General features: G+C 60.0%; 52 protein-coding genes and 1 tRNA gene (2 of these 53 only partly in view). 39 read left to right on the top strand and 14 right to left on the bottom strand.

Features of this window, described 5'->3' with window-relative positions; all coding sequences use genetic code 11:
- The 10 genes from flhA to ISP18_RS16055 form a co-directional block, all read left to right on the top strand.
- Positions 1-2,083, top strand: partial view of a flagellar biosynthesis protein FlhA gene (flhA, locus tag ISP18_RS16100; RefSeq protein WP_380014206.1) — the 3' portion only. It extends 8 nt beyond the left edge of the window; the window shows 2,083 of its 2,091 coding nt (coding positions 9-2,091); its start codon lies off the left edge, out of view; its stop codon occupies positions 2,081-2,083.
- A gap of 242 nt (positions 2,084-2,325) precedes the next feature.
- Positions 2,326-3,660 (top strand): flagellar biosynthesis protein FlhF, encoded by a 1,335-nt coding sequence (gene flhF, locus ISP18_RS16095; RefSeq protein WP_380014203.1) that lies wholly within the window; start codon positions 2,326-2,328, stop codon positions 3,658-3,660.
- A 17-nt stretch (positions 3,661-3,677) separates the two neighbouring features.
- Entirely contained in the window at positions 3,678-4,601 is a 924-nt protein-coding gene (locus ISP18_RS16090; RefSeq protein WP_380014200.1) for a MinD/ParA family ATP-binding protein, read from the top strand.
- Between the two features lies 1 nt (position 4,602).
- Positions 4,603-5,337 (top strand): RNA polymerase sigma factor FliA, encoded by a 735-nt coding sequence (locus ISP18_RS16085; RefSeq protein ID WP_380014197.1) that lies wholly within the window; start codon positions 4,603-4,605, stop codon positions 5,335-5,337.
- Between the two features lie 87 nt (positions 5,338-5,424).
- Positions 5,425-5,832 (top strand): chemotaxis response regulator CheY, encoded by a 408-nt coding sequence (gene cheY / locus ISP18_RS16080; RefSeq protein WP_380014194.1) that lies wholly within the window; start codon positions 5,425-5,427, stop codon positions 5,830-5,832.
- The gene (locus tag ISP18_RS16075; protein WP_380014191.1) at positions 5,829-6,473 is read left to right on the top strand and encodes a protein phosphatase CheZ; all 645 of its coding nucleotides are present in this window, start codon (positions 5,829-5,831) and stop codon (positions 6,471-6,473) included. Before cheY ends, ISP18_RS16075 begins: the two co-directional genes overlap by 4 nt.
- Positions 6,474-6,496: 23 nt before the next feature.
- The gene (locus tag ISP18_RS16070; protein ID WP_380014188.1) at positions 6,497-8,443 is read left to right on the top strand and encodes a chemotaxis protein CheA; all 1,947 of its coding nucleotides are present in this window, start codon (positions 6,497-6,499) and stop codon (positions 8,441-8,443) included.
- A 199-nt stretch (positions 8,444-8,642) separates the two neighbouring features.
- Entirely contained in the window at positions 8,643-9,383 is a 741-nt protein-coding gene (locus ISP18_RS16065) for a flagellar motor protein (RefSeq protein ID WP_380014185.1), read from the top strand.
- Positions 9,380-10,459 carry a flagellar motor protein MotD gene (gene motD / locus ISP18_RS16060; RefSeq protein ID WP_380014182.1) on the top strand — a complete coding sequence of 360 codons (1,080 nt, stop codon included), beginning with the start codon at positions 9,380-9,382 and terminating at the stop codon, positions 10,457-10,459. Before ISP18_RS16065 ends, motD begins: the two co-directional genes overlap by 4 nt.
- An 8-nt stretch (positions 10,460-10,467) precedes the next feature.
- A complete protein-coding gene (locus ISP18_RS16055; protein WP_380014179.1) occupies positions 10,468-10,944 on the top strand; it encodes a chemotaxis protein CheW in 477 nt (158 codons plus the stop codon).
- A 55-nt stretch (positions 10,945-10,999) separates the two neighbouring features.
- Here ISP18_RS16055 and ISP18_RS16050 read toward each other — a convergent pair whose 3' ends face one another.
- Entirely contained in the window at positions 11,000-11,272 is a 273-nt protein-coding gene (locus ISP18_RS16050) for a flagellar biosynthesis protein (RefSeq protein ID WP_380014176.1), read from the bottom strand.
- Positions 11,269-12,405 (bottom strand): flagellar hook-length control protein FliK, encoded by a 1,137-nt coding sequence (fliK, locus tag ISP18_RS16045; RefSeq protein WP_380014173.1) that lies wholly within the window; start codon positions 12,403-12,405, stop codon positions 11,269-11,271. The genes ISP18_RS16050 and fliK overlap by 4 nt, the downstream gene beginning before the upstream one ends.
- Before the next feature lie 258 nt (positions 12,406-12,663).
- Here fliK and ISP18_RS16040 point away from each other — a divergent pair, with 258 nt between their 5' ends.
- The 13 genes from ISP18_RS16040 (at position 12,664) to ISP18_RS15980 (ending at position 25,104) form a co-directional block, all read left to right on the top strand.
- The gene (locus ISP18_RS16040) at positions 12,664-12,987 is read left to right on the top strand and encodes an STAS domain-containing protein (RefSeq protein WP_380014170.1); all 324 of its coding nucleotides are present in this window, start codon (positions 12,664-12,666) and stop codon (positions 12,985-12,987) included.
- Positions 12,988-13,001: 14 nt separating this feature from the next.
- Positions 13,002-13,364, top strand: a complete 363-nt coding sequence (locus tag ISP18_RS16035; protein WP_192675358.1) for a response regulator — start codon at positions 13,002-13,004, stop codon at positions 13,362-13,364.
- 201 nt (positions 13,365-13,565) lie between these two features.
- A complete protein-coding gene (locus ISP18_RS16030; RefSeq protein WP_380014167.1) occupies positions 13,566-15,548 on the top strand; it encodes a chemotaxis protein CheA in 1,983 nt (660 codons plus the stop codon).
- A 132-nt stretch (positions 15,549-15,680) separates the two neighbouring features.
- Positions 15,681-17,342 carry a methyl-accepting chemotaxis protein gene (locus ISP18_RS16025; protein ID WP_380014164.1) on the top strand — a complete coding sequence of 554 codons (1,662 nt, stop codon included), beginning with the start codon at positions 15,681-15,683 and terminating at the stop codon, positions 17,340-17,342.
- A 254-nt stretch (positions 17,343-17,596) separates the two neighbouring features.
- Positions 17,597-18,082, top strand: a complete 486-nt coding sequence (locus tag ISP18_RS16020) for a chemotaxis protein CheW (RefSeq protein ID WP_380014161.1) — start codon at positions 17,597-17,599, stop codon at positions 18,080-18,082.
- Between the two features lie 12 nt (positions 18,083-18,094).
- Positions 18,095-19,816 carry a methyl-accepting chemotaxis protein gene (locus ISP18_RS16015; protein WP_380014158.1) on the top strand — a complete coding sequence of 574 codons (1,722 nt, stop codon included), beginning with the start codon at positions 18,095-18,097 and terminating at the stop codon, positions 19,814-19,816.
- 174 nt (positions 19,817-19,990) lie between these two features.
- A complete protein-coding gene (locus ISP18_RS16010) occupies positions 19,991-20,866 on the top strand; it encodes a CheR family methyltransferase (RefSeq protein ID WP_380014155.1) in 876 nt (291 codons plus the stop codon).
- Positions 20,863-21,519, top strand: coding sequence for a chemoreceptor glutamine deamidase CheD (gene cheD / locus ISP18_RS16005; protein ID WP_380014152.1), 657 nt, complete (start codon positions 20,863-20,865; stop codon positions 21,517-21,519). The genes ISP18_RS16010 and cheD overlap by 4 nt, the downstream gene beginning before the upstream one ends.
- Positions 21,520-21,595: 76 nt before the next feature.
- On the top strand, positions 21,596-22,693 hold the full coding sequence (locus tag ISP18_RS16000; protein WP_380014149.1) for a protein-glutamate methylesterase/protein-glutamine glutaminase: 1,098 nt from the start codon (positions 21,596-21,598) through the stop codon (positions 22,691-22,693).
- A 16-nt stretch (positions 22,694-22,709) separates the two neighbouring features.
- Complete coding sequence (locus ISP18_RS15995; RefSeq protein ID WP_380014146.1) at positions 22,710-23,891, top strand: methyl-accepting chemotaxis protein; 1,182 nt, start codon at positions 22,710-22,712, stop codon at positions 23,889-23,891.
- Between the two features lie 12 nt (positions 23,892-23,903).
- On the top strand, positions 23,904-24,209 hold the full coding sequence (locus ISP18_RS15990; RefSeq protein WP_380014143.1) for an STAS domain-containing protein: 306 nt from the start codon (positions 23,904-23,906) through the stop codon (positions 24,207-24,209).
- A gap of 188 nt (positions 24,210-24,397) precedes the next feature.
- Positions 24,398-24,700, top strand: a complete 303-nt coding sequence (locus ISP18_RS15985) for a type II toxin-antitoxin system MqsR family toxin (protein ID WP_380014140.1) — start codon at positions 24,398-24,400, stop codon at positions 24,698-24,700.
- A 2-nt stretch (positions 24,701-24,702) separates the two neighbouring features.
- A complete protein-coding gene (locus tag ISP18_RS15980; RefSeq protein WP_380014137.1) occupies positions 24,703-25,104 on the top strand; it encodes a type II toxin-antitoxin system MqsA family antitoxin in 402 nt (133 codons plus the stop codon).
- 82 nt (positions 25,105-25,186) lie between these two features.
- Here ISP18_RS15980 and ISP18_RS15975 read toward each other — a convergent pair whose 3' ends face one another.
- Positions 25,187-25,549 carry a hypothetical protein gene (locus ISP18_RS15975; RefSeq protein WP_380014134.1) on the bottom strand — a complete coding sequence of 121 codons (363 nt, stop codon included), beginning with the start codon at positions 25,547-25,549 and terminating at the stop codon, positions 25,187-25,189.
- A gap of 221 nt (positions 25,550-25,770) precedes the next feature.
- Positions 25,771-26,406, bottom strand: coding sequence for an outer membrane protein (locus tag ISP18_RS15970; protein WP_380014131.1), 636 nt, complete (start codon positions 26,404-26,406; stop codon positions 25,771-25,773).
- Between the two features lie 316 nt (positions 26,407-26,722).
- On the opposite strand from ISP18_RS15970, the gene ISP18_RS15965 reads away from it, so the two are divergent.
- Together ISP18_RS15965 and ISP18_RS15960 are read left to right on the top strand one after the other, a co-directional pair.
- Positions 26,723-28,624 carry a M61 family metallopeptidase gene (locus tag ISP18_RS15965; RefSeq protein WP_380014128.1) on the top strand — a complete coding sequence of 634 codons (1,902 nt, stop codon included), beginning with the start codon at positions 26,723-26,725 and terminating at the stop codon, positions 28,622-28,624.
- Between the two features lie 193 nt (positions 28,625-28,817).
- Positions 28,818-28,894 (top strand) — tRNA-Arg (locus tag ISP18_RS15960).
- A gap of 491 nt (positions 28,895-29,385) precedes the next feature.
- Here ISP18_RS15960 and ISP18_RS15955 read toward each other — a convergent pair.
- The 5 genes from ISP18_RS15955 to ISP18_RS15935 form a co-directional block, all read right to left on the bottom strand.
- Entirely contained in the window at positions 29,386-30,084 is a 699-nt protein-coding gene (locus tag ISP18_RS15955) for a hypothetical protein (protein ID WP_380014125.1), read from the bottom strand.
- Between the two features lie 379 nt (positions 30,085-30,463).
- Complete coding sequence (locus ISP18_RS15950) at positions 30,464-31,069, bottom strand: DUF4142 domain-containing protein (RefSeq protein WP_380014122.1); 606 nt, start codon at positions 31,067-31,069, stop codon at positions 30,464-30,466.
- 137 nt (positions 31,070-31,206) lie between these two features.
- Complete coding sequence (locus tag ISP18_RS15945; RefSeq protein ID WP_380014119.1) at positions 31,207-32,274, bottom strand: hypothetical protein; 1,068 nt, start codon at positions 32,272-32,274, stop codon at positions 31,207-31,209.
- Positions 32,271-32,825, bottom strand: a complete 555-nt coding sequence (locus tag ISP18_RS15940) for a cupredoxin domain-containing protein (RefSeq protein ID WP_380014116.1) — start codon at positions 32,823-32,825, stop codon at positions 32,271-32,273. Before ISP18_RS15940 ends, ISP18_RS15945 begins: the two co-directional genes overlap by 4 nt.
- A 301-nt stretch (positions 32,826-33,126) precedes the next feature.
- Positions 33,127-34,038 (bottom strand): LysR family transcriptional regulator, encoded by a 912-nt coding sequence (locus tag ISP18_RS15935; protein WP_380014113.1) that lies wholly within the window; start codon positions 34,036-34,038, stop codon positions 33,127-33,129.
- A gap of 174 nt (positions 34,039-34,212) precedes the next feature.
- Between ISP18_RS15935 and ISP18_RS15930 the strand changes: the two genes are divergently transcribed.
- The 3 genes from ISP18_RS15930 to ISP18_RS15920 all read left to right on the top strand — a co-directional run bounded on the left by ISP18_RS15930 (position 34,213) and on the right by ISP18_RS15920 (position 36,132).
- Entirely contained in the window at positions 34,213-34,917 is a 705-nt protein-coding gene (locus ISP18_RS15930; protein WP_380014110.1) for a pirin family protein, read from the top strand.
- Positions 34,918-34,977: 60 nt separating this feature from the next.
- Complete coding sequence (locus ISP18_RS15925) at positions 34,978-35,400, top strand: DoxX family protein (RefSeq protein ID WP_380014107.1); 423 nt, start codon at positions 34,978-34,980, stop codon at positions 35,398-35,400.
- 174 nt (positions 35,401-35,574) lie between these two features.
- A complete protein-coding gene (locus ISP18_RS15920; protein ID WP_380014104.1) occupies positions 35,575-36,132 on the top strand; it encodes a sugar O-acetyltransferase in 558 nt (185 codons plus the stop codon).
- Between the two features lie 110 nt (positions 36,133-36,242).
- Here the strand turns inward: ISP18_RS15920 and ISP18_RS15915 are convergent, their stop codons facing one another.
- Positions 36,243-37,142: a LysR family transcriptional regulator gene (locus ISP18_RS15915; RefSeq protein WP_380014101.1), complete on the bottom strand. Its 900-nt coding sequence runs from the start codon at positions 37,140-37,142 to the stop codon at positions 36,243-36,245.
- Between the two features lie 154 nt (positions 37,143-37,296).
- Between ISP18_RS15915 and ISP18_RS15910 the strand changes: the two genes are divergently transcribed.
- Both ISP18_RS15910 and ISP18_RS15905 read left to right on the top strand, forming a co-directional pair.
- Positions 37,297-38,163 (top strand): NmrA family NAD(P)-binding protein, encoded by an 867-nt coding sequence (locus ISP18_RS15910; RefSeq protein ID WP_380014098.1) that lies wholly within the window; start codon positions 37,297-37,299, stop codon positions 38,161-38,163.
- A gap of 197 nt (positions 38,164-38,360) precedes the next feature.
- Entirely contained in the window at positions 38,361-39,002 is a 642-nt protein-coding gene (locus tag ISP18_RS15905; RefSeq protein ID WP_380014095.1) for a DUF6348 family protein, read from the top strand.
- Between the two features lie 116 nt (positions 39,003-39,118).
- On the opposite strand, the gene ISP18_RS15900 is transcribed toward ISP18_RS15905, so the two are convergent.
- Positions 39,119-39,505 (bottom strand): VOC family protein, encoded by a 387-nt coding sequence (locus ISP18_RS15900; protein ID WP_380014092.1) that lies wholly within the window; start codon positions 39,503-39,505, stop codon positions 39,119-39,121.
- 259 nt (positions 39,506-39,764) lie between these two features.
- Between ISP18_RS15900 and ISP18_RS15895 the strand changes: the two genes are divergently transcribed.
- From ISP18_RS15895 to ISP18_RS15880, 4 genes are all read left to right on the top strand, one after another.
- Positions 39,765-40,226 carry a cupin domain-containing protein gene (locus tag ISP18_RS15895; RefSeq protein WP_380014089.1) on the top strand — a complete coding sequence of 154 codons (462 nt, stop codon included), beginning with the start codon at positions 39,765-39,767 and terminating at the stop codon, positions 40,224-40,226.
- Between the two features lie 590 nt (positions 40,227-40,816).
- Positions 40,817-42,859, top strand: a complete 2,043-nt coding sequence (locus tag ISP18_RS15890; RefSeq protein WP_380014086.1) for a hypothetical protein — start codon at positions 40,817-40,819, stop codon at positions 42,857-42,859.
- A 519-nt stretch (positions 42,860-43,378) separates the two neighbouring features.
- Positions 43,379-44,041 carry a response regulator transcription factor gene (locus tag ISP18_RS15885; protein WP_380014083.1) on the top strand — a complete coding sequence of 221 codons (663 nt, stop codon included), beginning with the start codon at positions 43,379-43,381 and terminating at the stop codon, positions 44,039-44,041.
- A 2-nt stretch (positions 44,042-44,043) separates the two neighbouring features.
- Entirely contained in the window at positions 44,044-45,888 is a 1,845-nt protein-coding gene (locus ISP18_RS15880) for a sensor histidine kinase (RefSeq protein ID WP_380014080.1), read from the top strand.
- Here the strand turns inward: ISP18_RS15880 and ISP18_RS15875 are convergent.
- Both ISP18_RS15875 and ISP18_RS15870 read right to left on the bottom strand, forming a co-directional pair.
- Complete coding sequence (locus ISP18_RS15875; RefSeq protein WP_380014077.1) at positions 45,885-49,553, bottom strand: Ig-like domain-containing protein; 3,669 nt, start codon at positions 49,551-49,553, stop codon at positions 45,885-45,887. The two genes, ISP18_RS15880 and ISP18_RS15875, sit on opposite strands and share 4 nt — an antisense overlap.
- A gap of 287 nt (positions 49,554-49,840) precedes the next feature.
- A complete protein-coding gene (locus ISP18_RS15870; protein ID WP_380014074.1) occupies positions 49,841-51,445 on the bottom strand; it encodes an MFS transporter in 1,605 nt (534 codons plus the stop codon).
- 404 nt (positions 51,446-51,849) lie between these two features.
- Between ISP18_RS15870 and ISP18_RS15865 the strand changes: the two genes are divergently transcribed.
- The 3 genes from ISP18_RS15865 (at position 51,850) to ISP18_RS15855 (ending at position 55,596) form a co-directional block, all read left to right on the top strand.
- Positions 51,850-53,643 (top strand): DUF1565 domain-containing protein, encoded by a 1,794-nt coding sequence (locus tag ISP18_RS15865; RefSeq protein ID WP_380014071.1) that lies wholly within the window; start codon positions 51,850-51,852, stop codon positions 53,641-53,643.
- A gap of 144 nt (positions 53,644-53,787) precedes the next feature.
- A complete protein-coding gene (locus ISP18_RS15860; protein ID WP_380014068.1) occupies positions 53,788-54,534 on the top strand; it encodes an SDR family NAD(P)-dependent oxidoreductase in 747 nt (248 codons plus the stop codon).
- 78 nt (positions 54,535-54,612) lie between these two features.
- Positions 54,613-55,596: a sigma-70 family RNA polymerase sigma factor gene (locus ISP18_RS15855; protein ID WP_380014065.1), complete on the top strand. Its 984-nt coding sequence runs from the start codon at positions 54,613-54,615 to the stop codon at positions 55,594-55,596.
- On the opposite strand, the gene ISP18_RS15850 is transcribed toward ISP18_RS15855, so the two are convergent.
- On the bottom strand, positions 55,565-56,455 hold the full coding sequence (locus tag ISP18_RS15850) for an isocitrate lyase/PEP mutase family protein (protein WP_380014062.1): 891 nt from the start codon (positions 56,453-56,455) through the stop codon (positions 55,565-55,567). The genes ISP18_RS15855 and ISP18_RS15850 overlap by 32 nt on opposite strands.
- Before the next feature lie 172 nt (positions 56,456-56,627).
- Here ISP18_RS15850 and ISP18_RS15845 point away from each other — a divergent pair, with 172 nt between their 5' ends.
- Together ISP18_RS15845 and ISP18_RS15840 are read left to right on the top strand one after the other, a co-directional pair.
- Positions 56,628-57,455 carry a helix-turn-helix transcriptional regulator gene (locus ISP18_RS15845; protein WP_380014059.1) on the top strand — a complete coding sequence of 276 codons (828 nt, stop codon included), beginning with the start codon at positions 56,628-56,630 and terminating at the stop codon, positions 57,453-57,455.
- 86 nt (positions 57,456-57,541) lie between these two features.
- Positions 57,542-57,671, top strand: the 5' portion of a protein-coding gene (locus ISP18_RS15840) for a hypothetical protein (RefSeq protein ID WP_380014056.1). 14 nt of this gene lie beyond the right edge of the window; 130 of the gene's 144 nt are visible here — the first part of the coding sequence; it begins with the start codon at positions 57,542-57,544; the stop codon falls past the right edge of the window.

Raw genomic sequence — 57,671 nt, 5'->3', positions numbered from 1 at the left:
CGCAAGCGTTCTAGATACCTTCAAGCAGGTCAGCCGCCGCGGCGCGGGTGCGCCGATCGTGATGCTCGCCATGCTGGCGATGCTGATGTTGCCGCTGCCGCCGTTCGTGCTGGACATGCTCTTCAGTTTCAACATCGCGCTGTCGCTGGTGATTCTGCTGGCGGTGGTGTACGTGCTTCGGCCGCTGGAATTCGCGGCGTTTCCCACCGTCGTGCTGCTGGCCACGTTGTTGCGCCTGGCGCTCAACATCGCCTCCAGTCGCGTGATCCTGCTGCATGGTCATGATGGTGCCGGCGCGGCAGGCAAGGTGATCGAAGCCTTCGGCGAGTTCGTGATCGGCGGCAATTTCGCGGTCGGCCTAGTGGTCTTCGCGATCCTCACCATCATCAATTTCGTGGTCGTCACCAAGGGCGCCACACGCGTGTCGGAAGTGACGGCGCGCTTCACCTTGGATTCGATGCCCGGCAAGCAGATGGCGATCGATGCGGATCTCAACGCCGGCCTGCTCACACAGGAACAGGCGCGCGAGCGCCGCCAGGAAGTGCGCGAGGAAGCGGATTTCTACGGTTCGATGGATGGTGCTTCCAAGTTCGTGCGCGGTGACGCGACCGCGGGCATCCTGATCCTGTTCATCAACATTGTCGGCGGTTTTTTCGTCGGCATGTTGCAGCACGGTCTCGGCGCGGGCGAAGCGGCGCGCACGTATACCTTGCTCACCATCGGCGATGGCTTGGTCGCGCAGGTGCCGGCGCTGATGCTGTCGATCGCCACCGCGGTGATCGTCACACGCGTGTCCAAGTCGCAGGACATGGGCAAGCAGGTGCTGGGGCAAGTGTTCGCGCAGCCGCGCGCGCTGGCTGTGGCCGGCGTAGTGCTGGTGGTGATGGGTTTGATCCCCGGCATGCCAAACATCGCCTTCCTCCTGCTTGGCGCGGTGTGCGGCGGTGCGGCGTGGCTGATGGTCAAGCGCGAAAAGGAAACCAAGGAACGACTGGCCAAGGCATCCGCCGAAGCGCTGCCTGCACCGGCGACGACGGAGCGTCTCGAACTGGGTTGGGAAGACGTGGCCAGCGTCGATCCAGTCGGCCTGGAAGTGGGCTATCGCCTGATCCCGCTAGTGGATAAGAACCAGGGCGGCGAGCTGATGTCGCGCATCAAATCGGTGCGCCGCAAGCTGTCACAGGAACTCGGGTTTCTGGTCGCGGCCGTGCATATCCGCGACAACCTGGACCTCGGCCCGAACACGTATCGCATTTCGCTGATGGGCGTGCCGATGGGTGAGGCGGAGGTCTATACCGAGCGCCATCTCGCCATCAATCCCGGGCGCGTGCACGGCACGCTGCAAGGCGTGGCCACGCGCGATCCCGCGTTTGGTCTGGAAGCGGTGTGGATCGAGAACAGTCAGCGCGACCACGCGCAGGCGCTGGGCTACACCGTGGTCGATCCGGCCACGGTGATCGCCACGCACCTGTCGCACATCCTGCAGAACCACGCGCACGAGCTGTTCAGTCACCAGGATGCCCAGCAACTGCTGGACCGCCTGGCGCAGGCCGCGCCCAAGCTGGTGGAAGATCTGGTGCCCAAGCGCCTGTCGCTGGGCGTGGTGGTGAAAGTGCTGCAGAACCTGCTGGCCGAGCGGGTGCCGATCCGCAATATGCGAACCATTGTCGAGTCTTTGGCGGAGCACGCCGGCCAGAGTCAGGATCCTGGCGCCCTCACCGCCTATGTGCGGGTGGCGCTGGGCCGCCAGATCGTGCAGGAAATCGCCGGTTTGGGCACGGAAATCCCCGTGTTAACGCTCGCTCCGGAATTGGAACAGATCTTGCTCGGATCCCTGTCGAGCAGCGGTGCAGCCGGCGCGGCCGTGGAACCGGGGCTCGCCGACCGCCTGCAGCAGAGCGTCGCCGAAGCGGCGCGGCGGCAGGAGGCCAGCGGTGAACCGGCGGTAATGCTGGTGCAACCGCAACTGCGTCCATGGCTTTCGCGCTTCACGCGCCACGTGGCCCAGAACCTGCATGTGCTGGCATACAACGAAGTACCGGATAACCGTCGTGTGCGATTGGTGCAGGCGATTGGGCGGTGAGTGATGGGAGAGGGTGAGATGGTGAGGCAGGCGATGACATCGAATTTGAGAACACTGCTCCCTTTCGAGCGCGCGTGTTCTTGCCCGGCCGTCATTCCCGCGAAAGCGGAGGTGCTCTTCAACAGCGAAAGCTGGTCAATCCATCTTCACTTTATGCACCAGAGCAACATGGGTTCCCGCTTTCGCGGGAATGACGTCAAGGCACAGTTGCGCATCGCGGTGACGCCTGCGAGGAGCGCGGCATGAAGATCAAACGTTTCCTCGCCTCCGATATGCGTCAGGCCATGCGCGACGTGCGCGCTGAGCAGGGCGCCGATGCGGTGATCCTCTCCACGCGCCGTCTCGAAGAAGGCATCGAAATCATCGCGGCGGTCGATTACGACGAAGCGCTGATGCGCGAAGCCGCACGTGTCAACGCGCCAGCACCGGCGCCAGCAGCAACGAAGCCGCCGGTGAATGAAGCTGTGAAGGAAACTCCCAAAGAGCGCATCAAAGAAGTCGCCAAGCAAGCCGTGAAAGAGCCTGCGAAGGAAACGCGCGCCGCAACACCGCCGCCGCCACCTCCTCCGCCCATTCCGATGCCGATGCCGGCCGGCGAGATCGCCGTGCTGCAACCGATGATGGAGCAGCATGCGTTGGAAACCGCGCGCATGCGCACCGAACTCGGCGGCTTGCGCCAACTGCTCGAACAACAGCTTTCCAGCCTCGCGTGGAACGACATGGAGCGCCGCAGCCCGATGCGCGCCCGCGTGCTGCGCGACATGTCGCGCCTCGGCATCGACACCGACGTGGCGCGCCGTCTCATCGACGAGCTGCCGGAAGACATCAACGCCGACCAAGCGCGCTACCTGCCGCTCGGTCTGCTCAGCCGCAGCCTGAAGGTCAGCGGCCGCGGTCTGGCCGACGTATGTGGCGTCACCGCGCTGGTCGGTCCCACCGGCGTAGGCAAGACCACCACCATCGCCAAGCTTGCTGCCTGCGCAGTGATGCATCACGGTCCGGTCAAAGTCGCGCTGGTCAGCACCGATCACTACCGCATCGGCGCCGCGGCGCAACTCGAGCATTACGGTCGTCTGCTGGGCGTGCGCGTGTATCCCGCCTATGACGCGGTCGGCCTCGCGCAGACGCTGCATCTGCTGCGCGATCACCACACTGTGCTGGTCGATACCGCTGGCGTGTCAGGCGCCGATCCGCGCCTGCAGCAGCAGATGGAAGTACTGCGCGAAGCCAGCGCGCACGGCGCCACGCAACTGCGTGCCTGCCTGGTGCTCGCCGCGAACGCGCAGGCACCCGCGCTGGACGAATCGGTGCGCGCGTATCTGCCGGTCAAGCCCAGCGCCTGCATCGCCACGAAGCTGGACGAAGCGCCGAGCCTCGGTGGCCTGCTTTCCGTATTGATCCGTCACGGCGTTCCACTCGATTGCACCACTGACGGCCAGCGCGTACCCGAAGACATCAGCGCTGCCGACGCGCGCGTGCTGGTGTGTCGCGCCGCGCAGCAGCAGCGCCGGCTGGGTCCGGCAGGCGATGACCTGGACATGGCCGAGCGCTTCGGTATGGCGGTGGCGGGTCTATGACGAACGAGGCATTACAAGTGAATCAGGCCGCAGGTTTGCACAGTCTGTTTTCCGGCACGCGCCCGCAGCGCGAGGAAATCGATTCGTTCCATCAGGCGGCGAGTTTGCGGCCGGTGTTACCGAGGGCGCGCATCACGCGCACCATCGCGGTGGCGGGCGGCAAGGGCGGCGTCGGCAAAACCACGGTGGCGGTGAATCTGGCGATGGCGATGGCCATGGCCGGGCGTGACGTGATGCTGCTGGATGCCGACATGGGCGTGGCCAACGTGGACGTACAGCTCGGCCTTAATCCGATGCGCCACGTGGGACATCTGCTGGAAGGGCTGTGCACGCTGCAGGATCTGGTCATGCCCGCGCAGCATGGCCTGAAGGTGATTCCGGGCGGCTCGGGCATACGCCGGTTGGCCAAGATGGGTAACGGTGAGCACGCCGCGGTGATCCGCGCCTTCGACGATCTGATCCAGCCGCCGGAATTCCTGGTGGTGGATACCGCCGCGGGTGTGGCCGACAACGTGGCGATGTTCGCCGCCGCGTCGGACGACGTGTTGATCGTGGTATGCGACGAACTGGCCTCGCTCACCGATGCGTATGCCCTGATCAAAATTCTCGCCCACGAGTTCGGCGTGCGGCGCTTCCATATCGTCGCCAACATGGTTCGCCAGGCGAGCGACGCGAAAAAACTCTACGAAAAACTGGCGCGTGTAAGCGGACGCTTCCTCGACGTAGCGCTCGACTACATGGGCATGGTGCCGCACGACGAATGGTTGCGGCAGGCGATCCGGCGCCAAGGCGCGGTGGTCGACCTGTGGCCATCCAGCCGTGCGGCGATGGGATTCAAGCAATTGGCAGGTGCGGTCGATACATGGGGGAAACCCGCGTATCCGGATCTCGGCCGAATTGCCTTTTTCAGTGGCCAGAGCATGCCGGCTGCGGGGTGGTGACATGAATGTAGCTTCGGAATATCTGCAGCTGCAACGCGAGGATGCGGATCAACTGGTGCGCAAGCATGCGCCGCTCGTGCGGCGTATCGCTTACCACCTGATGGGCCGACTGCCTCCGAGCGTTGACGTGGGAGACCTGATGCAGGCGGGCATGATCGGCTTGCTTGAGGCGGCGCGAAATTTCACGACCGATCGCGCGGCCAGCTTCGAAACGTATGCGGGTATCCGCATACGCGGCGCGATGCTGGACGAATTGCGGCGCACCGACTGGACCCCCCGTTCGGTGCATCGCAAGGTGCGCGAAGTCGCTGAAGTGGTGCGGCAGATCGAAAACGAAACCGGCGCCGATGCGGACACCGCCGAAGTGATGAAGCGTCTCGGCATGAGCGCCGAGGAGTATCACCAGGTGTTGTCCGACGCGACTAGCGCGCGGCTGCTGAGCCTTACCGCGCCGGACGACGGCGAGGGCGGCGAGGCTGGCGCGCTGGACGTGATCGACAACGACAGTTTGGGGCCGCAGGACAGCATCGAGCAGGATGGCTTGCGCGAGGCGCTGGCCGAGGCGATCGGCACGCTGCCCAAGCGCGAACAACTGGTGATGTCCCTGTACTACGAGCAGGAACTGAACCTGAAAGAGATCGGCCTGGTGCTCGGCGTAACCGAATCGCGCGTGTGTCAGATCCATGGACAGGCGCTGGTGAGGCTGCGGGCGCGGATGGGTAACTGGCGCGGTTAGCAACAAAACATATCCCCTCTCCCCGGAGGGGAAAGGAAGCAGCGGCGGGCGCCTCTTCCACACCATTGCTTTGCTGGAGAAAAGCGTTTGGACAAGAACATGAAAATCCTGGTGGTGGACGACTTCTCCACCATGCGACGAATCGTTCGCAACCTGCTGGTCGAGCTCGGTTTCAGCAACCCGCTCATCCAGGAAGCCGACGACGGCAACAACGCCCTGACGATGCTCAAGGCCAATACCTTCGACATGGTCGTGACGGACTGGAACATGCCGAACATGACCGGCATCGAGCTGCTGCAGGCGATCCGCGCCGAGCCGAAGCTGAAAGGCTTGCCGGTGCTGATGGTCACCGCCGAAAACAATCGCGAGCAGATCATCGCCGCGGCGCAGGCCGGTGTGAACGGCTACATCGTCAAGCCGTTTACCGCCGCCACGCTCAAGGAAAAGCTGGACAAGATCTTCGAGCGCCTTGCCGCCAGTGGAGCTTCCGCATGAATGCCGCCATGACCACCGCCGTAAACGAGGGCCTTCCGCCGGAAGTGCTCAATCTTCTCACCAGCAAGGATGGCGCCGCATTCGAACAAGCGCTGGACGCGATGGTGCGCCAGCGCGAGCAACATTTGTTCCGTGCCCTTGGCGTGCTTGCGCGCGATCTGCACGGCGCTGTATCGCGCCTCGGCAGCGACCTGGCCAACGAGGGCGTGCCCGACAGCATGGTCGATGCGCGCAACCATCTGGCCGAGGTGCTGGAGATGAGTTCCAAGGCCGCGCATCGCAGCCTTGATTTCGTCGACCGTATTCGTCCGGAAGCCGAGGCGCTATCCAACAACGCCAGTGCTGTGCTGGATTTCAACAGCAGCGAAACCGATCCGGCTGCTGTGCTGGCGCGCCAAGCGCAGGTGTTCGCCAGCGCCTGCAGCGAGGGCCTCAACGACATGGTGCTGGTGCAGTCCTGGCAAGACCTGGCCGGCCAGCGCGTGAAGAAAGTGGTGAGCTTCATCGAGAGCGTGGAATCGTCGCTGCTTGAGCTGGTGCGCCTGACCGGCGCGCTCGCCGGCCGCGAGGCGCCGGTAGAGGTAGCCAAGGTGCAAAGCCAGGACGAGGTGGACCGGTTGTTGAGTGAGTTTGGGTTCTGAGCCGCTAGCGTGGACACGTATTGATGGATTCGAGCCTCGACAGCGAGCTGCGTGACGACTTCCTGGTCGAGGCCGGGGAGTTGGTGCAACGGCTGGGCGAACAGCTGGTCGAGCTGGAAGCCTCACCGCACGATCGCGAGCTGCTCAACGCGGTGTTCCGCGTCTTTCACACGGTGAAGGGCGGCGCGGGCTTTCTCGGCATCGAGCCGATGGTGCAGTTGTGCCATGTCGCCGAGGAACTGCTCAACGACGCGCGCAACGTCAAGCTGGTGTTGAATGCCGCACACATGGATGCGCTGCTCGAGGCGCTGGATCTGCTCAACACCATGATGGCCGCTGTGGCTAACGGCGAGACGATGTCGCCACCGCCGGCGGCGCTGTTGGAACGTCTGCAACCTGCCGTCGAACGTGCCGTGGTTGCCGAAGCGCCTGCCAAACCGGCGCGCTCCGCCGATCCCATCGAGGCCGAATTCGAGGCGCTGCTCGACACGTTGTATGGACAAGGCGGTGCGCCAGGTGCGTCCAAGCACGCGTCCAAGGAAATCAACGACGACGAATTCGAGAACCTGCTCGACGCGCTGCACGGCAAAGGCAGCGCACCTGGCGCCGACAAGCTCGAGGTGGTCGAAAAGAAAGACATCAACGACGACGAATTCGAAGCGCTGCTGGACAGTCTGCATGGCAAGGGCGCTGCGCCTGGGCAAGTCGCAGCGGCTCCGGTTGCCACGCTTTCTGCTGCGCCGACTCCTGCGCCTGCTGTCGAAGCGCGCCCGGCTGCTGCTGCGAAACCCGCCGCTGAAAACACGGTACGCGTGGATACCACGCGACTGGATGCGCTGGTCAGCCGCGCGGGCGAACTGGTGTTGCTGCGCAATCGCTTGCTGAGCCTTGCTTCCCGTAGCGACAACGAAACGCTGGCGACAATGGCCGGCGATCTCGACCGCGTCTCCGACGATCTGCAGACCGCCGTGCTCGGCATGCGCATGCAGCCGGTGGGCCGCCTATTCCAGCGCTTTCCGCGCATCGTGCGCGATCTTGCGCGCCAGCTCGGCAAAGAGATCGAACTGGTTACCGAAGGCGAAGACACTGATCTCGATCGCAGCTTGGTCGAAGCGCTGGCCGATCCGCTGATTCACCTTTTGCGCAACGCCGTCGATCACGGCCTGGAAGATCCGGCTGGCCGCGAGCGCGCCGGCAAGCCGCGCAAAGGCAAAGTAAAACTTTCCGCCAGCCAGCGCGGCGAGCGCATCGTGATCTCGGTGAGCGACGACGGCCGCGGCATGGATCCGGAAGTACTCAGGCGCAAGGCGGTGGAGAAAGGCGTCATCGATGCCACGCAAGCCGCGCGCCTGTCCGAAGTCGAATGCTATGAACTGATCTTTCGTCCCGGCTTCAGCACCGCCGCCACCATCTCGGACATCTCAGGCCGCGGTGTCGGCATGGATGTGGTGAAGACGCGCGTCGCGGAACTCGGCGGCACGCTGCAGGTGCATTCGCGCCTGGGGTCAGGCAGCACGCTGGAACTCACCGTGCCGCTAACGCTCGCCATTCTGCGTGTGCTGATGGTGCGCGTGGGCGATCGGTTGTTCGCGCTGCCGCTTGGCAACGTCAGCGAAGTGTTCGAACTGAACCCACAGCACGACCACATGCTCGACGGCCGCCGTGTTGCTGCGCATCGCGGACGTGCCTTGGTGCTCGGCGACCTGGGTGAGTGGGCCGGTGTGCAAGGGCCCGGTGGCCGCCACGTAGCGGTGTTGCACGTCGGCCATGTGCACCTCGGTTGCATGGTGCATGAGGTGATCGGTCGCGAAGACGTGATGGTGAAGCCGCTCGGGCCGCTGTTCGAAGGCGTGCCGGGCGTGGCTGGCGCCACGGTTACCGGCGATGGGCGGCTCGCGTTGGTATTGGATTTGGCTGCGCTGTCGCAGGAAGGCGGTGGGTTGCTTCCATCATTGAAGGTGTCGGCGTGATGGGTGCTTTCAACAACAACGCATATCCAGTGTCGCGAAACACAGCTCCCTCCCCTGCTTGCAGGGGAGGGTTGGGGTGGGGTGAGGTCCTTGCCTGGAACTCTCCCGCAAGTATTCACCCCCTCCTAACCTCCCCCTGCAAGCAGGGGGAGGAACCACTAAGGATGCTTTCCGCAAGTCATCCACGAGGCAACGTGATATGGACATCATAAGCATCGTCGGCACCATTCTCGCCTTCGTCGTGCTGATCGTCGGTGCGATCCTCAAGGGCACCGATGTTTCTGCGCTGTGGAATCCGGCGGCCTTCGTGATCGTGTTCATCGGCACTCTCTCTGCCTTGCTGCTGCACACGCAGGGCAACGTGCTTAAGCGCGCGGTCGGCATGCTGAAGATGGTGTACAAGCCGCCGCAACTGCATCCCTCCGACCTGATCAGCCGCGTGATCGGCTGGAGCGAAATCTCGCGTCGCCAAGGTCTACTTGGTCTGGAACCGCACATCGATGCGGAAGACGATCCGCTAGTGAAGAAAGGTCTGCAACTGCTGGTCGACGGCAGCGAGCCCGAAGCGATCCGCAGCGTGCTGGAGCTGGAAGTGGAAACGCGCGAGCAGGCCGACCTGCATGCCGCCAAAGTATTCGAGCATGGGGGCGTGTACTCGCCGACCATGGGCATCATCGGTGCGGTACTCGGTCTGATGGCGGTGATGCGTGATCTCACCGATCCGGCCAAGCTCGGCCACGGTATCGCGGCCGCGTTCGTCGCCACCATTTACGGTATCAGCCTGGCCAACCTCTTGCTGCTGCCGATTGGCGCACGCCTGAAGGGGCTGATCCATAAGCAGACGCAGGTGCGCGAAATTTTGATCGAAGGGCTGATTTCGATCGCGGAAGGCGACAACCCGCGGCAGATCGAAAACAAACTGCAGGGCTATCTCGTATGAGGCGCCGGCACAGGCACGAGGAACACGCCAACCACGAAGCCTGGGTGATCCCATACGCGGACCTGCTCACGCTGCTGCTCGCCCTGTTTGTGGTGCTGTATGCGATGTCCAGCGTCAACACCACCAAGTACCGCGCCCTGGCGCAGGCGATCTCGGCGGCGTTCAACGGCTCGCGCGCGGTGATCCAGCCGCTCACGCCCAACCCGCCGCAGTCGAGCGTGCCGGTTCCTACCACCAAACCGGCGCCGATTCCGCGCACGCCGCTCGCGCAGATCTTGCTGCCGGTGCTTACGCAGCACATCGCTACGCCAAACACTTCGCAAGGCACGCCGTCCGACCAGAACAAAACCAAGCTCAGCGAGGAACAGCGGAACCTCGAACGCATTCGCAGCGCGGTGGAGCATGCGTTGCAGCCGCTGATCGACAAGAACCTCGTGGTGGTACGGCGCACGCCGAATTGGCTGGAAATCGAAATCCGCACCGATATTCTGTTCCCGAGCGGCGTTGCCACCCTGTCGCCATCGGCGACGCAGGTGCTGACCAGCCTCGGCGACATCCTCGCGCCGTTCGCCAATCCGCTGCGCGTGGAAGGGTACACCGATGACGTGCCGATCAATACGGCCGTCTATCCGTCCAACTGGGAACTGTCCGCCGCACGTGCGGCCAGCGTGGCGCGTCTCTTCGCCGAGCATGGCGTGGATCCGGATCGACTGGGCATCGTCGGCTGGGGCCAGTACCGTCCTGCGGCCGACAACGAAAGCGAAGGCGGCCGCAACAAGAACCGCCGCGTGCTGGTGGTAGTGCTGAGTGACAAGGCGACACCGCGCCGCTTCTACACCAACAGCGACCAGATCAACCAGACCGCCGATGCGGAAAGTGACAGCACGGACGGACCGGATGCGACAACCGCGCCGACGATTGCCGCGCAGCCGTCCGAGCCGGTGCAAACAGCGCCGCTGTTGGTAACACCACCCGCCACGCTGCCATCGCCGCAGATCATCACACCGGTCGCATCGCTGGTCACCACGCCCGCGGCATCGGTGCCCCGCGCGATCACGCCGGACAACAAGGGATAACGTCACGCATGAGCCTTGTTCCCAATCTCGAAGCGATCGCGCGCGAGCCCTGGCTGTCCTTTCAACTGGACGGACAGCATTACGCCGTGCTGCTCAGCCGCGTGAGCGAAGTCATCCGCGACGGCACGCCGACGCCTGTGCCCGGCGCCGCGAGCGATCTGCTCGGCATTTGCCATCTGCGCGGCAACATCGTGCCGGTAATGGATGGCCGCCGCCGGCTTGGCTTGAATGTCCATGCGGCGAGCGATCCCGCCGCAGCACGCATCGTGGTGTGTACACACGAAGTACATCGCGTGGGCCTGCGCGTTGACGCGGTCGGCGATTTGTTGCAACCCAAACTCGACGCGATCGAGCTGCCGCCCGCGCGTTCCGGGCGCGCGGATGATCCCGTGCAAGCAGTGATGGGATGGCACGGTGGCTTCGTAGCGTTGTTGGACGTAGCGAAATTGTGTCGCCTAGATCACGCCGCTAAAGAAGCCGCTTAGGCTACGCAGCTCAGCTGTCATTCCGGCCTTCGCCGCATGACGAGTCAACGCAAGATCACGGCTTGCGCGAAACCTCGTAGATACTCGCCAACACAGCGGCCGCCGCGGCATACAACAGCGGCGGGACATCCGCACTCATCCGCAGCGATACCAACAACGCCGCAATCTGCGGATCATGATGCAACGGCAAGCCAAGCGCATGCGCATGCCGGAACAGATTCTCCACATCGTGCGCAGCAACACCGGGCGAGGCGTGGTTCGCATCGCTGCCGCCGGGCAGTCGCAGGACCACTTTGCGTTGGGGGGAGGGCAGCGCATGCGTGCTCATACCGTCGCCTTCAGAAATACAGCACTCATGCTGTTGCCGGCTTGCGGCAGGCCGAATTGACAGCTCAGTTGATCGAGAAACAATCCGGTGGCATCCAGCCGTTGGCGCAAATCGGCGAACTGATCTTCCAGGCGATCCACCGTTTCCCGATGTTGCGCCCACAGCCGTACCGACAGGCGCAGGCCGCGCAACTGCAGCTCGCCGACGATCGGCCCGAGTGAGGGCAGGTCGAGCGAAAAACCCATCGTCCAGCCTTGCTCGGCTTCCGGTTCGTGCTTCAGCGATAGCTGCAGCACGTCGGCGCCTTCGGCATCTTGCACTGGAATCTCCACAATCCAGTGATTCGGATTGGCCTGCAACTGCGTCACTTCCAGCCGCGCCAGCGACGCCTGTACATCGGTGTATAGGCGCGGCAGCAGCTCCGTGGCGTCGGTGGTGCTGGCCAGTTCCAACGGCAGCGGCAGTCGGCCCTGTGGTACCACGCCGCGATAAAGCAGCGGCGGATCCACCTCGTTGTCATTACTTTCGCCGAGGGTCGGCTGGCCTTGTAGGATCGCTACCAGGCGCAGCAACGCACCCTTCGTATCGTCATGCGCCGTGGTGGCATCGCTGGCCGGTGCTTGCGCCAGCTGCGCTTCGAGAAACAGGCCACTGCGATTCACCGCCTGGCGCAATCCCTCAGGCGTAGCGAGTTCGCGCGGCGTGCTCATGCTGTGTTCGAACAGCGCGAGTGCCGAGCGCAGGTACGGCGGCAACTGCTTGGCGATGGACCACTGCGAAAGCGCACCCACCGTGGCAAGCAGTGGCGCATAACCGTTCTGCTGCGGCAGCCGTTCGCGTAGGGCTTGGTGGACGGTGCTGTCCAGATGCGAATCGGTGCTGAGGATTTCCAGCTGCGGTTGCGCGCCCACGCTGAGTACGCGCACCTGGAACTGCGGTGGAAGCTTGGTGTTGGTGCCAGGCGCTTCGGCTTCGACGGTAAGCGCGCCGACCTGCAGCACCAGCAGCCCTTGCTCATTGACGCCAAGCGGACGCGCAGACAACACGTTGCCGATGCGCCAGCCTTCGGAGCTGGCACCTGCAGCAGCACCGAGCCAGGTCAGTGCGGCAACGCTGGTTGGCTGGATGATCACGCTTGGCTCCTAGGCCAGCGACGCACTGGTAAGTACGTCTTCGCGGGCCTTTGGGTGAGATATCGGCCCGTGGTAGTGGGACTTTAGCGAATTGCCGCATTTTTTTCGTTTTCGCTGGGACTTTCGGATGGCTTCGCAGAGGCGTCGGGTTCGCAGGTGCTCATCGCGAAGCTGCGCCGCTTTCGCGTGCGCAAAACCTAAAGCTACCCCCGCCCCCGCCGATAAAGCTCACAACAGACCCACCACCGAGGCATCGCCATGGGCAGCAAATCCAAACCCGACGCGGGCGCGGCAAAACGCGAAGCGCGAGTAGGCATGCCCGCCGACTGCCGCATCGCCGACGTCGGTGAGCTGCATCAGCAGCTTCGCGGTGCGTTGGACGCCTCGCAGATCGTGCTGGACGGCACCGCCGTGGAGCGCATCGACACGGCTGCGCTGCAGCTGCTGGTGGTGTTCCAGCGTGAAGCGAAGAAGCACGAGCGGCAGGTGAACTGGTTGGGCGTGAGCGCGCCGCTGCACGATGCGGCGAGCCAACTGGGTCTTGCAGAAGCATTGACATTGCCGGCCAAGAAGCCGGCCTGAACTCGAGGTGGAAGATGGCAAAGATTCTTGCAGTGGACGATTCGGCATCGATGCGCGGCATGGTGGCTTTCACCCTGCGCAGCGCGGGTTACGAGGTAAGTGAGGCGGAAAACGGACAGATGGCGCTGGATACGGCGTCGTCGTCGAAGTTCGATCTGGTGCTGGCCGACGTCAACATGCCGGTGATGGACGGTATCAGCATGGTGCGCGAGTTGCGCACGCGCGCCGAATACAAGGGCGTGCCGATCCTGATGCTGACCACCGAATCCAACACGGACAAGAAGATGGAAGGCAAGGCGGCGGGCGCGACGGGCTGGCTGGTGAAGCCGTTCGATCCGGAGCAGTTGCTGGCGACCGTCAAGCGCGTGCTTGGTTGAGTCCTGCGACATCAGTCCCCTCTCCCCTCTGGGGAGAGGGTTAGGGTGAGGGGAAACCTCGCGGAAAACGGTATGAGTGCTGCATAAGCAAACGGCAAATCGCCGCCGTATTTAGCATCGTGGCAAGCGTGGCCCCTCACCCCAACCCTCTCCCCGGTGGGGAGAGGGAGCAAAAGCATCAAAGCTAATCCAGGATTTCCCATGACCATCAGCATCGCCCAATTCCACAAAGTCTTCTTCGAGGAAAGCCTCGAAGGGCTCGATGCCATGGAAGCGGCGTTGCTGACGCTCGACGAGGGTGGCGATGCGGAGCTGGTGCACAGCATTTTCCGCGCGGCGCATTCGATCAAGGGCGGTTCGGCCACGTTCGGTTTTCCGGACATGGCCGCGCTTACGCATGAGGCCGAATCGCTGCTCGACCAGGTGCGTGAAGGCCGCCGCGCGATCGATAAGCCGATCATCGAACTGATGTTGCGCACGGTGGACTGCCTGCGCGGCATGTTCGATCGCGCGCAGAGCGGCCAGCCGCTGGCCGATGCGGACAGTGAAAGCCTGAAGCAGCAACTCGCCGCGGCGGCAGGCCACAGCGCACCTGTCGCTGCGAACAAGGCTGCGGCGAAACCGGCTGCATCCAACGGCTGGATCATTCAATTCCGTCCCCACGCCGGCATGCTGGCCGGCGGCAACGACCCGTTGCGTCTGCTGCGTGAACTGGCTGCGCTCGGTCAGCTGGTCGTCGAGGCACAGTTGGATCGTGTGCCCACGCTGGACGCGCTCGATCCTTCCGAATGCCACCTGGGTTGGCGCATCGAGCTGACCGGCGCGGTCAGCCGCGAAGCCATCGCGGCGGTGTTCGAATGGGTCGAAGACGAATGCGATCTCAGCATCGAGCCGCTCGTTGCCGCCGCGCCGCCGCTCGCGCCATCGGTCGAGGCCGTTGCTGTACCGGCCGCTGGTGCGGGCGTGGCGGCAGGGACTACGCGCAGCGCGGCCGCGAGCAGCAACGATGCCGGCTCCGTGCGCGTGTCGATCGACAAGATCGACGGCCTGATCGACCTGGTCGGCGAGCTGGTGATCACGCAGGCGATGCTCGATCAGTTCCGCGAAGAGTTCGACCCTTCACGCTTGGCGATGTTGCAGCATGGCCTGGCGCAACTGGCCCGTCACACGCGCACCTTGCAGGAAAGCGTGATGGGCATCCGCATGCTGCCGATCGGCTCGGTGTTCAACCGCTTCCCGCGCCTGGTGCGCGATCTCAGCCAGAAGCTGGGCAAGCAGGTGAAGCTGGACCTGGTCGGCGAACACACCGAGCTCGACAAGACGGTGCTGGAAAAAATCGGCGATCCGCTCGTGCATCTGGTGCGCAACGCGATCGACCATGGCCTGGAAACGCCGGACAAGCGCCGTGCTTCCGGCAAGAACGACGTGGGCACGCTGCGCTTGGAAGCTTTCCATCGCGGCGGCTCGATCGTGGTGGAAATTTCCGATGACGGCGCGGGCCTCAATCGCGAAGCGATCGTCGCCAAAGCGCTGCAGAAAGGCTTGATCAAGAGTGATGAGAGTCTGAGCGACGAAGCGGTGGGCGAGCTGATTTTCCAGCCGGGCTTTTCCACCGCGGCCGTCACCACCGATTTGTCCGGCCGCGGCGTGGGCATGGACGTGGTTCGCCGCAATGTGGTGGATCTGGGCGGCAACGTATCCATCCAGAGCCGCGCGGGGCAGGGCACCACATTCACCATCACCTTGCCGCTGACGCTCGCGATCATCGACGGCTTGCGCGCGGCGGTGGGCGGCGAGTGCTACATCGTGCCGCTGGTATCGATCGTGGAATCGGTGCAGTTGCGTGCCGACGCGATACGCAGCGTGACCGGCGGCGGCGAGCTATTCCGCTTCCGCGGCGAATACCTGCCGATCGTGCGTCTGCATCAGCAGTTCGGCTGCGCCAATGCGCGGCAGAACATCGAAGAAGGCTTGGTGATCGTGGTCGAGGCGGACGGCACGCAGATCGGTTTGTTCATCGACGAACTGGTCGGTCAGCAGCAGGCGGTGGTGAAGTCGCTGGAGGCCAATTACCGGCGTGTCGATGGCATTTCCGGCGCGACCATTCTGGCCGATGGCTCGGTGGCGCTGATCGTCGACGTGGCTGGCCTGATCCGTCTGCAATCGCGACGCAAGGCTGCATAACGCAAAACGTGGCGGAACCTGGGAGGGAGGTTCCGCGTCTCGAACCTCGCGCTTAAGAAGTAGCGCGTGGCCGTACATGGAGTGCGGTGGGGCACTGCGCCCTGTCTTCCCATGTCATCGAAGGTTGTCGTCATGAAGTCCCCACTGAAAATGCTCGAACGCCTCAGCCTTTCGGCCCGGGTATGGCTAGTCATCGCCATCGTCGTGATCGGGCTGATCGTGCTCACCGTGATGTCGGCTATCGACAGCCGCGGCTTGCAGATGCAGGCGCGCGAACGCGCACTCGGCGATGAAGTGGCGACGGCCACATCGCTGCTGCAGAGCTATCACGATCGCGCCGCAAAGGGCGAATTCAATGAGCAGGAAGCGCAGCGGCGCGCGCTGGCGGCGCTGTCCACGCTGCGCTGGAATAATGGCACCGGCTACGTCTACGTGTTCGATTCGAGCCTGACGATGCGCATGCATCCGATCATGCCCAAGCGTGTGGGCAAGAGCATCCGCGACGATAGCGATTCGACCGGAAAATACATGTATCGCGACATGCTTGCCGCCGACCAGCGCGACGGGAACGGCCTCACCGAATACATGTGGCCCATGCCGGGCAGCAAGGGCGACAAGCTGAAGATGACCTACACGGCGTTCTACAAGCCGTGGGATCTGCACGTGGCCGCGGGCGCGTATTTCGTCGACATCGACGCGCAATTCCGCCAGATGCTGTTGGGCAGCCTGCTACGCGCTGGCTTGGTGGGTTTGTTGGTGATCCTGGTGGTGTGGGAATCGATGCGCAGCATCCGCCAGAGCATCGGCGGCGAGCCGAGAGCGGCGTTGACGCTGGCCGAGCGCATCGCCGATGGCGATCTGCGTTATGACGAAGCGCAGGCGCCAGCCCCCGGCAGCCTGCTCGACGCACTGGGCCGCATGCGCGGCAAGCTCACCGACGTGGTGGGCGACGTGCAGCAGAGCGCGCAGACGGTTACCTCTGCCGCGCAACAGATCGCGCGCGGAAACGATGATTTGAGCTATCGCACGCAGGAACAGGCTTCCAGCCTGGAGGAAACCGCCGCGTCGATGGAGGAAATGACCTCCACCGTGAAGCAGAGCGCGGACAACGCCCAGCACGCCAGCCAGCTTGCTGTCGCCATGCGCACGCAGGCCGAGCGCGGTGGGGATGTCGCCGCACGCGCCAGCACGGCGATGCAGGACATCCGGCAGGCCAGTACGCAGATTTCCGACATCGTCGGCCTGATCGACGAAATTGCCTTCCAGACCAACCTGCTGGCCTTGAACGCCGCGGTGGAAGCGGCCCATGCCGGTGAACATGGCCGCGGCTTCGCAGTGGTCGCCGACGAGGTGCGCAACCTGGCCCAGCGCAGTGCCCGCGCCGCGAAAGAGATCAAGACGCTGATCGGCGACAGCGTGGAAAAAGTGCAGGCGGGCTCGCAACTGGTGGACGAATCCGGCAAGGCGCTGGCCGGCATCATCGCCAGCGTGAAGAAGGTCGTCGACATCGTGGACGAGATCGCTGCGGCCAGCCAGGAGCAATCCGGTGGCATCGAGCAGGTGAACCGCGCCGTGATGCAGATGGACGAGGCGACCCAGCAAAACGCCGCGCTGGTCGAGGAAGCTGCCGCGGCGGCCCGCGCCATGCAGGAACAGGCGGATCGGCTGCATGCGCAGATGGGGTTTTTCCGGGTGCGGGGGGTGGTGCAGGGTGCGTGCGCGCCCGCAAGAAACACCGGGCCAGCACGCAAGCCGACCCTGGCTGCAAGTGTGCTGGCAGCGGTCGGCGAATAAGTCGGTTGCCTCAATCTTGCCGCAGACGGCTCCCTCCCCTGCTTGCAGGGGAGGGCCGGGGTGGGGTGAGTACTTGCCCCAAACCTCCCCGCAAGGGTTCACCCCCTCCCAACCTCCCCCTGCAAGCAGGGGGAGGAGAAAAGCACGCAGATCCGGGCTTTTCTGCAGCTTTCCTAGCTCAAGTTTTCTCTCCAACCGCCGATTCCTCTTTCGAACCGGAGCACCACGTGGGCGCTCCCACGACGAGGCGAAACATGTCAGACCAAGTGCAGTACCTCACCGTGAACCTCTCGCACGAGGAATACGGCATCGACATTCTGGCCGTGCGTGAAATCCGCGGCTGGACACCCGTGACGCGCATTCCGCAGTCGCCGCATTACGTGCTTGGCGTGTTGAACCTGCGTGGCGCGATCGTGCCGGTGATCGATCTGCGCCTGCGCTTTGGCCTTGCCCGCGAGGAATACAACGCCACCACCGTCACCGTGATCATCACCGTGGCCGGACGCCAGTTCGGCGTGGTGGTGGATGCCGTGTCCGACGTGCTCGACGTGGCGGACGACGCGATTCGCCCGGTGCCGGACATGGGCACCACGGTGGATACCGAATATCTGAAAGGACTGACCTCGATCGGCGACCGCATGGTGTTGCTGCTCGACGCAGACAAACTGCTGCAACCGCAGGATGCGCAGATGCTCGAAACCGCGCTGAACGCGGTCGGCGATGTAAAGGCTGTGGCCTAAGGACCAACACCTATGAAATTCCGTTTCCCGACATTCAAGTCCAAATCGCTCTCCGTGCGCGCCCGGCTGATCATGCTGGTCGGCCTGCTCGGCGTCATGCTGCTGGCCGGCGCGGCCATCGGGCTGTATTCGATGTCGCAGCAGAACGCCGGCACGCAGCGCATCTACGAAGCCGAGCTGATGCCCAGCCAATACCTTGACATCGTGCGCAGCGATTCGCTCAAGTCGTTCCTCACCATGAGCGAAGCGGCCGCGCTGGTCGGCAAGCCCGACCAGGTGAAGCAGAAGATGGCGGAATTCGACCGCTATCAGCTTGAAATGAACGAGTACAAGGATCGCTTCAGCAAGCTGCAGATGAGCCCTGCGGTGGCCGCGGCCAACAAAGAGTGGCACTCCAGCGACAAGGATTATGAGCAAGCCAAGCAAGACGTGCTCGATGCGATCAAGCAGGCCGATACCGGCGCGTCCGACCTGGTGGAAATGGAGCTGCGCCCGCTGCTGATGCAGCGTCAGGATGCACTCGCCAAGCTGGTGAAGGTGCAGAGCGACGAAGCGGGCCAGATCTTTGCGGACCAGGTCAAGAGCTACCAGCGCATTCGTTTGATCACGCTGATCGCGCTGATCGCCGGCCTGCTGTTCGCACTGCTGCGCTCCACGCTGCTGATCCGCTCGATCTCGCACGCGCTGAATCATGCGATGAAAGTGGCCAATGAAATCGCCGCCGGTAAGTTGGGCCATGCGATCGAAGTGAAAGGCACGGATGAACTGGCGCAATTGCTCGGCGCATTGCGCACGATGGATCAGCGCCTGGTGGATATCGTTGCCGAAGTGCGTAACGGCTCCGACGCGGTGAGCACCGCTGCGCAGCAGATTGCACGCGGTAACGACGATCTCAGTCAGCGCACGCAGGAACAGGCTTCCAGCCTGGAAGAAACCGCTTCGTCGATGGAGGAGATGACCTCCACCGTGAAGCAGAACGCGGAGAACGCCAGTCACGCCAACCAGCTTGCCCGCGGTGCGCGCGAGCAGGCCGAGCGCGGCGGCGAAGTGGCGGCACAGGCGGTCACTGCCATGCGCGAGATCAACTCCTCCAGCCGCAAGATTTCCGACATCGTCAGCCTGATCGACGAGATCGCCTTCCAGACCAATCTGCTCGCGTTGAACGCAGCGGTGGAAGCGGCGCGCGCCGGCGAACAGGGTCGCGGCTTCGCGGTGGTCGCCACCGAGGTGCGCAACCTTGCGCAGCGCAGCGCGGGCGCGGCGAAGGAAATCAAGCTGCTGATCAACGACAGCGCCGACAAGGTGCGCGCGGGTTCCGAGCTGGTCGATCAATCCGGCAAGGCGCTGGCCGACATCGTGGACAGTGTGAAGAAGGTCACCGACATCGTGGCCGAGATCGCCGCGGCCAGCCAAGAACAATCGGCCGGCATCGACCAGGTGAACAACGCCGTGTCGCAGATGGACGAGATGACGCAGCAGAACGCTGCGCTGGTGGAAGAAGCCTCCGCCGCCGCGCGCGCCATGCACGAACAGGCCGGCGAACTGTCGCGGCAGGTGGGCTTCTTCCGTCTCGGCGAAGAAGCCGTGGTGCCATCCGCCAAGCCGAAGGCAGCGGAAATCCTGGCCGAAACGGAAGCCGTGTTCGCGGCAGTGCGGCAGTCGGCGCCAGCGGCTGCAAACCATCGCCGCCCTGCGCCCGCAACGGCCGATAGCGACGTGTGGAAAGAGTTCTGAGGATACGTATCTACACCTCGTCATGAGACTCAAATCCACTTGATCGTCATTCCAGCCTTCGCCGGGATGACGATTAGGCAAGAACGAGTTCGGCGACGAGAAAGATCTGAAGCAGAAGCACCGCAAACACGATCGCATATCAACGGTGCTTATAACGATACGAGGTAAGAACCCATGCCAACGGCCGCGCTTTCCGACTTCAACGCTATGCCAAGCGTGGGCGGCCCGTTGCTCGGTGATGCCGAGTTCCAGTTCCTGCGTGATTTCGTGTACAAGCATTGCGGCATCGCGCTCGGCGAGCAGAAACGCCAACTCGTGCAGGGCCGACTGCTGCGTCGTTTGCGCGCGTTGGAATTGAAGGATTTCAGCAGCTATTGCGAGCTGCTGCGCAAGGATCCCCACGGTGAACTGGGTGAGCTTGCCAGCGTGATAAGCACCAACGTCACCTCGTTCTTTCGCGAGATGCATCACTACGATCTCCTGATCGATGAGTTGCTGCCGCGCTGGCTGGAACAAAAGAAGAACGGCGGACGCCTGCGCATCTGGTCTGCCGGTTGCTCCACTGGCGAAGAGCCTTACGCGCTTGCGATGGTGCTAGCCGAAGCGCTGGAGCGCGCGGGTAGTAAGGTTGATGCACGCATCTTGGCGACCGATCTCTCGCCGCAGGCCTTGGAACAGGCGCACGCCGGCACGTATCCGCTGGACCGCATGGGCGGCGTAAGCGATGAGCGTCGCCGTCGCTGGTTCCTGCGCGGCGAAGGCCGCTACGAAGGCTATGCCTGCGTGCATTCGCGCTTGCGCGAGCTGGTCACTATCCAGCCGCTCAACCTGCTGCACGAATGGCCCATGCGCGGACCGTTCGATGCCATCTTTTGTCGCAACGTGGTGATCTATTTCGACAAGCCGACCAAGCAGCGGCTGTTCGAGCGCTATGCCGGTTTGGTTGAGCCAGGAGGTTATCTGTTCCTTGGCCATTCCGAATCGATGCACGGCTTGAGCGATGCGTTCGAACTGGTCGGCCGCACGGTTTACCGGAGGCGCGTCGCATGACCGCCCCCGTCCGAGGCGTCGCCGTTGCGCCCATTATCCACGCACCCGTTCTGCCCGGCTTCGAGCACATGCGCCGGTTCTGGGATCCCACGCACAGCTGCATGACGGTGAAAGTGCTGCCAGGCGAGTTCTACGTCAGTGCGCAGGAAGAGATGATCTCCACCGTGCTCGGTTCATGCGTTTCCGCCTGCGTTCGCGACAACGAACGGTGCATCGGCGGCATGAATCACTTCATGCTGCCGGAGCCGATGAGCGGTGAGCGCAACGATTGGTCGTCGGCAGTGGGCCGCGCCGCGCGCTACGGCAGCGATGCGATGGAGCAGCTCATCAACGCGGTGCTGAAGGCCGGCGGCAAGCGCGAATCGCTGACCGTGAAGATCTTCGGCGGTGGCCGCGTGCTGGCGCAGATGACCGATGTGGGCCAGCGCAACATCGCCTTCGTGAAGCGCTATCTGGAAACCGAAGGCCTGCCGATCGTGGCGGCCGACGTGGGCGATATCTACCCGCGCCAACTGCAGTTTTTTCCGGCCAGCGGAAGGGTTCGCGTAAGGCAGCTGCGCAGCCAGCGCGACGCCGAGCTGGCTGCCAACGAGCAGCGCTACCTCAAGCGTTTGGCGAACGATCCGATAAAGGGAGAGGTGGAACTGTTTTGAAGTTTCCGCCATTGCTCCATCCCCTGCATGCAGGGGATGGAGAAAGACATAACGAGCACAAAGCGAGAAAGCGGTAATGGAAAAAGTCCGTGTCCTGGTCATCGACGATTCCGCCCTGGTGCGGAAGCTGCTGTCGGCTATGCTCGATTCCGATCCGGGCATCGAGGTCGTGGGCGTGGCCGCCGATCCGCTGATCGCGCGCGACAAAATCAAGCAGCTCGAACCTGACGTGCTCACGCTGGACGTGGAAATGCCGCGCATGGATGGGCTGACCTTTCTCGAAAACCTGATGCGCCTGCGCCCGATGCCGGTGGTGATGGTGTCTTCGCTGACCGAGCGCGGTGCGGAAGTGACCTTGCGCGCGTTGGAAATCGGCGCGGTGGATTTCTTCACCAAGCCATCGAGCGACCTGGCCAACTGCTTCGCCGAAAGCGCGCAGGAAATCTGCGCCAAAGTGAAGTTGGCCGCACGCACGCGCCCGCGTCCTTATACGCAGGTGCAGAAGCTGGACGTGCCGCCGCGTCATTCCGCAGACGTGGTGCTGCCGCGTTCGCAATCACCCGGCACGCGTGGCAGCATGCGCATCATCGCGGTGGGCGCTTCCACCGGCGGCACCGAAGCCATTCGCGTGCTGCTGGAAGCGATGCCGCCGGATGCGCCACCGATCGTGATCACGCAGCATATTCCCGCGGCTTTCAGCGGCCCGTTTGCCGCGCGCATGAACAATTGCTCGGCCATGCGTGTGTGCGAAGCGCGCGATGGCCAGCCGATCCAGCCTGGCCACGCTTACATCGCACCAGGTGGCGAGCATCTGCTGGTGATGTGGGATGGCGCCAAGCACGTGTGCCGTCTGCACGACGGTCCGCACGTGAATCGCCACAAGCCCAGCGTGGACGTGTTGTTCCGTTCCACCGCCGCCAGCATTGGCGCCGCCGCCATCGGCGTGTTGCTTACTGGCATGGGCGACGACGGTGCGCGCGGACTTTTGGAAATGCGCGAGTCCGGCGCACCCACTCTGGTGCAGGACGAAGCCAGCTCCGTGGTATGGGGCATGCCGGGTGCCGCGTGGAAACTGGGCGCGGCCGACGAAAAGCTACCGCTCGAAGACATTGCCGCGCGCCTGCTGGCGCTGGCGCATCAACCCATTGCCGGCGCACGACGCGCCGCATCCTGACGTATCGGAATCGCTTATGTCCGCTATCCTGCCCACTTCCGCTCCACGCCCCTTCATCGGCATCGGTGCGAGCCTTGTTGCACTGCTGCTCTGCCTCATCTGGGACCCGATGTGGCTGGCGCCGGTGCTGATCACCGCGCTGTGTGCCGTGTGGATCTTCGAATGTCGCCGCCTTTCCGCCGCCGTGGTGGTGGAAGTGGTGCCCGAGCCCGATAACGCTCCGGTACGCGAAGCACTGGAAGACGTGCGCGGCGCGTTAGTTGACGAACTGGGCCACGCTGCGCGCGAACTGCATCAGGCGCTGGATCTGCTGCGCGATGCGGTTTCCGAATTGGGTGGTGGTTTCGACGGCTTGTCGCAGAAAACGGGCCTGCAGCAATCGTTGCTGAAGCAAATCATCGATGTGCAGAAAGGCGGCGTATCCGTGCAGGATTTCGCCTCGCGCACCGGCGATCTGCTGGAACACTTCGTGGGCCTGATCGTGCAGCTTTCGCGCGAGAGCCTGCGCATCGTCTATCGCATCGACGGCATGTCGAAAGAAATGGATGCGGTGTTCGCGCTGCTGAAGAACGTCAACACCATCGCCGAGGAAACCAATCTGCTGGCGCTCAATGCGGCGATCGAAGCCGCACGTGCGGGCGAAGCGGGTCGCGGCTTTGCGGTGGTAGCCGGTGAAATCCGCAACCTCGCCAGCCATTCCAACCAGTTCAACGAGCAGATCGGCAGCCACGTGGAACGCGCGCGCATCGCGATGGACCAGGTGCGCGGCCTGATCGGCGAACTCGCTTCGCAGGATCTGAACGTCGCGCTGTCGGCCAAGGGCGGCATCGACGCGATGATGGCGCACGTCACCGAAAGCGACGCGCGCACCACGGCCGTGGCCGACCAAGTGGTGGAAATCAACCGCGGCCTCGGCAACGACGTTTCCACCACCATCCGTTCTCTGCAGTTCGAAGACATCTTGAGCCAGTTGCTCAACCAGACGCGAACACGCCTGGTGGAACTACAGGGCGTCGCCGCCGAAACTACGCGCGATATCGAAACGCTGGCTTGCGAATCCTTCGATGCGCAGGTGTTGCGCCAGCATTCCGAGCGCGTGCGTGAGCGCCTGGCCATGCAGCGCGAGAAAGCCCGCATCCGTTCGCGTGGGCCCGCTTTGCAGAACAACATGGATGCCGGCGAGATCGAACTCTTTTAAGGAGCACCCGTCATGAACCTCAACGTCCAGCATGACACCGAACAGGATTGCCTCACGCTGCAATTCGGCGACCATTTTGATTTCAGCGTGCACCGCAGCTTCCACGACGCCTGCCTGGGTGAGCGCAAACCCTCGCGCAGTTACGTGATCGATCTTGGCGACGTGGAAAGCATGGACAGCTCCGCGCTGGGCATGCTGCTGCTGCTGCGCGAGCACGCCGGTGGCGATCGCGCGGAGATCCGCATCGTCAACGCCAGCAGTGCGCTGCGCGGGACTCTGCGAGTGGCGGGGTTCGACAAGTTGTTTACGCTGCACTGAGCGCGTGTTTCTTCTACCTCTCCCTTCCGAGGGCGAGGAGCCCATCTCGCTTAAAAGTCGTGTTCTTCGCGTAGGTTGGTGGTGAGGCAACGCCGAACCCCAGCAGCACTATGCACATCCCTGGTCAGGGCAGCTTTGGGATGGAAATAACCTACTTGCCAAATTAACCAAGTAGGTTAAAATGTCTCATGGAGAAAGGCACCCCGCACTGCAAGTTGGCAGTCGTGAAAGCCTTGGTCGAAGCAGGGAAGGTCAAAGCCACGGCCAGCGCTTATGCCGGCGCAGCTGAGCTTGGTATTGATGACCTGGATGGCATGTGCGCTGTAATCATGGCGCTCACGCCGACGCACTTCTACAAGAGCATGACGACGCACGCCGATCATCGGATCTGGCAGGACGTGTATCACGCCAGGATGACAACCGGCCATGAGGTATATCAGAAGCTGACCATCATTGACGACGTGCTGATCGTTTCTTTCAAGGAGCTGTGACGATGAAATGTCCTAGCTGCGGCGCGGCGGAACTGATTTACGACACGCGCAACGTCCCGTACACATACAAGGGCGAAACCACCAGGATTCCAGCTGTGACAGGCGATTTCTGTCCTGCCTGCGGTGAAGTTGTGATGGATCGCGAGCACGGTGATCGTTATGGCGAATGGATTGGACGATTCCAGCGACAGATAAACGCAACCTTTGTCGAGCCTGGTTACATCGCCAAGGTTCGCAAGAAGCTTGATCTGGACCAGCGTGAGGCTAGTGAGATTTTTGGTGGCGGCGTCAATGCCTTCTCCCGTTATGAGAACGGCAAAACCAAACCGCCGCTGGCGTTGATCAAACTGTTCAAGTTGCTGGATCGTCATCCCGAGCTACTTGACGAGGTCAAAGCTGCCTGACCGTGCGGCGCGCAAAAAAACCGACGGCATGGGCTAGTGCCGTCGGCAGGTTCACACGCATTTTTATGATTCGATAAAACGCTTACCAGGCTTTCACATCGACCACGCTGAGCGAGTAGCTCTGCATGTCCGACTGGTAATGCAGCAAGCGGCCCATGTCGAAATCCACCGACTGGCCGGGGCTGATGTTGGTGGTTCCGCCGGGCCAGCCCATCTTGGAGGCTAGTACGTTGCCGGAGCCATCCTTCGCGTCCAGGCGCACCTGGGCGGCGGCCGGCGCTGCGCAGTTGTTGATGAGCTTGCCTTTGACGCTCAAACGGGTGGCGATACCCGTACCGACGGCGGCGACTTTGACGTCCTGAATGGCGAAATCGGTAGCTGCGCAGGCGGCATGGGCGGCGATGGGGGCGACCAGCAGCAAGGTCGCGGCGAGTACGGTTCTCATGTCTCAGTCCTCAGGGGCCAATACGAAACGAAACAGCGGCTTGTAAGGGCTATCGGCCTGGACGCGACGAACTTTAGGGCGCGAGCCTCGGTAGAAGGGGCTGGGAAGTGCTCGCTCTTGGCAAGCAGTGAGAGCAGTGACTTGGTTAGCGCGCGGCAAAAAACAAAACCCCCGGTCGCCCGGGGGTTTTGATGAGCTTGCAGTGACGCGTAGCGTCTTTATTAGAAGCGGTATTCCACCGAAGCCGAGTAAGCCGCCACGTTCACGCGGTTGCGACCCACGCCAACGTAGTTCTCGCTGGTGCTGTTGCCGGCATTCAGACGGTAGTTGTCGTAGTTCAGGCCGACACTGAAGCTCTTGGTCAGGTCGTAGCCAACGCCGAGGCCCGCGTACAGACCGTTGTTGTAGGTCTTGTAGTTGCCGCCGAGGTTGCCGGACAGATCGAACTTGGTCTGCGAGCGCAGGTAACCAGCGTGCGCGGTGACGAACCAGTTCTCATAGACGTTGTACTTGGCGTTCACGCCGATGGTGACGGCACGCGGCTTGGTCGACAGCGAGGCAAAACCATTGCCGATGTCCGCCTTCGGGCGGCCGAGGTAGGCATAACCGATTTCCGGACCGACGATACCGTTCCAGCGCCAGCCGAAGCGCACGTTCTGGAACGTGCCCTTGTCATGGGTGAGCAGATCAGTGCGGTACTTGGTCTGGCCGAGCTGACCGGCCACGAAGAAGTTGTCTTGCCAGTTGGGATTGACGTTGGCGCCGTAAGTGGCGGTGTCATCCGCATGGGCGGCCTGGCTCAGCACGGGAGACAGGGCGAGAGCGGCCACAGCGGCCGAGAGGGCTAGCTTATTCATGGAGGACTCCATCTCTTTGTTATGAACCGTCGCAGCGATGGGGAAGTCGCTACGCGGACCGCGCGGGGTTACGCGGCGTAACAAGATTGTAACAACCGTCCTGAACCAAACTTTTCCGGGGGGTGCGCGCGGCGCTTGCGATTCAGCTTGAGCTGTGACCGGCCATCGTCTCCCGCGCGCCCGATTTCCAGGCCGCATAAGGCCTGCGCGTGACCTCTGGCAGGGGAGCGGGGTACGCGCACATGGCTAGGATCGTGGCCTTACGCCGCCTTCACGTTCATGTTGGCGGCGGCCTCGTCGCACCCAGGAGACTCCCTTGAAACGCACCCCGCTTGCCGCCGCCATCCTTGCCACCGTGCTGGGATGCACTGCTCTCGCCGTTCATGCCGACACGCCCGCACCGCAAAACGTTCCTTACAGTGCAGGCGCGCTGAAGATCGACGTGGACGCCACTGACATCGCCCACCGCGTGTTCCGGGTGCATGAAGTGATTCCCGTGGCAGCGGGCCCGCTCACCCTGCTGTATCCGGAGTGGATTCCGGGCAACCATTCGCCCACCGGTCCTATCGACAAGTTCGCCGGCCTGACGGTGAAGGCCAATGGCAAGGTGCTGCCGTGGACGCGCGATCAGTACAACGTGTATGCGTTCCAAGTCGACGTGCCACAAGGCGCCAGCGAAGTGGAAGTGGACTTCCAGTTCCTCTCACCGCAGGACACCCGCCAGGGCCGCGTGGTGATGACGCCGGAAATGCTCAACCTGCAGTGGAACACCGTCAGCCTGTATCCGGCCGGCTATTACGCGCGCCAAATCCAGACCGAACCCAGCGTGAAGTTGCCGTCCGGTTGGCAATTCGGCTCCGCGCTGGAAGTGGCCTCGCATGACGGCGATACCGTGCACTTCAAATCGATCAACTACGACGACCTGGTCGATTCGCCGATCTACGCCGGCAAGTACTACAAGCAGGTCGACCTCGATCCGGGCGCAAGCACGCCGGTGCATTTGAACATCGTGGCGGACGATCCGAAGTATCTGGAAATCTCGCCCGATCAATTGAAGATCCATCGTCAGCTCGTGCAGCAGATGTACAAGCTGTACGGCGCGCACCACTACAACCACTACGACTTCCTGCTCTCGCTCAGCGACAAGATGAGCGGCAACGGCCTGGAACATCATCGTTCCAGCGAGAACGGCACGCCGCCCGCCTACTTCACCGAGTGGGACAAGAGCTGGGTGATGCGTGACCTGCTCTCACACGAATTCAACCACTCGTGGGATGGCAAGTACCGTCGCGGTGCCGATCTGGCCACGCCGAACTTCAATGTGCCGATGGGCGATTCGCTGCTGTGGGTGTATGAAGGCCAGACGCAGTTCTGGGGCCAGGTCGTCGCTGCCCGTTCCGGCTTGTGGAAAGACAGCCAGTTCAAGGACGTGCTCGCCGCCGTTGCCGCCACCTACGAAAGGGGCCGCCCAGGCTTGGCCAGCTGGCGCAACGTGCAGGACACCACCAACGATCCCACCATCGCCCTGCGCCGGCCGCTGCCGTACCGCAACTACCAGGCTAGCGAGGATTACTACTCCGCCGGCGAGATGATCTGGCTGGAGGTGGACAGCAAGCTGCGCGAACTCACTGGCAACAAGAAGAGCATCGACGACTTCGGCAAGGCCTTCTTCGGCGTAAACCCCGGCGCGTACGACGTCGATCCTTATACCTTCGAAGACGTCGTCAAGACACTCAACGACATCACGCCGTACGATTGGAAGAGTTACCTGCGCACGCGTCTGGATGGCCACGGTCCGCTGATCGGCGGCGTCGAATCGCACGGCTGGAAGCTGGTCTACAACGACAAGCCCTCCGACGCGGTCAAAGCGATGGAAACCTTCCGCCACACGGCCGATCTGATGTACTCGCTGGGCTTGTCCATCGGCAAGGAAGGCGCCATCAACGACGTGCTGTGGGATAGCCCCGCCTTCAACGCCGGCATCTCGCCCGGCATGACCATCGTCGCCGTCAACGGCCGCAGCTACGATCCCGATGCAATCAAGGATGCGGTCACCGCTTCGGCGAAGGACAGCAACCAGCCGGTCGAGCTGCTGGTGAAGAACTTCGACGAATACAAGACCGTGCGCATCGATTACCACGGCGGCCTGAAGTATCCGCACCTAGAGCGCGATACCAGCAAGCCGGATACCTTGAGTCAGTTGATCAAGGCGCGTTGATTGTTGTGAGCACGCCCTCTTCCTGTTGGGAGAGGGCGCATCCACTCTCCCTCTCCCCTTCGGGGAGAGGGTTGGGGTGAGGGGCCACCCTTGCGGGATGCCTCAACCATGGGCATCCCCACCCACCTCCGCTATACTCACTCTCCGCTTGGCGCCCATCCCTACGGATCACCCGCGCCAGCGTGCCATCCACGCGCCCGTAGCTCAGCCGGATAGAGTAGTGGCTTCCGAAGCCATTGGTCGGGGGTTCGAATCCCTCCGGGCGCGCCATTTTCCTTGCGATGTTTTCGCTGTTGTGCGTTCAACCATAAATTGGCGCTTAAGCAGCTTGATGGCTGGCTTGTGGCGACGATCTGGCGCGCTATTAAGCTGCGTGCATCGCTGCTGGCGAAGCATGGTTACACACGCCACATGGACTTCCCCTTCTCCGTGCCACAGAACTACCTTGTAAAAGCATTCGACAAAGCCAGGGTTCATGGAAAACCACTTCTGCAAATATCAAGCTTCTACTTAGTTCAACAAGCCATGCAGCGGGGGATGCACGAGCATGGCATTTCATACGTGATGAACTCTCGATCCAACTTTTACACGTACTAACTGACTGATTTTGGTCAGATTGCCAAAATTGCTAGGTATCGAAATACCTTTTGGTGAAAGCTTTTGCTGCTTATATGCCTGACGATACTTCTTATTGAGGCCTAAACTGAGGTAATCCACCAGCGTAGCCCGGAGCAATTGGTACATAAACGTCACGCGCTAACTCATCGAGTCTGTGAGCTTTTTCGTTCAGCGATTGTGAGCGCGGTCTTGAACTTATCGTAGTCGGATGTTCCGCGGGTAAGGCCTATAAGAAGGCGTTCCGCCGTTGCTCTATCACCCGTCAGCTTGTGATGTTGGTCGATACCCACCGCGACTTCAGCGAGGGTTTTTACGGACTTATCCGCAATAGCATCATCCATTCGAGGTTCGTGCGCGAACTCGATAAGTTTTCTAAAGATGGTCCAAATGCGCTGTGCAGTGGCGTTCGACATCGGTCTATTAATCGACACTGCCTGCAATATGACGAGCGAAATAAGTACATCGGTAGGCGTTGGAGCTTGTGGATATAGTCTCACCTTAGAAACCCAAAAGGCCGCGAGCGCTATCGCGCTATCAATCGAGTTCGCCAAATTTTCAGCCAGTTCTCGGATTAATGGCGCGACGTGGCTTTGGAGCTCCATATAGGACTTGCCGTGATGCCATATGCCGCTGAACACTGCATTGCAGAGCTCGTCTCGTTGGAGTGTATCCACGCCGGCCGCGACGGTCTTCGCCTGACTTAATTCATCTGGAACGACGGCCAATTGATATCGTGGTTGGACTAACAGTTGCACACGCCAAGAACACAGGCGGGCGACGTATTTCGCGACCGCCTTTGCGCTTAATAGATCTTTTTCATCGGCAGCATTCAGTATATCCAATGTGCTGAGCGTGCTTGCCCTATCAGCTTTGTGATCCGAAGAATTGGATTGAGGATTATATTGACGTGGGAAATGGTCTCATGGTCGCAGTTGCTGCGATCGCAGCACGATAAGTGACGATGTCTACTTCTGACCCGGAGCGAACATTCGGGTAACTATCTATTACCAATAGACGGATCTTGGGATGCTCTGATTAATTCATCGCAGACCTCAGCGGTCCTGTGTGTCCGCATAGCTTCGGTCCATCGGGCCAGTCCGCTTTCGCCGATGGCCCTGTGCTCTGCAAGCACACAGAGCCGCTGAGGTCTGCGATGGATTAAATCAGAGCATCCCTTGGCGCCCGGTTATGACCGTGGCCATCAACAATTCCATTCTTCTATTAGAAAGTTTTATTCCTATAAGTAGCATCCGTACCATGCAATGCGCCGATATGACGTTCGACGATGCGCACCGTTTCCGCCGCGAAAGCTTTCAAGTCATCGTTCTGTCCGGTTTTCGCCTCCTGCGCGAAAGCGGCACCGTCCAGCGCGTGAATGCTGTCCATCTCTTGCAGATAGGCTTCGTCGAATGCCGCGCCCGACAATCCACTCAGGCGATCGACACGCTTTTGGAAATCGGCATTTAACTGAGGTGGCAAATCGACGCCGTTAGCCGATGCGATTGACCTCAATTTCTGGCCCACCAACTGGTGATCATGCACCTCGGTGTTCGCCTGGTCCTTTACGTCCTGCGCTTGGGCCTTCTGTGCCGCGACTTTGCTCGCCACGACTTCAAACATGCCGCCCTGAGAGACTTTTTCGACAAACGCAAGATCGGAGCCAGAAAGATTGGTCGCCCCGAACGCCATCGTGCTACAGGCCAGGCAACCTGCGATCAGCATTCCGACCATCGCATGACGGACATACGGATTGCTGGCTGTACGTATCAGTGTATATACATCCGCACTCTTTCTTGCCTTCAACTCGGTAGAAGTTAGGATTTTCAAGGGACTCTCCGTCATAGCGCTGGGGGGCGAAGTGTTCATCGATTAGCTTCTTTGCAGCCATCTCGCCGATGGCGAAAAGGAAGCTGATGGATGGCCTGGTGAATAACGTCAAATCTTTGCCTTGTAACCGTGCAGCTTTATCTTGAGTGCAAGAGGCGATTGATCCCCTCGCGCAAATAACGAACGATCGGACTGCCGCCGACACGTACTGTCATGTGGCCGTCGCCGCTACCGGCCCGGTCAACCACCTCGATAACCTGTTGCAGCGGGAGCCAGGTGCTTCTCCATTGAACCAGCACGCAAAGAAGTCCGATCACGCCTAGCACCATTACGCCAAGCAGCAGTGGCATACCTTCCGCAGGTAGATTGCGGCCCTCGCCATCACTCTGATCGAGCGCCACCAAGGCCACTTGGCCATCCGATACACGGAGCGGGGTTACCCATGTGGTAATGGCCTGCGATCCGTCCTTTAGTGGTAAGACCTGTCCGCTTGCGCTGGATACAGCAAGAATTTGAGCGCTCTGTTTGGACAGCAAATCCGTAACTCGTACATCGAGGCCACTGGCGGATAGAGACACCGAGTTGGACTTAGATGCGGTCACCAATGCGATATCGCTGCGTGCTACGCGGCCTATAGTGGAAGTGAATGCATCGCTTACACGCGTCGCCGCGACCAATACACCTACCAGCGTATTACCGCGAAGAAGCGGGCTGGCCACTACCCAGAGCAACTGCCCATTATTCAGCCATGTGCCTTGTACTTGTTTGAGTTCGCGGATGGATGTCGTCACCAGCGCGTCGTGCTGGATGCTTGCCCGGTCTTTCTCCAACAAGCCGGAGCTACTCACGGGCTTGCCTAGCGGGTCGAGCACGATGGCTACGTCATATCCGTTTCGGCGTTGCTTCAGCAAATCGCTGATGGAAAGACTATCTACCGTGCCGCCCATTTGCGGATTGGGGATCAACGACTGTGCAACATAGTCCACGAAAGCGGGATCGCCGGCCAGCAACTGTGCACGCAGCTGAAGGTTTTCCAGTTGTTGCGCCTGCAGATCGGTGCCGACGATGCCAGCGACCTTAATGCGATCAAGCATCCGCTCGTTGGCGGCACGATGCACGCACCAGAGCACGCCCACGGACGCAGCAGCGGTAAGTGCGACGACCAGCACGAGCCCGCTGATTAGGAATCGGGTCGCCGGCTTCATCGCTTATTACCTACGTTGAGCTCGGTGGCCACGCGCGGCTTCATGGCGATCAACTGCTGCTCGACGGCATCCGCGGGCACGGTCACCGGCTGTTCTGAAAGTGCCGCCCGAGGATTCCAGAAATATAAAGTCCCAGGGCCCGGCGGCAGACCGTGCAGCGAAAAACTTCCATTCGCTGAGACCTGGGCCATGTAAGGCGTGGGCACCACCAACAGATCCAACTCCATCGAACGATGCACGTTGCAGCTGATCAGTACCGGCCCAGCGTGGGTGAAGGCGTGCGCGATGGATTGTCCCGAAGCCTGGAATTGAAAATCGAACGTTGAATCGGGCGTTGCGGAATAGAGATTGTGTAGCACCTGGTCGAGATTGGTGAATTTCACCGTGCTGCCAAGGGGAATGGCCATGGCGGCTGGCCTGAAATCCATATTGACCGTGTAGATCGTATAGGTGCCTGGATGGACGCGTACCTTGCCTTGCTTTGGTACGAAGTAGACCAAGGTATCGGTGACTTCTCCTGGCGTCAGGCTCTGACCCGACCCAGCAACCAAGGCGACTTTTCCAGAAATTCCCGTGTGATTCGTGGCGGCGTTTACGTGGCCAGGCAATCCCCAAAACATTACTAATGCCACGGCCAACCCAAGACGATGGACAAGCATGCAACCCCCTTATTGAAGCTATGCCAATTAGTCGAGGCATAACACTAGGAGGCGAAGGATTGATAGGTCAAATTCATTTACGATATCGAATCGATTGATGAAGCCAATCGCGCGATAGCGTTCACGAAACACAACTGCCGCAACGGTCGGCAACATCACTTCAGAACCTGTGCGAGCGACGATCTTCCTGGAATTAGCGATTCATCTCTTCAAATCCAACAACAAGCGCGTCCAGCAAGTGGCGAACGGCTGGAACCATGCCTCGTCGAGAAGGGAAGATCGCGTGCACAAGTCCCGGCGTCGTGGCCATATCCGGAAGAAGGTGTTGTAACCGGCCGGCCTTGATATCGCCATCGACAAGCTCGCGTGGCAGTAATGCAACGCCTGTGCCTTGTATCGCCGCAACGCGCAAACTGTCCAAATCATCCGTCGCCAGTCGCGGTTGATGGGTCCATGACGTCACCACACCCTTGGTATCCACCAAGTTCCATACAAATCTTTCGCTGTTGCTGGACATGGCGAGAGTGGGCCAATCGCTCAACGATTCGATGGAATGGGGAGCAGAATGGCGAGCGATCAATGCCGGGCTAGCAACCAGGATCTGGACAGACACGCCGAGCTGCCGGAAGGCGAGGTCAGTATTTTCCAGTGGTGGAAGTCTGACTCGAATGGCGAAATCCAGGCCCTCTTCAATCACGTCGACACGGCGATTGGTCGCATCGAGAAGTACCCGAACTTGTGGGTTGTTCTGAACATATCTGGCGATGATGGCGGCGACGCCCGAGGACAGAAGCGCAACCGGACAGCTCATCCGAACGATGCCCTGTGGTGTGGTTCGAGTCTGATCGACGATGTCTTTGGCGGCTACTGATTCGGCGACTACCGCAGCGCAATGTTGGTAGAACTGCCTACCGGTCTCTGTGAGCGAGAGCGTTCGACTCGTTCGATTTAGCAGGCGCACGCCGAGTTCCTCTTCCAGTGCGCGAATCCGCCGGCTGAGCTTTGACGTCTGCACACCGAGGCTGCGAGCAGCGGCCGTAAAACTCCCGTGCTCGACCACTTCCGCGAAGAGCCGAAGATTATTGAGGTCCGTGATCGGGTTCATCGGTAGGCTCCGGTGTCCGCCTATCGTTCTACCAGTGGCAATGATCCTTTGCAAATTAGGAGATATGCCTAGGATTATTGCCAATTTAGCATTCCTCCAGCGCCCAAATCAGTGAAGAGCAACGCCGAATCCTGATTGGTAGCCGTCCCATAACGGGACGCCGGGCGAGAGGACATGAAGATGCTCACACACCGACGCTGGGAATCACTGGGCAATGCCGATTTCGGTTGGCTGCGCGCAAAGCACCACTTCACGGTTTTCGATGGCGGAAATCCGGAGCACAAACCGGTCGGAAATCTGGTCGTGTGGAACGACGACGAGATCGCCGTTGGCGGCGGATTTCCTTTCCATGGGCATAAAGACATGGAAATCATCACTTATGTCCGGCAAGGCATTCTCGGACACCGTGACAGTCTGGGATCGGAAGGGCAGATCCATGCAGGCGATGTCCAGGTCATGAGTGCCGGCACGGGCATACGCCACGCTGAGTTCAACAAGGGCGATGAGCCGCTCAAGCTCTATCAGATTTGGCTGCAGCCCCGCACGGCTGGCGGTGAGCCGCAGTGGAATACGAGAAAGTTTCCGAAGGACGATCGCTCCGGCCGGTTTGTCGTGCTTGCCAGCGGCTTTTCAAATGACGATGGGGCGCTCCCCATTCGCGCAGATGCGCGAGTGCTCGCTGTAACGCTGCAGGCGAGGGAGAAAATCCATCACGAATTAGCACCGTCGCGTTCTGCCTACCTCGTCGTGGCATCGGGAAAAGTCACGGTCAATGGCGAGCCCATGAATGCGTTGGATGGCGTTGCGATCACGCATGTGACGAACGTCGAGATCGTTGCACTTGAAGATTCTGAGTTGGTGATGGTGGACACCGGCTGAGTCACGCTTTTCGACTCCACCTAGTCATTTCATCTAATCATTTCTCGTGAGGGCTTTCTTATGGAACGTTACAAATTTCTTCCGTTACTCGGTCGCATCTTGCTTGGTCTGCCATTCCTTATGAGTGGCTTGAGCAAACTCGGTGCTTATGCGGCGACAGTGGGGTATATCGCGTCCGTCGGTTTGCCTGCACCACCACTTGCCTTTGCCATTTCCGTGCTTTTTGAGGTTGGTGGTGGTCTTCTGCTGTTGTCGGGCTTTCGCGCCCGCTTTGTATCGCTTGCCTTGGCGGGATTCGCCATTGCTACGGCCGTTTTCTTCCACCACAACTTTGCCGATCAAAACCAGATGATTCACTTTCTTAAGAACGTGATGATGGCGGGTGGCCTTCTGCAGATCACCTATTTCGGTGCAGGTGCTTTTAGCTTGGACAACCGCATCGCACGTGCAAGCACGGGCAAGGTGTCTGTGGGTAATGTCTAAGAATGCGGGTGCATCGAGGCGATCATTTGCCCGCTGGGGCAGGTGATCGCCTCGTCTTTATGGCTTCCAAGATTCGGTAGACTCATAGTGCTTTCACCGCTTAGACGGGGGCGCTGAAGCAGACATTGCGAAATCGATCCAAACCAGTGGCCAGCATGGATACGGAAATACCGAATGACGAATGATGATCGCACCAAGATAGTCCAAGGAGGAACGCCGGAATCAGCGAAGATGGTGGCCAATGTCAAACGAGCGGGGATGATCACCGCCGCACTTAACCGTTTGACGTTCAACGATGCTGACGAAGTTCGTGCCTTGTTCAGTGAACTCATCGGTCAGCCCGTAGACAAGAGCTTTATGCTGATCCCGCCCTTCTACACCGCCGGCGGTGACGAAATTCGCGTAGGGCGAAATGTCTTCATAAATCAGAACTGCACTTTCTACGATCTTGGTGGCCTCCACATCGCGGACGATGTGATGGTCGGACCGAATGTGAGTCTCATCACGGCGGGCCATCCCCTGGACCCTTCGCAGCGCCGATCCATCACAATCGGAAAGCGCATCGTGATTGAGCGAAACGTCTGGATTGCAGCCGGTGCAACGATCATCGGTGGAGTGACGGTGGGCGAAAACTCGGTTGTCGCCGCAGGCTCGGTAGTCACCAAGGACGTTCCCCCGAATAGCCTTGTTGGAGGAAATCCAGCGCGGTTCATTCGTTCGATCGATGGTTGAACATCCGAGGCAGCACAAAGCTCGGTAAAGTGTTCGCTTCGGACTGCGGACTCGGCCGGTCGATGCACCACACTGAAGACTGCGCGAGCAGCATGCTGCTAAGCAGTGGACTAATTGCTCCGTGGTTCAAGCAACGACGTAACCACGAAATCGATGAACGCCCGCACCTTGGCCGCAGGAAGATGGCGCGACGGATACAAGGCGTAGAGAGGGAAGCTCTCGCATTGCCAATCTGGCAATAGTTCGACCAGTTCGCCGGCAGCGAGCTGATCGCGAATACCGATGGCCTTCATGCGTGCAATGCCTGCACCGGTCAAACATGCGCCTAATAGCGTTCCCGCTTCGTTGACCACCAGTCGCCCATGCACGCTTACAGCGACCGTTTTCCGGTTCCGCCGATATTGCCAGTCCCGCATCAGGTGTCCGGTGAGCGAGTTGCGCACCAGAATGCAATCGTGTTGTGCCAGATCGTCCGGGTGGGCCGGCTTGCCGTGCTTTTTCAGGTAAGCCTTTGCGGCAACGGTAATCGTGCGTGTCTCGGCAAGCTTGCGGGCGATGAGCGAGGACTCGGGCGGCTCACCGAAGCGCACGGCGATGTCGAATCCCTCACCGACAAGGTCGCCCAGCTGATCCTTGGTGACGAGTTCCAGCGAGATATCCGGGTGCATGTCCATAAAGCGGGTGATGTGAGGGGCCAGCATCATGCGGGCGAAGAACGCGTCGACATTCACACGGAGGCGCCCCTTGACGGTTTCGGTTGCGCCAGCAGTGAGCACCACCGCGTTTTCGATACCGTTCAATAGCGGCGCTACGTTTTCAAAGAAACGCCGCCCCTCGTCCGTCAGCGATACCGACCGTGTATTGCGGTCCAGCAACCGTACGCCGATGTGCGCTTCCAGCCGTGCTATCGCCCTGCTCACGCCTGAGGGCGACAAGCCGAGCGTTTCGGCTGCGCGGGAAAAGTTGCCGCTCTCGATGATCGCGGCCAGCACCCCGACATTTGAGATCACTCGCCCATCAAACGCCATCCGAAAATGCCTTTTGATTATTTATCATCAATCCTTTGATCTTATTTCACTTCAGTCAACGATGGCTAGCTATTAACTTGCCCAGCACTGGGACTCGCTTCGTCCCTCAATACAGCTTTTGACCGAGGAAAAATCCATGTACGCAATTACCGGAATCACGGGAAAAGTCGGCGGCGCCATGGCGCAAGCCCTCTTGAGCGCCCACCAGCCTGTACGAGCCATCGTCCGCGATGCGGAGAAGGGCAAGGCATTTGCCGAAAAGGGATGTGAGGTGGCTATCGCCGACATGGACGATGTGGCATCGCTGACCGCGGCATTTCGAGGTGCCGAGGGCGTGTTCATCCTGCCGCCGTCGAATTTCGATCCGGCACCGGGGTTCCCGGAAGCTCGCAAAGGTGCAGCGACCATCCGGCAGGCGCTCAGCGCCGCCGCTCCGGGGAAGGTGGTCTGCCTGTCGACGATTGGAGCCCAGGCGAAGCAATCCAACCTGCTGACTCAGCGCACGATCCTCGAAGAGGGACTGGCCGGCTTGGCGATGCCGCTGACGATACTGCGTCCCGGCTGGTTTCTCGATAATCTGCAATGGGATGTCGAATCGGCGCAACGGGATGGCGTCATCCATACCTTCCTGCAACCCGTCGATGCGACGTTCCCTATGGTTTCGACAGAAGACGTCGGGCGCATCGCAGCGGAGCTCATCCAGGAGCGATGGACCGGCACTCGGATGGTCGAGCTGGAAGGACCGCGCCGCGTATCTCCCAACGACATCGCCGCAGCGTTCAGCAGGGTCCTTGGCCGCACCGTCCGTACCGAGGTTGTGCCGCGGGAAGATTGGGCTGGGCTTTTCCGCGCCCAAGGCATGAATGACCCTGTGCCGCGGATCCAGATGCTGGATGGCTTCAACGAAGGCTGGATCACTTTCGAAGGCGAGGACACCAGCGTTCGCAAGGGTCAGGTCGAACTTGATCAGGCTATCCGTGCACTTGTTAATGGCACGCGCTAGTCGTAAGCGTTGCATCGAGCGGCTGAAGTCGTAACCCAAAGCGGTCATCATCTCGACACGATGTATTCATCGAAATCGCGCGAAGGCGGGAGCGAGTAAGAGCCTTCAAAAGTGACCGACTCGATTCCAGCAGGCGGGCTGGGAGCAGCAACGCATCTATGAGAGGCTATCGCGGCTTACCGCCCAGGAGTTTTCCGATGAACGACAACGCCGTGCAAGCTGACTTGCTTCGCCTGTTCGAGCGCCATGACGTGGAGCTGGAATTGGATGAAGAGTGGCTGGTAACGGACGGTGATTTTCCTGCAGTGCGCGCCAGTTGGCATGAGGGCGCAGAAGGTGCACCGGGCCGCCTGGATGTGGATGTGGTGATCAGCGAAGAGCGCCACATCGAGGAAAGCTTTGCCGGCAATGGACGTGGTGATACCGGTGCGCGCGATGCGCTGAACGCGTTCGAACGCAATGTGTTGCACGTGCTGTTGGCCGCATGCTGGTACGTCACCGATGATCGACGTATTCAACTGCAAAGCTGGGATCTGGGCATGCGGAGCTGGGATGTATTCGTCGGCCCGCTGGCGTTCAGTCGTGATGACGTGTCTGCGCCCGATGGCTTGTTGCCGGGCTTACACGATGCGTTGCGTAACGAATCATTGAGCGGCGAATTGCACTGGATCCGCCTGTTCCATCGCCGCGCCGATGACGGCTCGGTGGTTACCGAGGCGTTGCTGGATAACCAGCCGTGGCCGGGTGGTGATCGTCTGTTGAGCCAGTTGGCTTGGCCGTCAACGGAGAAGGGATACAGCGCGCGTTGCTTTATTGCGCTGGATATTCGTGATTACTGAAATCACGTATCTGTGTTACGACATGTCATGACTGATGCCTAACGTTTGACTCAAGCGGACCGCCGAAGGCGGGTCCGCTTAGTTAGGCGGCGCATCCTGGCCGATCAGACGAGGGCTCATTGGCCCTCGGGCGGCTGCCAAAGTTCGACCTTGTTCCCCTCTGGATCCACGACCCAGCCGAACTTGCCATACTCGGAGTCGTCCGTCTTCTCGAGTACGTTGCAACCTTCTTCGCGCAATGCCTGAAGAAGCGAAGCCAAGTCCTCGACGCGGTAGTTGATCATGAAACTCGACTTGCTCGGTGCGAAGCAATCGCCGCCGGCAGCACCGATCGACCAGACAGTTGTTCCCTTCATTGGGTTGCCTGACCCATCCGTCCAAGTGAACGCAGTGCCTCCCCATCCCTGCACATCGATGCCAAGGTGCCGCTTGTACCAAGCTTGCAGGGCAGCAGGATCCTTCGCGTGGAAGAAGATCCCTCCAATGCCAGTAACTCGCCTCATCTGAAATCTCCAATGAAGAACGAAGGCAGAGCGTAGCGCAGTTCGCTTCGGTTTATAGGGAACGCCGAACAGATCGCTGAAGGTGTCGTCGACTTTGCGCAGGACCTCCCTGTGTTAAGCGTTTACGCTGCAGCGCGAGGGCGAGGCGACACTCAATGTGTGTACGATTAGCGCACGAGCAAATTGGCCGCCTCCGACTGCGGATTCAGCCGGTGGATGCAACGGATGTCAACCGCTCGTTCAATGCAACGATGATGCTGTGAAGCCCAATATCGGTGCCGACTCAACAGATCATTCGATAAAGGATTCGATACGAGAAAAGGATCGCCTGTCGCCTATGAAAAAATCACTTACCCAAGTCCTGTCCGGCTTGAAGCACTTACCGAATCGATCTCCAGAGATGGCGTTCGGCCAGGACGCCAGCGAAGCATTTGCTAAGGTCGCACCGTACCGAGACGGCGCCGTGTATGTAAGCTACTACTCCGGTTCTAGCGAATGGGAGCGCCACCCCAACGGCGACGAAGTTGTCATGGTGCTGGGTGGGACAACCACCATTGTCCTGCTGACAAATACCAAGGAAGAGCGGTTCTTCCTCGCTGGACATGAACTCATTGTTATACCTATGGGTGTCTGGCACCGCTTTGAAGGGTCCGATCGGCTCAAGGTGATGACCATCACGCCCCAGCCCACGGAGCATAGCCTTGAAACGCCGGCTACTTAGCCGCGTTCTTGGCTGCTTGGGGTGGATTGCGGCAAGCCATATGGAAGTGGCAATGCTTAGGTGGCAAGGAATCCATTAGGTCCGCTTCCGACCCAAGGCGGAAATTTTGTGGCAGATTCAAGCAAGCGAAGGTGCGTATGAGAGAGATGGCTTTGTCTCAATAGTCCGGAAAGATGATGGCACCGTAGAGACCAGCCGTTTCTTTGGAGGCACGTACGCCCTTAGCCCCATTACTGGCACTGCCAAAGTGACGGGCTGGGTGAAGCAACTTTCAGGAATGTCCGCCGCCCAAAGCGGACGTCCTTCAGGAAAGAAAGGGGGCTTGATGGGGATCCTAACCGTTTGTCCGATGTGCCATGAAGGACTCCTTGACGGACGCCCCTACACCTGCTCGTCCGGGGTTGTATTTCCCCCGGGCATACCGCTGCCACTAGGCTTTATTTAATTTGAATCGAGAGGTCGTAGCGAGCGAGACTCTCTTTTTTTGTGATTGCTGAGCCAGGAATGCACCTCCGACTTTGCGAAGCAGTAAGACGTGCCCGTTATTTTTTAAAATCCCTCAATAGAGCACCACTCACAAGGAAGCTGACATGCGTAAAATTCTTCTACTCATACTCGTCGTGTTGCCGCTCGCTGCAACTCCAGCCGAACCGACTACAACCACTCCCGTGGTCATTGCGCCTCCGACGCAATCGACTACCACGGCCCCCGCACCCACCCTGTCTTCCGGCCAGACGGTTGACTACGACAACTACGGAATCTTGCTGTATGGCACAGACTTCGACGCCAATACGTATGTTGATATTCGATCAACGACTGGATCGAACATTTTGCTCTCGGTAAGCCCACCCAACATTACTTACCTTCCTGGCTCCGTAACTGGAGCGTTGTCCTTCAGAATTAATGATCCAACTCTCCAAAGTCTCTTGGCGACACAGGGGTTACGCTTTTATGTGGTGAGCCCGACCGCTGGTAATCAATTTGCTGGACCAGTAACTATCACTCGCGGCTCTCCGTCGTCTTCAAGCCAACCAGCCGTGTTTCATTCGATTTACTTCCACGAATTTCTCGGATCGTTCTGGGCGCAGCTTGCAGATGACGCTGGCAGCCCCAGTCCTCGTCAGCAAATGGTATGGTCCATCAACAACGAAATGCAGACTATGCGCGCATCGGGCATTGACACCATCACTGTAGCGTTGCCGGACAACGATGGATGGCAAAGCCAGCATGGTGGAGGCTTCTCATATGACCCTATTAACTATCCTTCGCCACAGTACGCCGCGGCACAGGAAATTCTTCTTCGCATTGCCGCAGCAAATGACTTGAAGGTTATTTTCGTCATTGCAACAAGCCCTTATCGCGAAAGTACCGACGGCCGCGCTTCGTGGAATGGCCTAGCCGATCAATACGATGTGACGCCAGCTACTGACGGGGCTCTCAACTTTATTCATAGTCTCATCGATCCGGCTGCAATTTACGGAAATGTGATGACTACTGAGCTCTCCACTATAGGTTTAACTGACGGACCCATCGGGTCGTATTACAAAGATCCTCGCGTGCTTGGATTTATCCTGGCACCAGAGTTCAATCCCATCGTTAAAACTAGCCCCGGAGGAGTGGAGACTCACCAAGTTTTTTTCAATAAATATTGGAACTGGTTCTACAATCTAGTGCACTGGAATGGATCTACAACGGCGTTTGCGGGCCTCTATCTGATCGGGTCCCCTGTTTCGCCCGGCACATCGGCTGAAATTCCGATCATTAAGAACTTCAAGTCTTGGTTCGCACCAGGAAGCGGCTACACAATGCCCGATCTCATCGGCATTGAAGGTTACGGTGGTGCCGGCTATCCATTGCAAAACGCCGCAGCGGATATGAATGTCTTGCTCGATGCGGTAATACACGCAGACACCAAGAACTATCCTGGAGACTACGCCATTCCCTCGCAGAAAATTTTTATCGGAGAAGCGAATACAGACGAGTTATCCAACCCGTACACAAATCAATACTATGACTACATGCAACAACTACTCTCCCGACGCGTACTTGCTGGCACGCAATGGTTCGCAAGTGATTCACTAACTGATGGTACGCCTCCCACGCTGGGGGATTCCGGCTACGATCTATTTCAGGTGAGCTTTACTGCGTCCGGGACAAAGGTCTTCAATCAAACATTACCTACTGGCATCTCATGGCACGAGGGTAGTTCCACCAGTTACGCCGATCCAACTTCTTTTCTAGCAACCACGGATAATTTCGCCGCGGAATGGGGAACGATTGCCTATACGGGCCCCACAGCCAAGGGTCATTGGTACGGCGAAGGAATCTCGAATTTCACTAACAGCAAGAACATTGTGGCCTACGCCTATCCCAACCCCATGATGGGAAACGCCTCGAAACTTGCTGTGACCACGATCTATTGGGACGCTACGGCCATTCCTTCCGTCACCAATGTAGAAATTCATATGGATTCGCCGAGCGGTACATTATTTTCGGGTGGTGCCGCTGCAGGTAGCGCGGTTACAGGCACCTGGGTGGCTAATGGCACCACCTTCTACATACAGGACGTTACCGGTGGAAAACCCCTAACTTCTGTAAACACGTTAGCCGTTATCTATTCGAACGTTCAGTGACGCACAACAAAACATGGGTCATATTGACCGTCAAAGCTAGCCTGGATCTGACACTTATAGAGGCGCGCAAAGTCACTTTGCCAAAGTGCACATCGCCCTATGTTTTGAGCAGGATCTCCTCGCTGATTGATGCGTCCTGCAATGGCTCCTGCGTTTGTGGCCCTAGTAGATTCATCAGCAGTAGCCCAGTGCTTTGCGCAAAGGGTGAGCTAATCAAAAGCGCCGGCATTCGTGCCGGCGCTATGTTACAAACCTGACGAAATGGAGGTGTCCGCTCACGACCCAAAACAGACATTACGGTGCAATGACACACGATCGGCTTCATGGCAGGTCGCCCCGTGTTTCTCCATGATCTTCAAATGCTTAGGGTGGCTTTTCGTCACATCCTCGCCATTTCTTGCGGTGCCGGAAGAAAGCGCACTGGCTCCGTTCGGCGGTCGACTTGAGTAACATTGACCCCGAAGTTAGTCAGGGGTAAGGGGCATGGTCTCTACAGGGGATCACATTGCATTCGATCGTGTGCTGATCGTCGAGGACGATGAGCCTACGCAGCGACGCCTCGTTCAACTCTTGCTTGAATTGGTCGGCTCGACTGACAGCATCATGGTTGCGGACAGCGTCGCCAATGCCAAAGCCGCCGTCTCAGACTTCAACCCCCGCCTCGCGCTCATTGATATTGGATTGCCAGATGGCAATGGACTCGAACTCATCAACTGGATCGAGCAGCACCATTCCGACACGATCACCGTAGCCATCTCGGCGTGGGGACATGAAGAAGTGGTGTTGGCGGCGCTTCGATCCGGAGCTGTCGGGTATCTGATGAAAGAGCGCGACGATACGGAGCTTCGCGCCGCATTGCAGAGCATTCGTCGTGGCGGCGCATTGATTGATCCGCTCATCGCACGTCGTATCCTCGCCTTCGTTTCGCTCGCGTCGTCAGAGCATCTCGCGCCGACGCCGTCTTCTGCCGAATTGTCGATCAAGAGCGACACATCGCTATCGGAGCGTGAATCGGAAATTCTGCAATTCGTGGCGCGCGGATTCAGCAATCGCGAGATCGCCGATCTTACCGGTCTCTCTCGCTTCACTATCGAAGGCTATACGAAGAGCATCTATCGCAAACTGGCCGTAAGCTCGCGCACTGCCGCGGTGTTCGAAGCCAAGGCCATGGGATTGCTGTGAGCATGCGTGCGGTATTCGCTGTGTTACTCGCATGTGCGTGGTTTGTATGCCCCGCCGCCGCAGAACAAACACTGGTGTCGAGCGATGCCACCATCGAGCTTCAATCCGCCGATGCTGCACCTGCTGACTGGCATTCGCGAACGCCGCCGGTCGATGGCTGGACACCGGTCAAACTGATCGATCTATGGGATGCGCGCTGGCCGCATCATGACGGTGTCGTGTGGTATCGACTGCGATGGAACCAGGCCAGTACCGATAAGCCGGCAGGCTTGCTCGTCGACTACGTCAATTCGGCGTACGCGCTGTACGTCAATGGCAGCCTTATTTACAGCGATACGCATCTCACCGAGCCGCTTTCGCGCAGTTGGATCCGGCCACAGTACTTTTTGCTCGATAGGCCGCTGCTTCATAACGGGCAAAACGAGTTGATGGTGCGTGTATCGGGGGTTGCTGCCTATCAGCCTGGACTGGGCGCCGTGACGATCGGCGACCCTGCGCTGGTACAGGCGCTGCAACGTCGCGGCGAGTTCCGGCGATACGATGTGCAATGGTTTGATCAATCGGTCAGCGTGGTGTTTGGGGGCTTGTTTCTCATCCTCTGGCTGTTGCGTCGCAAAGACAGTTATTACGGCTGGTACGCGCTGAGTACGTTGTTTTCCTCGCTGTACTCGATCAATTTCATCGTTTCAAGCCCGTGGCCATTCGACAACACCGATGCGTGGGAAGCTATCAACGCTGCACTTTGGGCCACTGCAGCGGTGACGTTTGCCATCTTTCTGCTTCGTTATGCAGGCCACCAATGGCGACGCTTCGAGCGATGCATGCTGATGCTCTGCGTGGCGTTACTGAGCTTCGCCCTACTGTGCCCGCATTGGGCAGGGCGCTATCGCAATGTTGATGTCATTATCGGTTCGCTCACGTATTACGCCGCCATCGTTGGCTTTATGGGCTATACGTTGCGACATCCGCGCACCGACTATTACGCGCTGGCTGGCAGCCTGCTGATTCCTATCGTCATATCCGTACATGATCTGCTGCTGCTGTTTGGCGTCATTAAGAGCGACAACTATCTGTTGGTGGATACCTCGCCTCTTACCATCATCGGCATGGGCTTCGCTCTTGCTTATCGCTTTGCGGTGGCCATGCGGCGTGCGGAAAATTACAACGTGGAGCTGCAGCGCGAAGTCGATGCCGCCACGCATACATTGACGGAGACACTAAAGCGCGAACACGGCCTTGCTCTCAATAATGTCCGCATCGGGGAGCGCCTCAATCTGGTTCGCGATTTGCACGACGGCTTCGGCGGCAGCCTGCTCGCCGCCATCAGCACGCTCGAAGATCCTCGACGTCAGCCAGAACCTGCGCAAGTGGTTGCCACGCTTAAGGAACTGCGTGATGACTTGCGCCTGATCATCGATACCACCACGCACGAGCGGGACAGTGATCTGGCCGATCAGATCGCGCCGCTACGGCATCGATGGAGCCAGCGTTTCGAAGCGGCCGCCATCGATAGCCGATGGACGGTGGAAGGTGTCGACGATCTGAGCCTCGGCGCCATGCGAGTACTGGAGTTGTTGCGTTTTTTGCAGGAGGCGCTGACCAATGTACTCAAGCATAGCCGCGCATCGCTGGTACATGTGTGTATTCGTCGCGATGGCGAAAACCTAAGTGTGGACGTGCGCGATGACGGGCAAGGATTCGACCCGGGCAACTTGACGACGCGAGGCGCCGGGATGCCGAGCTTGCGCGTTCGTGCCAGCAGGCTCGGCGCCACCTTACAGGTGACGGCATCCCCGGGGAACGGGGCGCGCCTCAGCTTTGAGGCGCCGCTGTCCCTGATCGTCTAAAACTGCTTTTGCACACCGATCCGGATGCTCTGGTCGTGTGCGTGCGGCATCAGCAGGTACTCGTATTCGGTGGTGATCAGTAGATGATTCGGAAGCTGCAAATCGCCGCCGAAGCCTGCCTGTACACTGGTTCCGCTCGCCGTATACGGATTCGACAGAACGCTCCACGAACCCGCCGACGGCACGAAGGCGTAGCTCAATGTGGTGTTGCTGGTCCCTTGGAAATCGTGGCCGACCTCCAGCCGTACATGCGGTATCAGCAGGCCGTTGCTCCACGGAATCTTACCGCTTGCGCGAATGCCGACTATCGCCTGCGACGTGCGTACCGTCTGTGCACCATAGGTCAATGCCTCGGCGGCATCGCCGTTTTCCGAGAAGCCGTCGAGCGACGAAAGCGACCAGGCGAGTCGACCATAAGGCGACATCGACCACAGGCCAGTTTGGTATTCGTAACCTGCCGTGAGCGAGGCAAACCACTGGCTGCCATTGCGATGTCCGAGCAAATCAGTGCCGCTATCGGCCGCGTGGCGGCTGCTGTCGAAACGCAAGCCGCCGCCACCCAGGACACCGTCGAGATACACGTGAGAAGCCGGTTGGTAGCTGCCGTAGAAAGCGGCGGTGTAGCCCTGTGCGACGCTTCGCGTGCCGTCGTTGTTGATCTCGCTGTTGTCGTGGTTATAACCGAGACTGAAACCTGCCAGTGCGTGTTCGCCGATGCGCTGATCGACGCCCGCGCTGACCGCGATGCTGTCCGAATCGAAACCCGCGGCTTGCCGATACGCGTCGAACGTGCCGAAGTTTGCGGTGCCATTGATCCATGCACCCAGACCCGACGCCGCCTTACTCGCAGCTTGCGTATCGCCTTGGGATGTTGCGTTTGCCGAGGCGTGTTCGCCACTGGCACTTTCGCTCGCACCGATGCCAGGGCGCATATCGGCGAGTCCCTGATTTTGCGACGATGCACCGGTTAACACGTTGCCCGATGGCGCATTCAGAGGCTTGCCATCCAGACTGATGGAAAGGTTGTTGCTGAAACGTGCCGTTTCGCTTCCATCATGCAGACTGTCCAAGCGACTTTGAATGTTGCTGAGCTGGTCTTGTGCGAAACGTTCGGCCTGCATGGTCTGAGCGTCGATCAGGCCAAGCGCGTCCTGGTTGCGGGACGGATCGGGTTGGCTGCTCACCAGCACGAGAATATCGATCGTCTGCGATTGCCCGTTCGATGCGACCAGTACAGCCGTGATCTGCGCGAGACCGTGGAAAGTCGACGCGGGCGTAAACGACATCGTGGCGGGTTGGCTCAACGTTGCGGTGCCCGCACTGGCGGGTGACAGCCCCAGCAATGCCGACGAGACATAAGTGCCAGGGGCAATGCCGGCCAGGTTCACCGATACGGGACTGCCAGGCTGTGTTGTCACCGTGCGGCTCAGGCCCGAGGCGCTGCCCGCCGCAGTCACTGTCACCGTGATGACACTCGGCGTGGACGCGCCGAAGTGGTTGCTCAACTGGTAGGTGAAGGTATCCGTGCCCACAAAACCGGAAGCTGGCGTATAGACGACCTGTTCACCGTTCGCCGCGGCGGTTCCGTGGGTTGGCTGTGTCGTTATATTCAAGCCGGTCAACGGCTGAGGACTGCTTGCCTCTGCGGCCGCTTCGATGAGCACCGGCGTCCCTACCGTAGTGGCTACGGAATGTGCCGCAGCAACGGGTGTGCTCAAGGGCGTCACCGTAACTGTTACCGTCGCGGGCGCCGAGTTTCCACCCGGGTTGGCCGCCGTATATGTAAACGTATCGGTGCCGCCGTAGAACGTCGCGGACGGCGTGTACGTGATCGTTTCGGCCGACACATTCACGGTGCCGTGGCTCGGATTGCTGGCGACGTTGACGCCGGTAACGTCCGTACCAGAAATGGCACTTGCCAGATTGATGCTCGTTACCGTGTTGTACGGTGTTGTCACCGACTTGGCCGTTGCCGTAGGCGCTGCCACCGTGCCCACGGTCACCGTGACTGTCGCGGGAGACGACGTGCCGCTCGGATTGGTTGCGGTGTAAGTGAAGCTGTCAGTGCCGCCATAGAACGTCGCAGCAGGTGTGTAGGTGATCGATTCGCCCGACACGCTCACCGTGCCATGGCCCGGATTGCTGGCGACGTTGACGCTAGTAACATCCGTTCCGGAAATGGCGCTCGCCAGACTGATACTCGCTGCGGTGTTATACGGCGTCGTCACCGACTTGGCGGCAACCACGGGCACCGCTACCGCGCCCACCGTTATGGTAACCGTGGCAGGTGTAGACGTTCCGCCTGGATTCGTTGCCGTATAGGTAAAGCTATCGGTACCGCCATAGAACGTTGCGGACGGTGTGTAAGTCACTGTTTCGCCCGATACGCTCACCGTGCCATGCGTCGGTGCGTTGGCGATATTTACGGCAGTGATGTCTAATCCCGAAATCGCGCTCGCCAGGTTGATGCTGGCTGGGGTGTTGTACGGAGTTGTCGCCGATGTGGCGATGACAGTAGGCGCACCTACCACGCCCACGGTTACCGTAACCGTTGCTGGCGTCGATGTACCGCCCGGGTTGGTCGCGGTGTAAGTGAAGCTGTCGGTGCCACCGTAGAACGTCGCAGATGGCGTGTAGGTCACCGTGTCGCCCGACACGCTTGCCGTGCCGTGGCTGGGATTTCCCGCAATGTTGACGCCCGTGATATCCAGTCCCGAAATGGCGCTCGCCAAGTTGATGTTCGTTGCCGCGTTATAGGGCGTCGTTGTCGATGCGGCGGCGACCGTGGGCACCGGTGGCGGATTGACGGTGATCGTTACCGTGGCGCCAGTCGATGTGCCGGCGGCATTGCTGGCCGTATAGGTAAAGCTGTCAGATCCCGTATAGCCGGCCGTAGGCGAATACGTGATCGACGTTCCAGTGGCTCTTGCCGTGCCATGCGTAGGTGCACTGACCACTGCAACAGCTGTGGGATTGCCGCTGGTATTCAAAGGGATGGCGTTGTTGCTGCTATCGAATGCAACGCTGGTGTTTACCGGGCCTGCAGCGGGTGAGGCAAACGTGAACGACCCGCCGGTGTAAGTACCCGCATCGGTGACCACCGTGATCGTCACCGTACCCGAACCGTTGGGCACCGCTGCGGTAATCAACGGAGCGGCACCATAGGTGACGGTGAACGAAGTGGCCGGTATCGCACCGAAAAGCACCTGAGAGGCACCCCAGAAACCGGTACCGGAAATGGTCACCGTGCTGCCGGCAGTCGCCGAAGACGGGCTGACACCCGATATCGTGGCACCGACCGATCTGCAGGTAATGCTGTACGTAGTCGAGCTGCCAAGGTTGTTGGTGAGGTTATCGGCGCCCGCGCCCGAATTACTCTCTGTGCCGGAGACAGTATTGCCGTTGGCCGTCATAGCCAGGAAGGAGCCACCATAGAAAATTTGGCCCGGCGTGGTCAGCGTTACGACGTCGCCTTGATTGACCTGCTGACTGTTGGTGAGCAGTTGGACGTATCCGTATCCGGCAATGGTGCCGGATTGTCCATTAAGTGCCTGGCATCCCGGCGAAGCCAGTGCCAAGCCGGGCACGCCAAACACCCCCAACAGCGCGAGCCAACCTAGCCCACGCCAAATTCGCCGTGTCCCGATACCGCACATGGCGTTCATGCCCCTGTTCCCGCGTTTCAACGCTTGTCATTGTGTTCGTGACAAAAACGGGCAGGCACCCCCGATTTCGGGGGTATGCGGCTATGGCTCGCGCATAGTACGCGGGACAAGCTGGTCGACGACGGCAAAATAGCGCGCGAAGTTTTGGTTTTCCCCGGCGTTTTGAGTGGAAGGGTATTTGCCCGCTTTCAGCCTAAGGTAGACATCTTCGCCAATGACTTGACGTAAAGAACACCAGATTAGGTATGGCAGGCAATAGCGCGGGAAAGGGAATCAGTCTTGGATTTTCATCTACTTTTCGCCGAATCAAACACTTCGTGAGCTGATTGTCCCTCGATAAAAATCCATGCACTGATTGCGCTCAGTAGCGCCAGCGCCGAAGAAACGAGCATCACCCACCGAAAACCCGCAACAAACGACACGCTCACCGCATGCTTCATGGCGGCCACCGTCGCATCCGGATAGCCGCCCGGAATCACAATGCCCGCGAGTTTCTCGCGCTGCCCAACGACCGCGGAAACCAATGACGCCGGGGCATGCAAATGTCGAAGTTCATTGTCTAAAGTCGCATTGAAAGCGAGCACAAGCACGATTCCGAACACGGCAATCGCAAGCAGCGCCGCCGCACGCGACACCGCGTTGTTAATGCCTGACGCCGTGCCTGTCAGTTCGCTTCCTACCGAATTCATAATTGTCGTAGTCAGCGGTGCCACCGTGACACTCATGCCAAGTCCAAGAATGCAAATGGCGGGGAAGAACGACGTCCAGTAAGTGCTCTCGCTAGAGGGTAAGGCGAACATAACGAATCCAACTGCCGCAATAACGGGCCCTAAAACCAATGGAAGCTTGGAGCCAAACCGATCTACCAAACTGCCCGTCCAGCGCGACAACAGAAACATGATCGCGATAAACGGAAGCAACGCAGCGCCCGCTGCAGTGGCGCCATAACCCTGCACCTGAATTAAATTCAACGGTAGAAAGAATAGGCTCCCACCTAACGCTGCATAGAGCAGCAACGTCAATATATTTGCGCCGGAAAAATTGCGTTCGCGGAAAAGCCTTAATGGCATCATCGGCGATACAGCGCGCGCCTCCACGCGTACGAATAGCAGCAGAGTAAAGATACCGATAACAGCTGCTCCCCAGATCGGCACCGCTTTCCAGCCACGCGCCGGTGCTTCGATAAAAGCGAATACCAACCCTGCCAAGCCGATCGTCACCAAACTGGCGCCCAGCACATCCACGGGACCGGCATCCGTACTTCCCTTGCTCTCGGGCACCTTCAACGCGCATATCGCCAGCAGCAGCACGCCCACCGGTGCGTTGATCAAAAACGCCCAAGTCCATGAATAGTGCTCTACGAGAAAGCCGCCGAGAACGGGCCCAAAGGCTGCGGTGATACCGCTGAATGCAGACCACGTACCGATCGCGGCACCACGCTCCGATTGCGGAAACGTCGCGCTGATCAACGCCAAGCTACCGGGCACCAGCAAGGCCGCGCCGATACCTTGAATGGCACGAGCAGCAATTAATATCTTCACGCTTGACGACAACGAGCAGCCGATCGACGCCAACATAAATAGACCCGTGCCGATCATAAAGATGCGCTTGCGACCGAACCGGTCTCCCAGCGCTCCGCCTACCAACAGCAGTGAGGCAAGAAATAACGCATAAGACTCCATCACCCATTGCACGTCCGACGTCGTGGCACCCAACTCTCGCTGGATAGTTGGGAGCGCCACATTGACCACTGTGCCGTCAATGAACGCAAGACTTGAGCCAAGGATTGCGGCCACCAGCGTCCAGTGTCGCGATGGCGCCGAACAAGGCTTCGCTGCCGGGCCATGAAAGATGACACCTTCCTCGCAGGGCGGTTTTCCAATCTGGCTCATGAGATTCATCGCCGTCGGAACTCGACGGAGCTTACTCCGCTATCGGTGGGCGCGATCGACGAGTTGGGTCGCTAAATTGCGCGGATTGAGGCGCGACACATACTAGTAATGTTCGCTTTCGCAACCCATGACGGACCTAAGCAAACGCTGGTAAGCCATGACGGCCATGTGTTGCGCTGCGCTCAGCGATAATTGTCATCCTTCCGTCATGGGTTCCACCTCGGAAAGAATGGCGCAGCATCGTTGTCACATCCTTTTCACAAGCGCGAAAACACTGGCCATCACGCACATCCATCAATGCGAAGGCCATCGCATCTTGTTCGCGTGGCATATTCCATAGTAAGCAGGCTTACCATCACTCGTCATCTCAGACGACTCACCACTTTCGTAAGGACGAAGAAAGTATGCGTACACTCTCGGTTGTGCGTGCGGTCGCATTGGCCGCGATGATGTCATCTCTTTGCGTTGTGACGCCTGCGATGGCGGCTGTCACGGTGGCTGTGTCACCTACGCAGGTATCGCTGCCTGCCAATGGCACGCAGCAGTTCACGGCTACGGTGTCGGGTAGCAGCGATCAAAACGTGACCTGGCTGGTAAACGGTGTGCCGGGTGGTGCGCCGAGCCTGGGTAGCATTTCCGCGAGCGGTCTGTATACCGCGCCGGCTGGCGCGCCGGCGTCGTTCACTGCCACGGTGACGGCGCAGGCCGAAGCGGCACCGCTCGTCACCAGCGCGGCATCGGTGGCGGTGGCTGCGTCAACGTATAGCGGCGCGGTGTATTACGTAGCCACCACGGGTAGCGACAGTGCCAGTGGGAGCGCCACGGCACCCTGGCGCACCATTCAGCACGCCATGAGTACGGTGCCTGCGGGTGCCACGGTGGAAGTGGCAGGCGGCATGTACAACGAGCTGGTGACCATTACGCATTCAGGTTCAGCGACAGCGGGTTACATCACGCTGGTGTCCGCGCCTGGCCAGACGGCTACCCTCGACGGCACCGGTCTTGGCGTGCCGCAGGGTCAACAGGGCCTGATCACGCTGCAGAACGCGAGCTACGTGCGCGTGATCGGCCTGCAACTGCAGAACTACACCTCGAACTCGTCGAGTCTTGTGCCTCTCGGCATCTACATCACAGGCTCGGGCGATCACATCGAGATACGCAACAATCACATCCACAACATCGTTACGACCGTGCAGACTTCGTCTGGCGATGCGTTCGGTCTGGCGGTGTATGGCACGGCAACTACGCCGATCAGTGATCTCATCATCGACGGCAACGAACTGGATCATCTCACCACCGGCTATAGCGAATCGCTGACGGTGAACGGCAATGTGCAGAACTGGCAAGTAACGAATAACCGCGTTCACGACAACGACAATATCGGCATTGTGGCGATCGGTTTCGAAGGCACCGCGCCCACTACCAGTCTGGATCAGGCGCGCAACGGCTGGATTGCCGGCAATACCGTCTACAACATCACGTCCACCAACAACCCCGCCTACAACAACCAGCCGGGTGCCGATGGCATCTATGTGGATGGTGGCACCCACATCACCATCGAATGGAACAACGTGAAGGCGGCGGATCTGGGGATCGAGTTAGCGAGCGAGCACTCCGGTCACGACACCAGCTATGTGACGGTGCGTAATAATCTGGTGCTGTATAGCAACGTCACCGGCATCTCCATCGGTGGTTATGCATCCACGGTGGGTGGTACGGATCACTGCACCATCGTCAACAACACGCTGTTCGAGAACGATGCATTGCAATCGGGTAGCGGCGAATTCCAGATCCAATATCACGCTAGCAATAACCTGTTCGCCAACAACATTTTGTATGCGAACAGCCAGGGGCTGCTGATAAACAGTTTCGTGGTGTCGAGTACACCGCCGGTCTCGCTGGAAGACGATCTGTTCTACACAAGCGACGGTGTGTCGGCTGCCAATTGGTTATGGAACAACAAGACGTACACCAGTCTGATCGCCTTCCAGAAGGCCAGTCAAAGTGAAAGCAACGGCTTGCTGGCTGATCCATTGTTCAGAAGCACCACCACGCCCGATCTACAGCTTTCCGCTGGTTCGCCGGCTATCAATCAAGGGCTGAATCTCGGCCTGGCGGCTGAAGGGGCTTATGACTACGCCGGTTCACCGCGCACGACCAGCAGCGGATTGATCGATCGCGGCGCATATCAGAACTGATGATGATCGACGTCGCAATGAAGCCGTAACGCCAGCCGGCCTGATCTGCTTAAAGGTCGGCCGGCCATACCGATGATTTCTCTCCTGCATCCCGGTCTTACATAGCAGAAGGCCGAGTGATATCGCAGCCAGGAGGAGAACGGTATGTCCAGCTTGACTGGCAAGAGCATGGTCGTCGTCGGCGGTAGCGGCGGCGTGGGGCGGCGGGTGGTGGAGGCAGGTGCCCGTCATGGTGCGCGAGTGCTAGCCGTGGCGCGACAGGAAGGGCCGCTAGCTCGACTGAGTCAGGAGTTTCCGGGTGTCGAGGTATTGGCGCTCGATGCCTCTGACGAACATGCACCTGCCAGGGTGTTCGATGTGGTTCGTCCTGACATGCTGATTGTCTGTGCAGGTGTGTTTCCATCTGTGCAGCCGATGTATCAACTGAGCTGGCATGATTTCGCGGTCAACTGGGAGGCCGACGTCAAGATCGCGTTTCATTTCTGCAAGGCGGCGTTGCTGCAACCCTTGCCTGCGGGCACTCTGGTGATCTTGATTTCCAGCGGCGCCGCCATCGGTGGATCGCCGATTTCGGGAGGCTATGCGGGCGCCAAGCGGACGCAAATCTTCATGGCCAACTATGCGCAGAAGGAATCCGATCGGCTGGGGCTTGGCTTGCGATTCGTGGCGCTCGCACCACGCATCATGCCGGACACCGAATTAGGGAAGTATGCCGTAGCAGGTTATTCCCGCTATCTAGGCATACCCGAGGCCGATTTTATCCAAGGCATGGGCATGCCTCCGAGCGCTTCCGACGTGGCGAACGCGGTGATTGAGTTTTCGGTGAACTCCGATCGCTCCAAGGGAAATGCGTTTATCGTCTGGGGGACAGGTCTTGAAGCGATACCCTGACCACAAGCCATGAAAAGCTTGAGTAACCACGACATCAAAGGAAGGGATGCCCGCTATCAAGAGTCAGGCTCGAATCGCATGAATCAGACATTCGAACAGCTCACCGAACCGTTCCGCCGGGAGCTCAAGCGACATTGCTATTGCATGCTTGGCTCGGTGCACGAAGCCGAGGACCTCGTGCAGGAAACCTATCTTCGCGCCTGGCGCAGCTTCGGCAGCTTCGAGGGGCGTGGAACGCTTCGCGCATGGCTTTACCAGATTGCGACGAATGCCTGCCTCAATTTTCTCGCCAGTCGCAAGAATCCGCAGCGTCTGCTACCCAACCAACGGGTTCCGGCTACCACGGCGATGCCAGACGGCACGCCAGCAACCGATGTCGTATGGCTGGAACCGTATCCGGATTCGGATCTGGACGGCATTGCCGATGAGTCCCCGGGTCCGGAGGCCAGATATGCCCATGATGAAGTGGTGCAGTTGGCCTTCGTTACGGTCATCCAGGAATTGCCGCCACGTCAACGTGCCGTGCTGTTGTTGTGCGATGTACTTGGCTGGTCAGCCCTGGAAACAGCTGAACTGCTAGGAACCTCCACCGCGGCGATCAACAGCGCGAGACAGCGTGCACGAGAGACGCTCGCGCAACGTTATCCCGACGGTCGGCCCACGATTGCTTCTCCGCCAAGCCCAGTGCAGCAAGAACTTCTCAGCCGATATGTGCGGGCCTGGGAAGCGCACGATTTGGATGGCTTCGTTACGCTTCTGAAAGAGAATGCGATCTACACCATGCCGCCCATATCGCAGTGGTATGCAGGCAATCGGGCCATACGCAGCTTTTTTGAATGGGCCTGGAAATACTATAGCGGCTTCCGTCTTGTTCCTACGGCAGCCAATCGGCAACCCGCCTTCGCAACCTATTACCGCGCTCACATGGACGCGCCGTGGACGGCACATTCCATCCACGTGCTCACGCTTGATCGCGATGCGATTTCCAGACTGACGTTGTTCGTTAAACCGACTGGACCGGGGTTGTTTTCTACATTTGGACTTCCGATGATTCTTTCATGATCCGATGATCTTGCACGTGTGAGGTGGTGGTCTCGAACAATCCGTTAGCCTCCGCCGTCGTCAGCATCGACTTGGACATGGTGTCGTAGCGGCCTTCGAGCAACGCCTCCTTGGCGATGTTGGCCAAATGCGCCAGCGTGGCTTGCATGGTGCCGCAGCCTATGCTGATGCGTCGCACGCCTAACTGGCGAAGCGTGTCCGACGTGGGTGCGCCGGGGTAGCCGGCATAAATGTTGAGCGGTACGGGTAGCTGTTGAGCAAGGCTGGCGATCTCGTTCGGGTCGGCCAGACCTGGCACGAAGATGCCATCAGCGCCGGCATCGATGTAGGTGAGTGCGCGCTTTCGTGTTTCTTCCAACCTTGCCTCCAGATTCGCGACGCAATACGTATCGATGCGCGCGTTGATGAAAAGTGGCAGATCGTGATGACGTGCTACCGCCCGTGCGCAAGCGATGCGTTCGCTGAGTACGCCGGGATTCGCCAGGTTGCGAGTGCCTGGCACGACGCCATCCTCGATGTTGATGCCCACCACACCAAGCTCAATCAACGCACCCACCAGTCCGCCAGTGTCTTCCGCATCGCGTCCGTAGCCGCGCTCGATGTCGATGCTGACCGGCGCCGTCATGGCATGGCAGATGCGCCGGCAGGCAGCCAGCAGTTCCTGCACCGGCATCTGCTCGCCATCGGGATAACCCAGCGACCACGCCATGCCTGCGCTGGTGGTGGCGATGGCTTTGGCGCCAGCTGTCTCGATCACCCGCGCACTGGCAACGTCCCAGGCATTGGGCAGCACCAGCGGCTCCGGGTCGGCATGTAGCTGGTGAAAGTGCTCCGCGCGGATTCTCTGTTCTCGGTTCATGGCTAGACCTGCATTCGCGCCCGTCCATCGGGCAGGTGAAGTAGATCATCCGGCACCGAAGTCGCGCTGTCAGAATCTTTAGCAACCGCTTTGCCGGCACAGGCCAGGTGCGCCGCAAGCTTGCTAAGCTCCGACCGCCGGCCTCTCATGCGGAAGCGTGCCTGAAAGCACCATGTCGAGCCTTACCTCCCAAGTGCTGCTGTCGACGGAATCGTTGACGCTGCGAAACGTTCACTGCTCCGGCACTTGCCGTCATCGCAGTGTGGAGGAGTGCACGTCCGCCACGCAGCTGGTATTTCCCTATCGCGGTCTTTATCTCCGTCACCTGGGCACGGACCAGGCCGTCGCGGACGCCAATCACGTGCTGTTCTTCAATGCGCAGGAGGGTTACCAGGTCAGTCATCCTCTGGATGGCGGCGACGCCTGCCTGTCACTGAACCTGCACGAGGCGCTGCTGGCTGAGATCGCGCCGAAAGCGTTGTTGCACGCGAATGCCGGCATGGCCTTCCGTTCGCAGGCGCAACGTATCGATGCACGCGCACAGGCGCTGGTAGCGCTGCTGCGTCACAGCCTCAGTAACGGCGCGATCGAGCCGTTGGAAGCGGAAGCGCTGGTATTTACCCTGATTGCCCGCAGTCTGGGGCCGCGCACGTCCAGGCAGCCCGCCTCCACACACGCGCGCCGGCACCTTGCCGATCGCGTGAAAGTACTGCTGGCCAGCGATCTCTCGCGGCGCTGGACCCTGGCTGAGATCGGCAAGGAAATCGGCTGCTCGCCCGTCTATCTCACCCAGGTGTTCCGACAGGTGGAAGGCATGCCGCTCTATCGTTATCAGCTGCAACTGCGTCTGGCGCGCTCGCTCGATGTCATCGGGCAGTACGAGGATCTTTCGGCGTTGGCAGCGGAGCTGGGCTTTTCCAGCCACAGCCATTTCGCTAGCGCCTTCCGGCAGGCCTATGGCCGATCGCCGACTGATTTCCGCCGTTCTTCCCAAGCCTAAAAAAGGCTAAAGAATTCGACAGCGCACTGTTGCCCCGGATGGTTTCCTAAGCCCGCCCACTGACGGGCTGCATCAGGAGCCATGCCATGAAAGAAAAAACCTGCGCCGCGTGCGATTACGCACTGGACGAGAACGCCATCGAGGTCACCATCGGCGGACGCGTGGTGGAAGTGTGCTGCGAGGAATGCGCAGAAAAATTACGCGAAGCCAGTGCGA

It is taken from the genome of Dyella humi (assembly GCF_044904605.1).
Taxonomy (GTDB): domain Bacteria; phylum Pseudomonadota; class Gammaproteobacteria; order Xanthomonadales; family Rhodanobacteraceae; genus Dyella_B; species Dyella_B humi.
This window is presented reverse-complemented; position numbering and strand designations above follow the sequence as displayed.

What these genes read in the sequence shown, in the direction of transcription:
- ISP18_RS16025 (WP_380014164.1), top strand. Translation starts at nt 15,681, where the DNA reads ATGAAGTCCCCACTGAAAATGCTCGAACGCCTCAGCCTTTCGGCCCGG.
- ISP18_RS15990 (WP_380014143.1), top strand. Translation starts at nt 23,904, where the DNA reads ATGAACCTCAACGTCCAGCATGACACCGAACAGGATTGCCTCACGCTG.
- ISP18_RS15865 (WP_380014071.1), top strand. Translation starts at nt 51,850, where the DNA reads ATGCGTACACTCTCGGTTGTGCGTGCGGTCGCATTGGCCGCGATGATG.
- ISP18_RS15980 (WP_380014137.1), top strand. Translation starts at nt 24,703, where the DNA reads ATGAAATGTCCTAGCTGCGGCGCGGCGGAACTGATTTACGACACGCGC.
- ISP18_RS15925 (WP_380014107.1), top strand. Translation starts at nt 34,978, where the DNA reads ATGGAACGTTACAAATTTCTTCCGTTACTCGGTCGCATCTTGCTTGGT.
- ISP18_RS15975 (WP_380014134.1), bottom strand. Translation starts at nt 25,549, where the DNA reads ATGAGAACCGTACTCGCCGCGACCTTGCTGCTGGTCGCCCCCATCGCC.
- ISP18_RS15910 (WP_380014098.1), top strand. Translation starts at nt 37,297, where the DNA reads ATGTACGCAATTACCGGAATCACGGGAAAAGTCGGCGGCGCCATGGCG.
- ISP18_RS15870 (WP_380014074.1), bottom strand. Translation starts at nt 51,445, where the DNA reads ATGAGCCAGATTGGAAAACCGCCCTGCGAGGAAGGTGTCATCTTTCAT.
- ISP18_RS15905 (WP_380014095.1), top strand. Translation starts at nt 38,361, where the DNA reads ATGAACGACAACGCCGTGCAAGCTGACTTGCTTCGCCTGTTCGAGCGC.
- ISP18_RS16030 (WP_380014167.1), top strand. Translation starts at nt 13,566, where the DNA reads ATGACCATCAGCATCGCCCAATTCCACAAAGTCTTCTTCGAGGAAAGC.
- ISP18_RS15945 (WP_380014119.1), bottom strand. Translation starts at nt 32,274, where the DNA reads ATGAAGCCGGCGACCCGATTCCTAATCAGCGGGCTCGTGCTGGTCGTC.
- ISP18_RS16070 (WP_380014188.1), top strand. Translation starts at nt 6,497, where the DNA reads ATGGATTCGAGCCTCGACAGCGAGCTGCGTGACGACTTCCTGGTCGAG.
- motD (WP_380014182.1), top strand. Translation starts at nt 9,380, where the DNA reads ATGAGGCGCCGGCACAGGCACGAGGAACACGCCAACCACGAAGCCTGG.
- ISP18_RS15845 (WP_380014059.1), top strand. Translation starts at nt 56,628, where the DNA reads ATGTCGAGCCTTACCTCCCAAGTGCTGCTGTCGACGGAATCGTTGACG.
- ISP18_RS16020 (WP_380014161.1), top strand. Translation starts at nt 17,597, where the DNA reads ATGTCAGACCAAGTGCAGTACCTCACCGTGAACCTCTCGCACGAGGAA.
- ISP18_RS15930 (WP_380014110.1), top strand. Translation starts at nt 34,213, where the DNA reads ATGAAGATGCTCACACACCGACGCTGGGAATCACTGGGCAATGCCGAT.
- ISP18_RS15855 (WP_380014065.1), top strand. Translation starts at nt 54,613, where the DNA reads ATGAATCAGACATTCGAACAGCTCACCGAACCGTTCCGCCGGGAGCTC.
- flhF (WP_380014203.1), top strand. Translation starts at nt 2,326, where the DNA reads ATGAAGATCAAACGTTTCCTCGCCTCCGATATGCGTCAGGCCATGCGC.
- cheD (WP_380014152.1), top strand. Translation starts at nt 20,863, where the DNA reads ATGACCGCCCCCGTCCGAGGCGTCGCCGTTGCGCCCATTATCCACGCA.
- ISP18_RS15860 (WP_380014068.1), top strand. Translation starts at nt 53,788, where the DNA reads ATGTCCAGCTTGACTGGCAAGAGCATGGTCGTCGTCGGCGGTAGCGGC.
- ISP18_RS16040 (WP_380014170.1), top strand. Translation starts at nt 12,664, where the DNA reads ATGGGCAGCAAATCCAAACCCGACGCGGGCGCGGCAAAACGCGAAGCG.
- ISP18_RS15920 (WP_380014104.1), top strand. Translation starts at nt 35,575, where the DNA reads ATGACGAATGATGATCGCACCAAGATAGTCCAAGGAGGAACGCCGGAA.
- ISP18_RS16075 (WP_380014191.1), top strand. Translation starts at nt 5,829, where the DNA reads ATGAATGCCGCCATGACCACCGCCGTAAACGAGGGCCTTCCGCCGGAA.
- ISP18_RS15875 (WP_380014077.1), bottom strand. Translation starts at nt 49,553, where the DNA reads ATGAACGCCATGTGCGGTATCGGGACACGGCGAATTTGGCGTGGGCTA.
- ISP18_RS16055 (WP_380014179.1), top strand. Translation starts at nt 10,468, where the DNA reads ATGAGCCTTGTTCCCAATCTCGAAGCGATCGCGCGCGAGCCCTGGCTG.
- ISP18_RS15890 (WP_380014086.1), top strand. Translation starts at nt 40,817, where the DNA reads ATGCGTAAAATTCTTCTACTCATACTCGTCGTGTTGCCGCTCGCTGCA.
- ISP18_RS16065 (WP_380014185.1), top strand. Translation starts at nt 8,643, where the DNA reads ATGGACATCATAAGCATCGTCGGCACCATTCTCGCCTTCGTCGTGCTG.
- ISP18_RS15900 (WP_380014092.1), bottom strand. Translation starts at nt 39,505, where the DNA reads ATGAGGCGAGTTACTGGCATTGGAGGGATCTTCTTCCACGCGAAGGAT.
- ISP18_RS15880 (WP_380014080.1), top strand. Translation starts at nt 44,044, where the DNA reads ATGCGTGCGGTATTCGCTGTGTTACTCGCATGTGCGTGGTTTGTATGC.
- ISP18_RS15995 (WP_380014146.1), top strand. Translation starts at nt 22,710, where the DNA reads ATGTCCGCTATCCTGCCCACTTCCGCTCCACGCCCCTTCATCGGCATC.
- ISP18_RS16050 (WP_380014176.1), bottom strand. Translation starts at nt 11,272, where the DNA reads ATGAGCACGCATGCGCTGCCCTCCCCCCAACGCAAAGTGGTCCTGCGA.
- ISP18_RS16085 (WP_380014197.1), top strand. Translation starts at nt 4,603, where the DNA reads ATGAATGTAGCTTCGGAATATCTGCAGCTGCAACGCGAGGATGCGGAT.
- ISP18_RS16035 (WP_192675358.1), top strand. Translation starts at nt 13,002, where the DNA reads ATGGCAAAGATTCTTGCAGTGGACGATTCGGCATCGATGCGCGGCATG.
- ISP18_RS15970 (WP_380014131.1), bottom strand. Translation starts at nt 26,406, where the DNA reads ATGAATAAGCTAGCCCTCTCGGCCGCTGTGGCCGCTCTCGCCCTGTCT.
- ISP18_RS16015 (WP_380014158.1), top strand. Translation starts at nt 18,095, where the DNA reads ATGAAATTCCGTTTCCCGACATTCAAGTCCAAATCGCTCTCCGTGCGC.
- ISP18_RS16000 (WP_380014149.1), top strand. Translation starts at nt 21,596, where the DNA reads ATGGAAAAAGTCCGTGTCCTGGTCATCGACGATTCCGCCCTGGTGCGG.
- ISP18_RS15850 (WP_380014062.1), bottom strand. Translation starts at nt 56,455, where the DNA reads ATGAACCGAGAACAGAGAATCCGCGCGGAGCACTTTCACCAGCTACAT.
- ISP18_RS16010 (WP_380014155.1), top strand. Translation starts at nt 19,991, where the DNA reads ATGCCAACGGCCGCGCTTTCCGACTTCAACGCTATGCCAAGCGTGGGC.
- ISP18_RS15985 (WP_380014140.1), top strand. Translation starts at nt 24,398, where the DNA reads ATGGAGAAAGGCACCCCGCACTGCAAGTTGGCAGTCGTGAAAGCCTTG.
- ISP18_RS15935 (WP_380014113.1), bottom strand. Translation starts at nt 34,038, where the DNA reads ATGAACCCGATCACGGACCTCAATAATCTTCGGCTCTTCGCGGAAGTG.